The following is a 57671-nucleotide window of genomic DNA, read 5'->3' as shown; positions in this document are numbered from 1 at the left end:
CTGTTGCGGGCAATGCCAGCGGGCAGCGCGGATCACGCTATCTTGTCCGGCGGGACTTCTGTCACGAGCGAGCTGGTTGGTCAGACAAACTTTTGGCTGCACACCATGCAAGCATCCACTTTGCCAGCGACAGCAAAGGCTCCGCTCACGGAGAGCGATGTTCACCTTGTCATTGGGATCGGGATGAAGCAGCCATCCTGGGCGGAATGCAGCCTTCCTGTCATTCATCTGTTGCCTGCGCATGGAGAGGTGGAGTCGGCGGAGTGGCGTTTTGCCAACAGCTTGGGCGAGCTTTGGCAGCAGGGGGCTGCGATTGATTGGCGGGAACGGTACTCCGGCGAGAACAGAAGCCGCCTGTCCCTTCCGACGTATGGGTTCGATCGCGACAAGTATTGGTTTGAGAAAAAAGCGCGTACCGCCGCCCCTCAGCCACAGCCTAATCTTTCTCGCAAAAACGAACCGGAGAAGTGGCTGTATCGGCCCGTTTGGAAACAATACAACGGATCTGGCCGTACCCGTACAGACGACGAGCAGTCTGACACCTACCTGCTGTTTATCGATACGGACGGAATCGGCGAAGCGGTCAAGCAAGCGCTGCAAGCAAAAGGAAAACGCGTGTGCACGGTAAAGGCAGGGCAGCACTTTTCCAAGCTGGACCCGAATGCGTACGAGATTCATCCCGAAGAAACGGAGCAGTATCTCGCGCTGTTGCGGGAAGTGTTTACGCCGGGCCAGACCTGGAAAATCGTGCACTTGTGGAGCCTTGCAAACGAGTGCGCAGATGCTTCCCCGGCTGCCGGGCCGTCTGTGTTTTACCGTCTGCTGCACTTGGGCCAATCGTTTGGCATGCTCGATCCGCAGCAGCAAATCCAGCTTTTCGTGATTGCGTCCGCGTCTCAATCGATCACCGGGAACGAAGCTTTGCTGCCACAGCAGGCTATGGCGCTCGGGGCGGCTCAGGTACTCACGCAAGAATTTGGCAATGTCCGCTCGGCTTTCCTGGAAATCGAGCCGGAACCATTCGTGAAACAAGGGCAGTCTGGCATGAAGCTGCTTGTGGAGGAGCTGTTGAAGCAAGAGCCGGAAAACTTGCTCGCGATCCGCAACCGTCATAAATGGGTGCGCACGTTTGAACCGCTTCGCTTGGACCCGCCGACAACTGCACAGCCCGAAGCAGGCGGCGTGCATCTGATTCTCGGCGGCTTGGGCGGAATTGGCTTGACCGCAGCGGGGGCGTTAGCCCAGCACGGTCCAGCTACGATCATTTTGACAGGGCGTTCGCCATTTTTGCCGGAAATGCAGTGGGAGGAATACGTATCCACCACTTCCGCAAGCGACCCGCTGCACCAGAAAATTCGCGAACTGATGCAGTTGCAAGCATTGGGTGCCCAAATTCATCTGTATCAGGTCGATGTAAGCGATGAAGCACAAATGAAGGCTCTTTTGGAAGAGATAGAGGCGACGATCGGACGAATTGACGGAATCATCTTTTCTGCTGGCAGAGTCGTGAGCGATTTCTTTCAGCACGCGATCCCCCATATCCGTCGCGACATGTGTGAAGCGGAGTTTGCGGTCAAACAAACAGGGCTGCTCGTTCTGGAAAAGCTGATCCGGGAAAAAGAGATCGGGTACTGCCTGGTCAATTCCTCGCTGTCCTCGATACTCGGCGGAATCGGACTCGTTGCCTATACGGCGGCTAACCAATTCATGGACAGCTTTGTGCAAAAGATGAATCAAGGGCAGCAGCGAACGCGATGGATGTCTGTCGGTTGGGACGCCTGGAACTTTTCGCTTGCCGATCCAGGCAGCCGCACAGCGACAAGCGAACGGCTGGAGCAATTGATTTCGCCCGCAGAAGGCCGACAACTGTTTGCGCATTTGTTTTCCCTTCTGCACCAGGAAGAGCATGTCATCGTGTCCACGACAGACCTGGAGCCGCGGCTTGAGCAGTGGGTAAACCGCCCTCGCTACATAAAAGCAGGCAAGCAAGAGAGTCAGAAAGAGATTCCTCTGGAGCAACTGCTGCAGGAGACGATTCAGGACGCGATTGGGAATGCGAACATGGGACTGGACGACAATTTCTTTGATGCAGGCGTCACGTCGCTTGATATTGTCGGGATCAACGATATTCTCCAGAAAACGATTCAGAAGCCTGTTCTGATCTCTTCCTGGTTCGAATACCCGACCATTCGCAAGCTGGCCGGGTACCTGAAAGCGGAAGACAACGATACGGCGGCAAACGATCATGGCTTCGATCGCTCTGAAATTGTCCATAAAGGGATGGATAAATTAAAGCTGCTGCGCCAAAAAGGAAAGGAGGTGCGAAATGGCTGACACGCGAAACTTCAACGGCCTGGAAATCGCCGTGATCGGCTTATCCTGCCGCTTTCCGGGAGCGAACAATCGCCAGCAATTTTGGAACAACCTCAAGGACGGGCTGGAGTCGATCACGTTTTTTAGCGACGACGAGCTTAGAGCAGAAGGAGTACCACAAGAGCTGATCGAGCATGAAAACTACGTCAAGGCTGGTGCGATCATCGATCAGTTTGAATATTTTGACGAACGCTTTTTCGGGTACAGCCCCAAAGACGCTCTGGTCATGGACCCGCAAGTTCGCCTGTTTCACGAGGTAGCCTGGGAAGCTATGGAAGACGCCGGATACGTCCCTGACCATTATCCCGGATTAGTAGGTGTCTTTGCCGGAGCATCGAGCAATTACAGCTGGAATGCCAGAGTGTATTCATATGAAGGGGAGCACCGGGATCTCTTTTCCGAAATCCAGTTGAGCAACAAAGACTTCCTCGCCTCGCGCATTTCCTACAAGTTCAATTTAAAAGGGCCGAGCTTGACGCTCACCACCGCATGCTCGACTTCGTTGACCGCCATTCATGCCGCTTGCCGCAGCTTGCTCAGCGGCGAATGCGACATGGCGATTGCAGGTGGCTGCTCGATTTTGATTCCGCACAAGAGCGGATATATGTACGAAGAAGGGCACTTTTTGTCAAAAAACGGCCAAATTCGCGCCTTTGACGAAGCGGCATCCGGCATTCTGTTTGGGAACGGCGTCGGAGTGGTCGTGTTAAAGCCGCTGGAAAATGCGCTGGCGGACAAAGACCATATATGGGCGATTATCAAAGGCAGCGCCGTCAACAACGACGGCAACCGCAAAGCAGGATACATGGCGCCGAGCGTCGAGGGGCAAAAAGAGGTCATTCAAAGCGCCTTGCAGCTCTCCGATGTAGAGGCGGAAAGCATCTCGTACATTGAAACGCACGGGACTGGAACACAGCTCGGAGATTCCATCGAGTTTACGGCGCTCAAGCAAGTGTTTCGCGAGCGGCAAAGCGAGTGCGTCCTAGGCTCGGTCAAAAACAACATCGGCCATCTCGATGCAGCGTCAGGAGTAGCGGGTTTCGTGAAGACCGTCCTCGCCCTAAAGCACCGCCAGATCCCGCCGATGATCAATTTTGCCAGGAGCAACCCGGCTTTGGACATGGAAAACAGCCGCTTTGCGATCAACACCACACTGCGCGAATGGCAGCGTGGAGCGTATCCGTTGCGGGCGGGAATCAGCTCGTTTGGCGTCGGGGGGCAAAATGCGCATCTGATCGTCGAGGAAGCGCCAGAGGTCAGCGAATCGCTGGATACAGAGCAGCAGCCACAGCTCGTTTTGCTGTCCGCGCAAAACAGCGAATCGCTGGAACAAATGGCAGACAATCTGGCAAAGCATCTCGAAGAGCACCCCGAGATCAAGCTGCAAGATGTCGCCTACACCCTGCAAAAGGGCCGGAAGTCATTTGAATACCGCAAGCAAATCGTTTGCAAGAGCCGTACCGAGCTGATCCGCGCCTTGACGGATAAAGGCTCCCGGCAGGCACAAGCTTACCGTGCGGATGGAGAGCCTGGACAGATCGTATTCATGTTCTCCGGCCAAGGCTCGCAATACGTCAATATGGGACGCGAACTGTATGAACAGGAGCAAATTTTTCGAGAGAGTCTCGATCATTGCTTCTCTCTGCTTCAACGATATTCCCCGGTCGATTACCGTTCCATTTTGTTCCCGCGTGACGAGCAGCAGGAACAGGCCAAGCAGGCAATCGCCAGCCTCGATCACGGGCAAGTGATTTTGTTTGTGTTCGAGTACGCACTGGCCCGGCTTGTGATGGAGTGGGGAGTTCAACCGGATGCCGTGATCGGCTACAGTCTGGGTGAATATATCGCGGCTACCATCGCCGGACTGTTCACGCTCGAACAGGCGCTGCAGCTCGTACTCAAGCGCGGGGAACTGTTTCGCAGGCTGCCTGATGGCAAAATGCTGAGCATTCCGCTCTCTGTGGCGGAAGTGGCTCCGTTTTTGTCTGACTCGCTGGAAATTGCCATCGACAATCAAGCTTCCTGCGTAGTCGGCGGCCCGACACCGCTCATTGTGGAGCTGGAAGAGAAGCTGAAACAGGACAAACGGATGTGCACGCCGCTGCCGTTCCCCAAAGTGATTCATACGTCACGGGTCGAATCGATACTGGACGATTATCAGGCCGCTTTTCAGCCGGTAGCCTTTCAGGATATGCAAATTCCTTTTCTCTCCAGCGTGACAGGAGAATGGGCAGAGCAGGCAGACTTGGCAGCTCCTGACTATTGGCTGCGCCAGTTAAAAGACACCGTGCAGTTTACGAAGGCGCTCCAGTTGTTTGCAAACCAGCGCGCCGTATTTATCGAAATCGGGCCAGGACACGATTTGAGTGCGCTGGCAAAACGGACGTTCGACGCTGGAACCGTATCTTCTTCCGGGCAAAACATACTGAACCTGATCCCGTATGCCAACAGCACTGTCTCGGAGCAGCTTCATCTGTACAAGCGGCTCGGCAAGCTGTGGCAGTACGGAGTGAACCTGGACTGGGACAAAGTCAACCCGGATGGAACGCGGGTTCCGTTGCCGACTTATCCTTTTATGCGCAAAAAGTTCTGGCTGGAAGCGGCTTCGTTTCAGCCGCAGGCAGCGAGTTCGCAACAGTTGGCGAGGAAGCCGATCGAGGACTGGTACTACGTTCCATCATGGAAGCGGCATACCCCCGTCTTTTCAGCCAAAGACAGTACGTACAAACAGAAGCGGCGGCTGATTTTTGCCGAGCAGTCGAAAGTCAGTGAGCTTTTGACGCAAAAAGTACAGCAGTTGAGCGAGCAGTGTATTGTCGTTTGCAAAAGTGCGCAGCGGCAGCAGATTCGCGGCAACGAATTTGCGATCAATCCGGGCCAGGACGAAGATTACGACTGGCTGTTTCAACAATTAAAAGACAGTTCGTTCACGCCGGATGAGGTCATCCACATGTGGAGCTTAGAAGAGGCCGGGGCGTTGCCGAGCCTGGAGATGACACTGGACAACGGCTACTACAGCTTGCTTGCGATTGCCAAGGAATTTGGCAAGCATTTTGACGGACATTCGCTGGAGCTAAAAGTTTTGGCAAACGGAGTCTGCTCGGTGGCCGATGTTGGCAAGCTGAACCCGCAAAAGTCGATCATGCTAGGGCCGATCAAAGTTATCCCGCTGGAATACCCGACGATTCGCTGCCATTTGTTTGACAGTGATTTCACATCGGAAGCGAACGCTCTGGAAAAGGCGCTCGATTCGTTCGTCCGCCCGCTTTTGTCACAAACCTGGAACGGTATCGTCGCCTATCAAAACAAACATTTTTGGCTGCCGACGCACGAGGCCGTTTCCTTCGATCCCAGTGACAGCATGGAACTGAAGCCGGGGGGAACGTATTTGATCACGGGCGGTTTGGGCGGAATTGGCCTCGCCATCGCCGACTTTTTGGCGCAAAAGGCGCAAGCCACCCTGATTTTGGTGGGCAGGACATTGTTCCCGACTAAGGAAAAATGGCAGGAGCTGCTTGCAGACAACAACGCAGACGACAAGCTCAAGCAGACGATTCGCCGACTGTGCGCAATCGAGCAGGCAGGCGGGAGCATTCACCTCATCCATGCGGACATCAGCGACATGCGCCAAGTGGAAGAGCTGCTGCAAAAAGCAGACCGCCTAGGCGGGGAACTGAATGGAGTGATCCATGCTGCTGGCGTCGCCGATGGGGAAATGATCCAGCGCTCCACAAGAGAAAGCGGCAAAAAGATGCTGGCAGCCAAGGTCGAGGGCACATCGCTGCTTTATGAAGCTGTGCGCGACAGGCCGCTCGACTTTTTTATCCTGTTTTCTTCCTTGAGTGCGTACATCCCCTCCATCGGGCAAGCAGGCTATTGCGCTGCAAACGCGTTCCTCGACTCGTTCGCAAACTATTGCCATGGAAATAATAGTCAGTTTCCCGTTTTGTCGATCAACTGGGAGAGATGGAAAGCGACGGGAATGGCAAAGGAAATCGAGGAGAAGCATCGGCAGTTGACGGGTGAGGAGCTGGCGCATGCGATCACGGAAGCGGAAGGCGTTCACATCTTTTCCCGGGTCGGGGCGATCTCGCTTCCGCAGGTTGCCATCTCTGCCTATGACTTAAACGAGCTGATTACCCGGTACCAGGACACGCAATTCCCGCTTGTGTCAGAGGGAATCGCCTTTGATTATCCGCAGCCTGACAGCGCTGTTAAATACGAGCGGCCCGATTTGACAACGGAATATGTCGCGCCGCGAGATGAACGGGAACAGCAAATTACAGCGGTATGGGAAGCGCAGTTTGGCATGCAGCCAATCGGTGTTGACGACAGCTTGTTTGAGTTGGGCGGAGACTCGATTATGGCCCTGTCGATTGTGGGAAAAATCCAGAAGCTGTACAACGAGCGCATCCCTATGGCTTATTTTCTTCACCATCCCACTGTCGCCGGACTTTCTGCCTATTTGCAGCAGACGAGTCCGAGCCAGGTGGGAGGGGTTCGCGTCGCACCGCGCAAAGACCACTATCCGCTGACGTCCGTTCAGAAGCGAGTGTACTTCCTGCAAAAAATGCACCCGTTGACAACGGTCTACAACAATCCGGGCGTGTACCAATTGGACGGGGAAGTCGAGCCGGGCAAAATCCAGCACATTTTTGAACAGCTCATCGGGCGTCATGAGATTTTCCGCACCTCCTTTGGCTTTGTCGGGCAAGAGGTCGTGCAGACTGTTCATGAGACGGTTCCGTTCGCCATCGAGGAGCTGGTGCTGCCGGAAGAAGGAATGGCGGCGTCGATCTCCGCTTTTATCCGGCCGTTTGACCTGGAAAAAGCGCCGCTCATTCGCGTTGGTTACGAGCCAAGCAAAAAGCTGCTGCTCATTGACATGCATCACCTCATATCAGATGAGACGTCGTATCAGCTGCTGATCAAAGATTTTCTGGCCTTTTACAAGGGCGAGGAATTGCCCGCATTGCCTGTGCAGTACAAAGATTACGCGGAATGGCATGCAGCCATGCGAGGCACCCCTGCCTTTGAAAAACAGAAACAATACTGGCTGGCGCAATTCGCGAATGGCGAGCACGAAACGAAGCTGCAGCTGCCGACCGATTTCAAGCCTCCGCTTGTCCAGAGCTTTGAGGGAGATTTCGTTTCCTTTCATATTGATCGCGAGACAACCGAGCGGTTCAAAAGCATGCTGAAACAGGAAGCGGCTACAGTCAACATGGGACTGCTGGCTGTGTACGCTGTTCTCTTGTCGAAAATATGCCAGCAAGAGACGGTCATCGTCGGAACCCCCGTATCCGGGCGGAAGCAGACGGAGCTGGAAAATCTCATCGGAGCCTTCGTCGATACCGTTGCCTTGAAACTGAGCGTCGATGCTGCCGACTCCTTCTCGCAGTTGCTGCAAGCCGTCAAGCAAACGATTTCTGCTGCGCTCGACCATCAGGACTATCCGTTCGAAGAGTTAATCAACAATCTGGATATTCAGCGCGATTTGAGCAGGAATCCATTGTTTGAAACGATGTTCAGTTTCCGCGATGTGTACGACAAGACCGACCAAATCGGCGGGGTCCAGGAGATTACTTCGTTTTACAAGCATAAAACAGCCATGTTCAGCATCCGCTTTACCGCTTGGGAGGAAGGGCCGCAAATCGGGTGCGAGATTGAATACTCCACGAAGCTGTTTGCCAAAGAAACGATGGAGCGCATGGCGCGCTACTTCGTGCAGATTATGCAGCAGGCGGTAGCCGAGCCGGAAGCTGCCTTGGCAAAAGTCGAGATCATGTCCGGGCAGGAACAACAGCAGGTGCTGGTCGGCTTTAACCAAACGCGGCAGCAGGTGGACCCAGGCGCTAACGTCTTGTCCCTGTTTGAGCGCCAGGTGGAACAACATCCGGACAAAGCAGCCGTATCGCTGGGAGCAGCGTCCCTGAGCTACCGGGAGTTGGAGCAGGCGGCAAACAAGCTGGCCCGGTACTTGCAAAAACGAGGGGTGACGCGGGAACAGCCCGTAGGCATATACATCGAGCGTTCGCTTGACATGGTGATCGCCATGCTGGCTGTCCTGAAAGCAGAGGGCGCTTATGTTCCGCTCGATGCCAGCATTCCGTTGCAGCGCTTGCAGCAGATTCAGGAAGATGCTGGTGTCAACGTGATGATTTCCACCAGCGATTTGCTCGCAGACGGCAAGCTCCGCTGCCAAAGCCTCGTGCTTTTGGATCAGGAGTGGAGCGAGATTAAGCAAGAGTCTTCCTCGCCGCTGTCCGCTGCAATCGAACCGTCACAGACGGCTTACATCATCTTTACATCCGGTTCTACAGGAAAGCCGAAAGGGGTCATGGTTCCGCATCGCGCTTTGGGCAACTTTTTGCTGTCCATGTCGAGCCAACCGGGCATGACAGCCGCAGATAAGCTGCTGTCCGTGACGACCTTCTCCTTTGACATTTTCGGGCTGGAGCTGTATTTGCCGCTCATCACTGGAGCGACAGTCGTTCTTGCCAGCAAAACGGAGATGGCGGATGGCAGGCAGTTGAGCCGCTTGCTCGAAACGCACGGGATCACCGTGATGCAGGCGACGCCAGCCACGTGGAAAATGTTGCTCATGTCCGGCTGGACAGGCAATCCGCAACTGAAAGCGCTATGCGGTGGAGAAAGCCTGCCGCAGGACTTGGCGCGAGAAATGCTCGGCAAGGTCGGCTCCTTCTGGAACATGTACGGGCCGACTGAAACGACGATCTGGTCGACGATTGCCGAGATTACCGATGCAGAGCAACTGACAATCGGCAAGCCCATCGCCAATACGCAAATTTATATTTTGGACCGGGACAAAAAGCCCGTTCCCGTGGGCGTCTACGGAGAAATGTACATCGGCGGCATGGGTGTGGCATCCGGGTATATCAACAATCCGGCGCTAACGGCCGAGCGGTTTGTTGCCAATCCGTTCGACGGCGAGATGCAGCCTACGATGTACAGGACAGGCGACATCGCGCGTTTTATGGCGGATGGCACGATTCAGTGCGCGGGCAGGATTGACGATCAAGTAAAAATTCGCGGCTTCCGCATCGAACTGGCTGAGATCAAGGCGGTCATTTCCGCGTATCCCGGGATTCGCGACAATGTCGTCGTGCTGGAGTCGCTGGCGGAACGTTCCGGGAAATCCGCTGCGGATGACGAGAAAGGCTTGACGAGCTACCTGGTACTCGCGGCAGAGGCGACGATCGAGATCGATGAGCTGAAAGGGTTCCTGCTGGAGCAGCTGCCCGCTTATATGATCCCGCAGCAATTTTTCGTGATCGAGCAAATTCCGTTGAACCATAACCAAAAAGTCGACCGCAAGAAGCTGAAGTCGCTGCAGCAAACACAGCTGGTCAGCTCCAAACCGTTCAGACAGCCGACTACCGAGGTGGAAGAAAAGCTGGCTTCCATCTGGAAAAAGCTGTTGCATCTGGAGCAAATCAGCGCCGCGGATTCGTACTTCGATCTGGGCGGAACATCGCTTACGGTGGTGCTGATGCAGGAGCAGATCAAAGAACAATTTGGGCTGCAAATCCACGTAGCGGATATTTTTACCCATCCGACCATTGAGCGGCTGGCTGCGTCCATCGAAGCGGCGATCTTTGCCTCGCAAGGAGCGGGCAAGCGCGGGGTTTCCCTGCCGACTCACTACTTCCTGTCGGCAAGCGATTCCGGCGAAAGCTTGCCTTTGGCGTTGGAGCTGCCCCCTGCCACGGCAAAGGGCTTATTCCAAATCGCCCAGCTTCATGAAATGCGCATCGAGGAAGTCATGCTTGCACTGCTGTTTTACTTGCTCAAGCAGGTGTCGAACGAAGCGAGCATCTCGATCCACCTGTTGAACAAACGCGAGCAGCTCCAGTTGGTTACGCTTGACTTTTCCGGCATGTCTGACTTCGACTCGCTGTTCATGACAGTCAAGGAAAAGATCGCCCAAGCGGAGCAGCACCAATCGTTCCCATCTGTTCCGCCGTATCGGATCGGACGGGAGCAGGACAAAACGATGTTTTTGCTGTACCCGTTGGTTCCTGCTGTTTCACAAGCCGTATCGTCTTCTTTCAATGCCGTCTGGGGCTGGGAAGTCGACAGCGAGGAGCGGATCAGGATTCATCTGGAGTACGACAGCCTGCTGTTCAAAGCGGCCGAATTGAAAAAAATGGTGCAGGGCTTTGCCCATTTGGCGAAGCAGCTAGTTTCGCGCGTCGTTCATACGTAAACAGTGCCAGTCGTCGCGCATCCGGGCGACTGGTTTGTCAATTCAATAAACTGGGCGTGCTCCCGCGAAAAGCGCGTCCAGTCCCAAGCTAACCAAAAAAGGGAGGATACAGTTTATGATTAAGATCGCCTTGCTATTTCCAGGTCAAGGAAGCCAGTACAATATGATGGGAAAAGCTCTTATTGAAAGCTCTCCCGAGGTTAGGGACATTTTTCAGCGCACCAACGAGATTCTCGGCTACGATTTGCTCGCGATCATCAACGAGGGCAACCTGGAGCAACTGACGCGCACCGAACATGCGCAGCCTGCGATTTTTGCCTACAGCTATGCCATTTTCCAATCGATCTGGAAGGAGAAGAAATTTTTCCCTTCCTTTATGGCTGGACATAGCCTGGGCGAATTTACGGCTTTGACATGCGCCGAAGTGTTCCGCTATGAGGATGCGCTGCGGCTCGTAATGGAGAGGGCGACAATCATGCAGCAAGCTACCGCAGACGGATTTGGCGGCATGGCTGCCATCAACGGCTTGCACCCGCTGCTCGTCGAAGAGGAATGTGAGCGCGTATCGAACGGCGAGGACAAAATTGTCGTAGCCAATTACAATTCCTCCAACCAGGTAGTGATTTCCGGCGCAAAATCGTTGGTGAAGGTCGCCATGGAAAACTTGGCGAAAATCGGTGCGATTACGATTCCCCTGCAAGTCTCGGCGCCTTTCCACACCCCGTATCTGGAACTGAGCAATCAAATGTTCCAGCGGGCCATCGCGCAGACACCAATGTCCATGCTCAAATGGCCGGTGATCTCCAATGTGGACGCGAAGCCGTACTACCAACCGACAGAAATTCAGGAGCGGCTCAACGTGCAAATGATCAGCGCAGTCAGATGGAAAGAAACGATCGAATACATGCTGCGCCAAGGCGTAAACACTTTTATCGAGCTTGGGCCAAAATCCGCTTTGACCAATTTGCTCAAACGCGACTATTCGCACGTGCGCGCCTATTCCTATGAAGACAACTATCAGGAAATCATGGCGGTCATTGACGAGCAGACAGCGGAAAAGCGTCCATCTGTCGTTTCCCGTTCCTTGGCCATCGCCGTGTGCACAAGAAACCAGAACTGGAATGAAGAGGAGTACCAAAAAGGGGTCATTGAGCCGTACAGAAAGATACAAGCTTTGGGCAACAAGCTGGAGGAAGAGGGACGCGAAGAGTCGATCGAAGAAATCAAGCAGGCGATCGAGATGCTCCGTTCCGTGTTTGTGACGAAAAAAGTGTCGCTGGAAGAGCAGCGCGAGCGGTTCACGCAAATTTTTGACGAGACGAAGAAACGACACCTGTTTGCTGACCTTGCCCCGGTCATGTTTGCCGAAAAGGAAGCTGTCAATGAAAAGTAAGCCGCTGTTCGAGGATATCCAGATCGACCTGGAGGAGGAGAGCGCAGGTACCTGGGAGGACTTGGGGAGGGCGGCAGAGGCTCCGAAGAAAGACGTAGCGATCATCGGAATCGCGGGGAAGCTGGCGGATGCGCACAATGTCGGAGAGTTTTGGCGCAATCTCGCGCTCGGCAAAGATTCGATCCGCCGCATTCCTTTGTCGCGCAAGCACGACTACGAGGAGCTGCTGTCTGCTTTTTTGCAGAAAGAGGTGCGCAAAGAGCAGAGCGAATACGCGGAAAGCGGGTATTTGGAGCAGGTTGATCGGTTTGATTGCGAATACTTTTCTATCTCGCGCAAAGAAGCCAAGCTGATGGACCCGAATCAGCGGCTTGTTTTGCAAAGCTGTGTGGCTGCGATGGAAGATGCAGGGTATGGAAAAGCGCGGTTGCGCGGAACGCAGACGGGCGTTTTTTTAGGGTACAGCAGTGACTTTGGCGGGGAGTACAAACATTTTCTCGCGGGGGAAAACGCTGAGCTGGCGGACTTGGCGATGACGGGGAACATCAAGTCGATCATGGCGGCAAGACTGGCCTATTTGCTCGATTTGCACGGACCGAGCATGCTGGTCGATACCGCCTGCTCATCCTCGCTGGTTGCCGTGCATCTCGCTTGCCAGTCGATTCGCCGCGGTGAATGCGAGCAGGCTTTTGCCGGAGGGGTGAAAATCCAGTTTCAACCGTTTGAAAAGACCCAGACCGGAATCGGCATCGTATCTCCAACCTTTCGGGCGCGGACTTTTGACAGCGAGGCGGACGGCACCAGTCTGGGCGAAGGCGTCGGAATCATCCTGCTGAAAGATGCGGCAAAGGCGATTCGGGACGGCGACCACATTTACGCCTTGATCAAGGGCAGCGCCATCAATCAGGACGGGCAATCACTCGGGATCACCGCGCCGAACTCCAGGGCGCAGGAAGACCTGATCGTCCGGGCTTGGCAAGATGCCGGCATTCATCCGGAAACGATCTCGCTGATCGAAGCTCACGGCACGGCAACCCGCCTGGGCGATCCGGTAGAGATCGAAGGAATCAAGCGAGCTTTTGACCGATACACCACGAAAAAACAGTTTTGCGCAATCGGCTCGGTCAAAACCAACATCGGACATCTGGATCACGCTGCGGGAATATCCGGCCTGCTCAAATGCATTCTCGCGCTGAAGCACGAAATCATGCCGCCGACGCTGCATTTTCATAGCCCCAACAAGGAAATCGATTTTGTCGACGCGCCAGTCTTTGTGAACGACACAGCCCGTCCGTGGGAACAAGCAGAGCACCCGAAAAGATGCGGCATTAACTCTTTCGGGTTGAGCGGAACGAACTGCCACCTCATCCTGGAGCAATATCAGCAGGCTGAGATGGCTTCGCTCGAAAATCGTGGCGAAGGAGAGTGGCACCTGCTTGCGCTGTCAGCCAAAACTCCCGCTGTGCTCGACCAGCTGGTCAGCGCCTACTATCAGGCAGTCAACCAGAGCGGACAGCTCGATCTGGCGAGCTTGTGCTACACAGCGAATGTCGGACGCGATCATTTTGCGCACAGACTCGCAATCGTGTTTAACGACAGGACGGATTTGCTGCAAAAGCTCCAGGCTGTTCGCAAAGCGGGAGTCGAGAAGCTTGCCGTGAAGCATGTGTTTTACAGCGGAACCCCCCGCGAGGACGCAAGCCATGCCAGCCAGGGCGGGAAGGATAACGCACGCTTGCATGAGCTGCTTCGTTTGGCGTTGCAGTATGCGGCTGGCGAGACAGTTGCCTGGAAGGAGCTGTACGCGGATCAACGCCATTTAGCGATTAGCTTGCCGACGTACCCTTTTCAGGACATTCGCTGCTGGATCGAGCCGAAAGACCTGGAGAAAAAGTTCGCCCCGCTCGTCGATAAACGGCTTGTTGGCAGCAACGGCATCGATATTTATGAGACGAGGTTTGCGGTCGAGACGCATTGGGTGCTGGCGGAGCACAAAATCGCGGGGCATTGCGTGCTCCCGGGCACGGCCTATCTGGAAATGATGAGCGAGATTGTGCGCAAAAACATGCCTCAGCAAGCCGCGCTCGTGCTGGAAAACGTCATGTTTTTGCAGCCGCTTGAGGTCAAGGAACAAGAACCGAAGAGCGTCCACATAATCTTGCAAAAGCAAAAGTCGTCGCTTGATGTCATGGTGACATCGCCTTCTGAACATTCGGACGATTGGATCGTTCACTGCCGCGCAAAAGTGTTGCTTCAACCTGAGCTGCCCAAGCAAAAGCAACTGTCTCTTTCGGAGCTGCTCAGTGAAGCAAACAGGCAATCGGTAAGTGGCTACAAGCCAGACGCTGATGCCCCTGTGCAAACAGGCCCGCATTGGGAGTGCATGAAGGAAATTTATTTGGAGCAGGACAAAATCGTCGCCTTTTTTGAACTGCCTGCGCCTTTTACATCTGAACTGCACGCGCATGTTCTGCATCCTTCTTTGCTGGATTGCGCAGTGAACATTCCGATCAGCCAAATTCGCGACGGGCTGTTTTTGCCTTTTGCCTATAAAAAAATCGTTTTTGCCGGACCTATGCCTGGCCGATTTTACAGCGTGCTGCAAAGGACAGACAAAGAGACGGCAGACAGGCAGGAAGCGATCTCCTTTGATATCTTGCTCGTTACGGAAAAAGGGGAAGTTTTTGCCGAGATTCACGACTACACGCTAAAAAGGGTGCCGATGGAAGCCGCACCGTCCGCCGTCTTTTCTCCCAAAGGGCTGTTCCATCAAATCGTCTGGGAAGCCATGCCTTTGCTGGCAGAAAACAGACAGCCGGACACGGCGCAGCCGCTTACGCTTGTTTTCGGCGGCCATGAGCCTGTCACGCAGCAACTGATTGCGGAGCTGAAAAAGAACGGGACTCCTGCGATTGTCGCCACGCCAGGCAAGCAGTTTGCCAAGCTCGCCCATGATCAATACGAGCTAAGTGTCGATCAGCAAGCTTTTGATGCGCTATGGGAGGACATCGGGAACAAGGGCGTGCAGCGCATCGTGCATGGCTTTTCCCTGTCTGATGCTGCCGAAGAAAGGGCAAGCGACGAAGGCTTGTTCAGTCTGTTCCATCTGGCAAAAAGCTTGGTTGCGCAAAACGTGCGACAGCCGATTGATCTGGTCCTGCTAGGCGAACTGGCGCTTCCGGTTACACAGACGGAGCCTGCCGTCCAGCTCCAGCCGATGCACAACGCTTTGTATCACCTTGGCAAAGTGGTCAGCAGCGAATGGTCGCATCTGCGCTGCCGTTGCATCGATCTGGATGCCGCTACCGCGATCCCGGACATCCTCGCTGAACTGGAACATCAGCCAGACAGCTACATCGCAGCCTACCGGAACGGACAAAGATACGGGCAAAAAATGGTGGAACTTGATCGCCAGCTGCCCACAGGCCAAACACTTAACTTGACTGAATCGGGTTGCTATGTGATTACTGGCGGAACAGGCGGCCTGGGCTTGACCATGGCTAGACATTTGGCAGAAAAGCAGCCGGTTCATCTGGTGCTGATCAGCAGGTCAGGCTTTCCCGCAGAGGACGAATGGACAGACATTTTGCAAAAAGGCGAGCAGCAAGAGATCATACGCAGGATCGAGATGCTGCAACAGATCACAGCGTCAGGCAGTACATACACCATCTACAAGGCAGATGTCGCCAGCAAGGAGCAGCTTGCGCGCGCGCTTGAGGAAGTGCGGGCAGCACATGGCAGCATCAATGGCGTCATTCACGCGGCTGGAGTCGCCGGGGATCAATTTTTGTTCAACAGGGAAGAGGAACGTTTTCGCGAGGTGCTGCAAGCCAAGACGGCGGGGAGCCTGAATGTGGCGCAGCTGATTACCGAGCCGCTGGAATTTTTCGTCTGCTTTTCATCTGTCGCCACATTGGAAGGGACGCCGGGACAAGGTGATTATGTGGCGGCGAACGCGTTTTTGGACAGCTTCGTCTACAGCCTGCCCGCCCAGCAAAACGGCATGACGCTCAACTGGGCACCGTGGGCTGAGATCGGCATGGCCTACGATTATGGAACGTTTCAAAAAGAACTGATCTTTCACCTGCTGACGCCACAGGTCGCTGTCGCTGCTTTTGATGCTGCGCTTGCCCTTGGCGAAAAACAGGTCGTCATCGGCAAAATCAACAAGGAAGTCGCGAGAAAGCACTTCCGCAGCAACTTCTTTTACGCAGGAAACAGGCTGTTGATCGATTATGTGGACGGGGCGGCGGCAGCACCTGGAGAAAGCCAGCCAGTCCAGCCAGCTACTGGCGTGTTTCACGGCGATCCGCAGCACGCATCCTTGCAAGAAATCAAAGCGTTGATCCGCCAGCTATGGAGCACACTGCTCGAATCCGATTCGATTCAGCTGGACGACAATTTTACGTCTCTTGGCGGCAATTCGATCTTTGCGGTTTATTTGCTCCAGGAACTGGAAAAGTATTTTCCGGACCAACTGGGCATCTCGGATATTTTTACGTATCCCACGATTAACAAGATGGCCGAATATGTGCATTCCCGGATGAAAAAAGAGCAACCGTCTTCCTCTGGCAGCGTGAGTCAGGAGGAGGAAGACCAAAATCTCGATCAAATCTTGCAGCGCTTGGCCAATGGTGAACTCGATGTGGAAGAGATTGATCGATTGCTGGGAGAAGAAGAATGAAAGAAACGCGAAAGTACATTTATCAGCAGATCAAGGATCAACAGTTAAGCATTGAAAAGTCCAAGGTCATTTTAAAAGAGATCAAGCAGGCGGGAGCGAAGAAACATAAGGACATCGCGATCATCGGGATGTCCGGCCGCTTTCCTGGCGCTCGCAACCTCGATGAATACTGGAAAAATTTGCTGGCAGAGGTCGATTGCATCACGGATTTTCCGGAGAGCCGACAGGCGGGCGTTGCAGGGTTTGTGAGCAGGCTGCAACAGGAAGCTCCTATAGAGGTCGCCTATGAAAAAGGCGGCTACCTGGATCAAATTGATGATTTTGACGCGGAGTATTTCAAAATATCGAACAAGGAAGCCGTCATGATGGACCCGATGCAGCGCCTGCTTTTGACCACTGTGATGGAAACGGTGGAGGATGCCGGGTACGGCGGAAACCGGATCGTCTCGTCCAAAACGGGCGTTTTTATCGGCAGGGACCACACTGTCGGGAACATGTACACACACCTGCTGGATCAAACAGACGAGCTGGCATTGACTGGCTCGTATACGGGCATTTTGGCGAGCAGAGTTTCCTATTTTCTCGACTTGAAGGGACCTAGCGTCGTCGTGGATTCTGCCTGCTCGTCGGGATTGCTCGCGATTCATAACGCTTGCCAGGCGATCAGGAACAACGAGTGCGACATGGCGATCGCTGGCGGGGTGTGCCTGATTTTTTTCCCGGTGAAAAATCCGGCGTTTGGACTGGTCGAATCGAAGCTGCATCTGGTCAAACCTTTTGACAAGCACGCGGATGGAACGCTGTGGGGCGAAGGGATCGGAGCTTTGCTGCTGAAGCCTTTGGATAAAGCGATTCAGGATCGGGATCACATTCATGCCGTCATCAAAGGGAGCGCGGCCAATAACGACGGGAAATCGAACGGGATCACGGCACCGAATGCAATCGCCCAGGAAGAGGTGTTCACCAGAGCCTGGACGAACGCCGAAATTCCACCCGAGACGATCGGTTTTATTGAAGCGCACGGGACAGGAACGGTACTCGGCGACCCGATTGAAGTCCAGTCGCTCGGCAATGCCTTTAAAAAATATACGTCGCGAAAACAGTTTTGCGGGATCGGCTCCGTCAAGTCCAATATCGGCCATTTAGCCGCAGCGTCTGGAACCGCCTCCGTCTTCAAGGTCATTTTGTCGCTCAAGCATAAAAAGCTGGTCAGCACGCTCCATTTTGACGATCCCAACCCGTTCATCGACTTTACGGGTTCGCCGCTCTACATGGTGGACAGGGTGGAAGAATGGCCACGCGATCAGGACGATACCCCGCGGCGGGCAGGCGTCAGTTCGTTTGGCTTTAGCGGCACCAATTGCCACCTCGTACTGGAGGAAGCGCCAGAAGAACAACCGGGCGCAGCCAGCGCTCGTCCTTGCCATGTTTTCACGGCTTCGGCCAGGGACAAAGAGACGCTGCTTGAACTGCTTTCGCGTTACCGCCATTTTTTGAGCGAGCAGAAAAGTTTGTCTTTGGAAGACCTTTGCTTGACTGCGACAACGGGACGCGGGCATTATTCGTGCCGCCTTGCCCTCCTCGTGCGCAGCTTGCCCGAGCTGCAAGAAAAGCTGAACCAGGTCATGACAGAGCAGCTGCCATCCGGCCAGGAGCATGCCGGAATCTTTTGCAACGAATTTAAGGTCGTACCCGAGAGCAAGCTGGATAAAGCTGTCGGAGAGATTACCGAATCCGCCTTGCAGCTGCTGCTGGAAAAAGCGCAACAACAGCTCGCCCGCACCTCCACTGATGATGAGCACGGGATGGCGGAGGTTTGCAAGCTGTATGTTCAGGGAGCCGAAATCGATTGGCGGCACTTCTACGGAACAGGGGAACATCGCCGTCTGGCCTTGCCTGTCTATCCTTTTAAAAAGACTGCGTTCTGGCCGCAACCGGATGGCGGGCTGGCGCCGCAGCATCAGGAAGTCATCCCGGGACGGAAAGTGCTTGAATCGTATCGGCAGAGCGTCTATGAAATCCCTTTGCGAGTGGAGAAGCAGTGGATGTTGCAGGAGCATCTCATGATGGGCTTTCCGATCGTCCCTGCGACTGCTCTGATCGAATGGGCGAGAAAAGCTGGAGGCAATCATTATGGAGACGCCTCATTCGAGTTGCGGGATTTTCGCTTTATCAGTCCGTTGGTCGTCCCTGAGGGGGAAGAACGGATCGTCCATACGATCATGGAAAGTCAGGAAGACTTGCTGCAGCTGCGGATCGTCAATCGCAAGACAGCGGATGACGGTGGAGCGGGGCAGGACTGGCAGTTGAATGTCGAAGGCAAAATCGTTCCTGGCGCGACTGCTGAGCCAGCATGGATGGATATTCAGCGCATCAAGCAGGACAGCGCCTGGGAGCAGGTGGATGCGGATTTTGCCACGGTGCGAGGGCGTACGAGATTCGGGCCGCGCTGGAACAACATTCGGGCTTTGGGCAAATGCGAAGACCGTGTGCTGGTCCACGTGCAGTTGGCGGAAGCCTACGCGGACGACTTCGCCTTGTACGGCTTTCATCCGGCCTTGCTCGACACAGGGCTGAATGCCGTGACTATGTTTGTTTTGTCTGACCTCTATCTGCCCTTTTCCTTTAAACGGATGAGCATCTACAACCAGATGCCTGCTTCCTTTTACAGCTACCTGCGAAAAAGAGAGACGCGCGGCGACAGCCGGGAGACGGTGTCCTACGACATCAGCCTGATCGACGAGCAAGGAAACGTGTTTGCCGAAGTCGAGAACTACACACTGAAACGCATCTCTGCCGCTATGGTGGCGCACGATTTGTTTTACCAGATTCGCTGGGTGAAAGCGCCGCTGGAACAGCGCGGAGAGGTTGCTGCGGGCAGCGTGCTGTTGTTTGGCGACAGCGAAGGCGGGAGCGGACGTGGAAGTGGAACAACGCGGGAACTGATTCGCCAATGGGAAGCGCGCGGCGTCGAGCTGATTCAGGTCGCTTACGGGGATGGCTACCGCAAAGAGCGAGAAACGAAGTACGTGGTAGGAGATGCGGAAGCGGATTACCAGCAGCTTTTTGCCGACTTGCAGGAGCGGGGCATCAACCGGATCGTCCACGCTTATGCGCTGGATGAGCAAAAGGGCGTGGACAGCCTCTCCCGCCTGCAAACGACGCAAGCTCGCACAATCCATAGCCTGTTTTCTATCGTGAAATCGCTCGTGCAAGCCAAGTACAGGCAGGAGATAGAATTGGTTATACTGGGCCGGAATGGCTGGGAAGTGACAGGCACCGAAACAGAGCTGGAGCCGTGCCATACAGCGTTGTTCCAGTTGGGGAAAGTAGTCAATGCGGAGTATCCCCATCTGAAATGCCGCAGCATGGATCTCGACGACGAGACGGACTGCGGCAGTCTTTTGGCGGAAATGTACGGGAAAACTGGCACGTATCAAGTTGCCTATCGCGGCAATCAGCGGTACGTACAGGAATTTGCTCGCTGCCCGGTCGAAGAGTCTGTGCAGCCGTTGGAGCTGCAAGAGGACGGACTGTATCTGATCACTGGCGGCACGGGCGGGATCGGGCTGGAAATCGCCAAGCATTTGGCTTCCCGCAAAAACATTCGCCTTGGTCTGCTCGGCCGCAGCGGTCTGCCACCGCGTGCAGACTGGGAGACAATCAAACAGAAGTCGAGCGAAGCGGACAGCAAAACGCTCCGCATCATTGCAGCCGTGGAAGAAATCGAGCGGTCGGGCAGCAGCGTCACGGTTTGCGCGTGCGATATCGCTGACGAACAGCAGGTAGCAGACACTTTGAAGCAGCTTTGCGAGGCATACGGAGCGGTCAAAGGAGTCATCCACGCGGCAGGCGTGGCGGGCAGCGGATTCCTGTTTACGAAAACATGGGCCGAGTTTGCGAGGGTGACCCAGCCGAAAATCGAAGGCAGCTACTTGCTGTACCGCTTGCTGGAAGAACGCCCCGACTTTTTCGTGCTGTTTTCCTCAACCGCGACGATAGAGGGCAGTCCGGGGCAGAGCGATTACGTAGCGGCGAACGGCTACCTCGACGGCTTTGCTTCCTACCTGCGCCAGCAAGGCATTCGCGCCACGACGATCAACTGGACCGCGTGGGCAGAAACCGGGATGGCGGCGGACTTTGGCGTGACCACCAGCAACGCCCTGTTCAAACCGCTGCAAACGAATGAAGCAACCGCTGCTTTGGACCAGGCGCTGGCTATGGATCGCAAGCAAGTGGTGATTGCCTCTCTCAATCAAGAATGGCTGCAAACCAGCGGGGAAGACCTGTTTTTGAAAGTAGAGAGCGGGCTGATCGACAAGAACACGAGCAAGGGCCGCTCCAAAGCCCCGTCTGCTCCTGCCAGCGCGCAGCGTGCTTTTACGCTCACGGGCCGCAAAGATGAAACTTATGACGACATCGAGCAGACGATTTCCCGCATCTGGGCGGAAACGATGCACTTGTCGACTGTCAACATCTACGACAGCTTTCTCGCACTGGGGGGCGATTCACTGATCGCGACCCAACTGCTGAAAAAGCTGGAAACCGAGTTCCCGGGCGCACTCGACTTGCCTGATCTGTTTACGTATTCGTCTGTGGCGGAACTGGCTGACTACATCAGGCAGGGCCAAAGCAGCGAGCCAAAAAGGCAAGAAGAAGCGAAACAGCAGGACTCCTTCGATTCGTTTGACCAACAGCTACAATCCATTTTGGACAACCTTTCTTCCGGGGAGCAATCTGTAGAAGAGATGGTGGACCTTTTGTCGCAGCGGAGGAATCGAACAGATGAATAACATCGACCAAATCAATGCGCTGATCTTGGAAAGTGTAAAAGAAAATCGCCTGGACAAAGAGCTTGCCCGCAAGCTGCTGCACCAAGTCAATGCAGCTTCGCCCAAGCCCGAAAAGGACGCCGTTGCGGATATCGCCATCATCGGCATTTCTTGCCGGCTTCCTTTTGCAGACAACCTGGAGCAATATTGGACGAATCTGCTTAACGGAACGAATGGCATCACCGATTTTCCGCTCAAGCGGCGCATGGATACCGATCCTTTGCTGCGCAAGCTTTGGGGAGAACCGCACTATGCCAAAGGCAGCTACCTGGAAGAGATAGACCGCTTCGACGCCGAATATTTCCGCATCTCGCCCAGGGAAGCCGAGTTTATGGACCCGCACCAGCGCTTGCTTTTGGAAGTCACGGCAGAAGCGATTGAAGATGCGGGATACATGGGCGAAAAAATCGACGGCACCGATACGGGCGTCTTCATCGGAAGAGATCACCATTCTTCCGGCCTGTACCAGCAATTTATCGATTCGTCGAACGAATTGGCGATGACTGGCAATCTGCCCAGCTTCCTCTCGGGCAGGATTGCCTTTTTCTTTAACCTTTTCGGGCCGAATATGGTGATCGACACGGCGTGCTCCTCCGGGTTGGTAGCGGTGCATCACGCTTGCGAGTCGCTCAGGAAACGAGAATGCCGATTGGCTATCGCCGGAGGCATCAGCTTGAATCTCGTGCCGATGGCTAATTCGTCGTTTAAAATCGTGGAAAACAGCGACGGCATCGTCAGGCCATTCGACAGCCACGCCAAAGGCACCACCTGGGGCGAAGGGCTGTCGGTCATCCTGCTGAAGCCGTTGCACGATGCCTTGCAAGACAAGGACCGGATTTACGCCGTGATCAAAGCCAGTGGCGTAAACAGCGACGGAGCTTCCAATTACATCACCGCTCCCAATCCGCAAGCCCAGGAGCAGCTCTTGACGGACGTGTGGACAAAAGCGGGTATTCACCCGGAAACGATTTCCTACATCGAAACGCACGGCACCGGAACCGTCATTGGTGACCCAATCGAAGTAAAGGCCATGAAGCAAGCTTTTCAACCCTACACGCGCAAAAAACAGTTTTGCGGGATCGGTTCCGTCAAATCGAACATCGGTCATCTCGTAGGAGCTTCGGGGATGGCTTCCCTGTTAAAAGTCGTGTTGTCCTTGAAGCATAAACAACTCGTTCCGACGATCAATTTTGCGGAGCCAAATCCGTATATTCCTTTCTCCGATTCGCCCTTTTACTTGGTTGATCGGCCTCTAGCCTGGGAAACTGGAGGTGTGCCGCGCCGGGCTGGCATCAGTTCTTTCGGCTTTAGCGGCATGAACTGCCATGTGCTGCTGGAGGAATGGAATCAACAGCAGACGGAGAAGAACGAGCAGGAAACGCCTCGGCTGTTTACGCTATCGGCCAAAAGCCGTGCGAATTTGTCGGACTTGCTGCGACGCTACTGCCATTTTTTGCAGGCCAATCAGCAGGTGGATTTCTCTGCTCTCGTCTATACGGCGCAGGTTGGAAGGGAGCATTTTTCCCATCGCTTGGCGATTATCGCCCGGAACACAAGCGAGCTGTTGCAAAAAATCGCGGCGATCATGCCGCTGGATTTGGACAATTTGCCTGAGACGCTTGGGTATTACGGGCAATCCGCCAGCGCCTGGAAAGCGAAAAACCATCTGCTGCATCCAGATACAGTGGACAAAGCAAATCGGCCGCTTCATGAAAAGGCCAATCAACTGCTTTACGCCTGGGCAGAACAAGGCTCGCTGGCCAGTGTCGACTCTCTTCGCGAATTGGCGACATCGTATGTGCAGGGAGCACGCATCCACTGGACAAAGTTGTACGAGGGACAGGCTGTGCAAACGATAGAGCTGCCTGTCTATCCATTCAGCAGAGTGAGGCATTGGCCGACGCCGACGGATGAGAGAACGGCAGACGCGGCAGCAAAAGGGCAACTGCCGGGAGAGTGTGTCCTGTCTACATCCGGGTTGCGCGTATACGCAGCAAAGGCAGCGATGAGCGAGCTGTGGATGCTGCAGGAACACCGCATCCTCGGCAACGGGGTTTTGCCGGGAGCAGCCTATCTGGAGATGGCCGGGGCAGCCAGCAAAGCCTTTTTCGCGCAACAAGGCGTGGTCATCAAAAATGTATCTTTGTCCCACATGCTTTCTTGCTCGCCGGATGAAACGAGAATCGTCCATACGATCGTCCAGGCGGAGCACGGACACGTCCGCTTTACGATTGCCAGCCGAGACGAAAGCGATCCGGAAGCAAGCTGGATCACCCATGCAACAGGAGAAGTACATCCGCTTGCGCCGCGCACAGGCAAGACGCTGCCGATTGCGTCCATCATCCGCGAAATGGAGCAACAGGACGCTGGCAAGTTTGCGCCGCTCTACTCGGGATTGATTCAATACGGTCCGAGATGGAGAGGCATCGAGCAGTTTTATGAAAACGACCGCGCTGCCTTGCTGCATATCCGACTGGCCGATGAGCGGGAACAGGGCACTTACTCGCTGCATCCGGCGTCGCTCGATACGGCATTGAGCTTTTGGCATCTGTTGAGACAGAACGAGGCGGAGCATGAATCGTATTACTTCCCGTTTTATTACCAAGCGCTCCATCTGTACACGGACATGCCTGCTTCCTTTTACAGCTACCTGCGGAAAAGAGAAGCACGCAGTGACAGCCGGGAGACGGTGTCCTACGACATTAGCCTGATCGACGAGCAAGGAAACGTGTTTGCCGAAGTCGAGAACTACACATTGAAGCGCGTTTCTGCGGCGATGGTCGCGCACGATTTGTTCTACCAGATTCGCTGGGTAAAAGCTCCGCTGGAACAGCCAGGAGAGGTCGCTGCGGGCAGCGTGCTGTTGTTTGGCAACAGCGACAGCGGAAGCGAGAGTGGAAGTGGAAGCGGAACAACGCGGGAACTGATTCAACAATGGGAAGCGCGCGGCGTCGAGCTGATTCAAGTCGCTTACGGTGACAGCTACCGCAAAGAACAGGAAACGAAGTACGTGGTCGGAGATGCGGAAGCGGATTACCAGCAGCTTTTTGCCGACTTGCAGGAGCGGGGCATCAACCGGATCGTCCACGCTTATGCGCTGGATGAGCACAAGGATGCACCCAGCCTCTCCCGCCTGCAAACGACACAGGCACGCACGATCCAAAGCTTGTTTTTTACGGTGAAATCGCTGGTGCAGGCCAAGTACAAGCAGGACTTGGAGCTGGTCGTACTGGGGCGGAACGGCTGGGAGGTCACTGGTGCCGAAAAAGCGCTGGAGCCGTGTCATACGGCGTTGTTCCAGTTGGGAAAAGTAGTGAATGCGGAGTACCCGCATGTGAAGTGCCACAGCATTGACCTCGACGACGAGACGGAGTGCGGCAGCCTTTTGGCGGAAATCTATGGCGAAAGCGCTGCGTACCAAGTTGCCTATCGCGGCAATCAGCGGTATGTCGAGGAATTTGCTCGCTGTCCGGTCGAAGAGTCTGTGCAGCCTTTCGAACTGCAAGAGGACGGACTGTATCTGATCACTGGCGGCACGGGCGGGATCGGTCTGGAAATCGCCAAGCATCTCGCTTCCCGCAAAAAAATCCGCCTTGGTCTGCTCAGCCGCAGCGGACTTCCACCGCGTGCAGACTGGGAGGCAATCAAACAGAAGTCGAGCGAAGCGGACAGCAAAACGCGCCGCATCATCGAAGCCGTGGAAGCAATCGAGCGGTCGGGCAGCAGCGTCACGGTTTGCGCGTGCGATATTGCCGACGAGCAACAAGTAGCGACTACTTTCCAGCAGTTGCGCGAGGCGTACGGAGCGGTCAAAGGAGTCATTCACGCGGCAGGCGTGGCGGGCAGCGGATTCCTGTTTACGAAAACATGGGCCGAGTTTGCCAAAGTGACCCAGCCGAAGATCGAAGGCAGCTACTTGCTGCACCGCTTGCTGGAAGAACGCCCCGACTTTTTCGTGCTGTTTTCCTCGATCGCAACGGTGGAGGGCAGTCCGGGGCAGAGCGATTACGCAGCGGCGAACGGCTACCTCGACGGCTTTGCCTCCTGCCTGCGCCAGCAAGGCATTCGCGCCACGACGATCAACTGGACCGCATGGGCAGAAACCGGGATGGCGGCGGACTACGGCGTGACAAACGGCAACGCTTTGTTCAAGCCGCTGAAAACAGCTCAGGCAGTCCAGGCATTTGCCAGCCTGCCAGACGTTCCGCGCGTAGTCGTGGCGGATATCCGCTTCGAGCAGATCGCTGCGTCGCTGGGCAATCGCTTTCCGTTGCAGCTCGCTTCTGAATTGCGTGGAAAAGTCGCGGAGCGAGCAGCAACGACCGCACCAGGAGAAGCTTTTTCCAGCGCTGTGCCGATTGTCGGCAAACAGCAGGACGAGCTTACCGAGACCGAAAAACAATTAGCGCAGGTATGGGCAAAAACGTTTGGGCTGGCAGAGATCGACCTGCAAAAAAGCTTCTACGAAGTCGGCGGAGACTCGATTATGGCGACGCAAATGGCCAATCTGCTGAACACGCACCTGAACAAGCCGATCACGATTGCGGAAGTTTTTGAATTTCCCACGATTCCGGAGCTGGCGGCTTACTTGGACGAAAACCTGCTGCCCGCACAAGAGACGCCCGCAAGCCAGGAAGCGACAACCGAACAACAAGCCGGGCACGATCTTTCCAAGGCGCAATACCGGATTTGGTTTTTGCAAAACTACGATCCGCACACGACAGCCTATCACTTGCCTGTCATCAAACAGTTGAAGCTGGACATTGATCTGGATGTGCTGCAACAAAGCCTGGACATGCTGACCCGGCGCCACGCCTCGCTGCGCACCGTCATCAAAATGGTCGATGGCGTCCCGAAGCAATTCGTTTTGCCGGAGTGGCAAAACGTCATTCAGTTCAGCGATTATCAGCAGGAATCGTCAGGCGCAGCCATGTCGGCCCGGCGATTGGAGGAGCACAATGCGACTCCGTTTGATTTTGAGCAGCCGCTGTTCAGGATGGAACTGCATCGTTTGGCTGATGATGAGCACCGTCTTTGCGTCAGCATGCACCACATTATTTCCGATGGCTGGAGCGTTGGGCTGTTTTTCCGGGAATTGATGGAACTGTATGAGAGCATTCGCTCGAACCATCCTGTTCAGCTGCCAGCTGTATCGTTGCAATATGGCGATTGGGTCGAGCAGGAGAAAAAGTGGTTAGCCTCTGCTGAGTTCCGGAACATGGAGCGGTACTGGATGAGCGAGCTGGCGAAACCGCTGCCAGTGCTGAATTTGCCGACCGATTTTGAACGGCCGCACTCTCTCGTCTACGACGGCAGCTACATCAAATTCACGGTTTCCAAAGAGAAAACCGAACAGTTGCGTTTGCTTGCGAGAAATCGCTCGACGACTCTCTACATGACGGTTCTCGCCGTCTATTTTTTGTTCCTGCACAAAATTAGCCAGGAAGAGGACATCATCGTCGGGTTCCCGGTGTCTGGCAGGGAGCGACAAGAATGGGAAAACGTCATTGGGCTGTTCATGAACATGGTGTGCATTCGCGTCGATTTTCGCGGACTTTCCCGCTTTGACGAGGTTTTGGAGACAATCAAGCACAAATGCGTCAAAGCGTATGCCAACGGCCGCTATCCGTTCAACACGCTCGTAGAAAAGCTGAACCCGGAGCGAGATCAGAGCCGCACGCCTGTTTTTTCCACGATTTTTCAGCTGTACGATAACGTCCCGCAAGACAACGACCGGATCAGTCTGTACGATCTGAGCTGCATTTGCAAAATGGAGCAGGAGCAAATGGAAGTCAGGATGGAGTACAAAACGACTCTGTTCGCCGAGGAGACGATCCGCAAATATGTTGACTATTTTTCATTTTTAATTGACCAAGTGATCGACAATCCGACGGCAATGCTCGGCCGCTATGAGCTGTTGGATGCCAAACACAAGGCAGCCTTGCTCGAAAAAAATCCGCAGCCTGTTGCTCTGGATGCTCCCGGACAAGTACACCGCCTGTTTGCAGCGCAAGCGCAAAAAAATCCTGCGCAGACAGCAGTCGTTTTTGAGGGGCGGAGCTTGACCTACCAGCAGTTGGATGAGCGCTCCAACCAATTGGCTGCCTTGCTCACGAGCACAAGCGGTCAGGAATCACAGGAGCCAATCGGCGTTTACATGCCCCGCGGTATCGAAATGATTGTCGCGTTGCTGGGCATTCTCAAGGCTGGACGCCCATATGTCCCATTGGATGTTGATTTTCCGCATGAGCGCATCGCTTACATGATTCAGCACAGCGAGATCAAAACCGTTTTGACGGAGCAAAGCGTCATGGCGAATCTGGAAACAATCGCAGGGACGCATCTGGAGACGGTAGTGGATTTGTCAGAGGATGCTCCCCTACCAAAAACAGTGGGGCAAATTCGCTACTACGGCAGCGAGCATATCCGCGCACAGCCCGTCACTCCTGTGACAGCGCCGCCAGCTGAATTGATGTACATCATGTATACATCTGGTTCGACCGGAACGCCAAAAGGCGTCATGGTTACCCAGCAAAATGTAATCCATTATCTTTTGTGGAGTCAGCAGCAATTTCAGCTGGGGCCTGCGCGTAACATGATGCTGGTCACTTCGATCAGCTTTGACATTTCTGTCTTTGAAATTTTTGGCTGCCTGACAAGCGGAGCCACCTTGCATGTGCTGTCGCCTGAGCGGCTGCGTGACCCGGCTTTGCTGTTTTCCTATCTGGAGGAGCAGCGGATCGATGTATGGCATTCTGTGCCGACTTTAATCAGCCAATTCATTCTCGGCCTGTCGCAGCAAGATGAACAACGCTTGGCGTGCTTGCGCCAGTTCGCAACCGTCCTCGTTGGCGGCGAAGCCTGGAGCCCGGCATTGGCAAAAGACATTAGCAGCCATTTCCCAAACGCGAAACTGTACAACCTGTACGGACCGACAGAAGCGACCATCTGGGCTACGTGTTGCGAAGTAAACCAGGAGCTGAAAGGCAAATCGGTCGTTCCGCTTGGCCGACCGCTCGGACAAAACCAGGTCTATATTTTGGACAAGGACGGAAACTTGTGCGGTCCCGGCGTGCCCGGCGAGATTTGCATTAGCGGACCTGGAGTCACTCCCGGGTACTTCCGCGACAGCGAGAAGACCGCGCAAGTATATCGCTTCCATCCGTTTGCCGATCAGCTCGTCTACCATACCGGAGATTTGGGCAAATACGGGACAGATGGACAGCTTGAATATATTTCCCGCAATGACGGCCTGGTCAAGGTCAGAGGATACCGGATTGAAACCGGAGAAATCGAGCAGCGGATCGCAAGCGTACCGGGTGTCACGGCTGTTTGCGTCGTGGCAGTCAAAGAAAGCGAATCGAACAAATTGATTGGCTACTATACGTCGACCCGTGACATTGCCGTGCAGGAGTTTCAGGATGCGTTGCGCAAAGCGCTGCCTGCTTACATGATTCCGGCCCGATTTGTGCGTCTGGAAGCGATGCCTGTCACTTCCAACCAAAAACTGGATCGAAAAACGCTGCAAGCCATGTCTCTTCCTGCTGACTCGATGGCACCAGACACAGAGCAAGGCGAGCTGCATGCTCCGAGCAGCGATGTGGAAAAGTTCCTGCTTCAGCTATGGCGCGATCTGCTCCGTCTCGAACAGATCGGGACCCGGCAAAACTTTTTCGATCTCGGTGGAAACTCGCACCTGATCGTCCAGATGCAAGCCAGAATCGAAGAGAAATACCCGCAAAAAATCAAAGTGATCGATCTGTTCGAATGCAAAACGATCAGTGCCATGGCGCAGCACATCGAAAGAAGCTCGTCAGCTCAAGCACAACCGGGTGTGAAAAAAGCAGGGCAGCCAAGCGACATCGACAATATTTTGCAGCTATTGGACGATTTTAGCGAGGGAGAAGCATCGGTAGAAGATATCCTGAAAAAATTAGGAGAGTAACGCTTATGGCAAAAAAAGAAGAGATGTACTCCTATATATTGCAGCAGGTCGGCTCCGGGCAATTGGATAAAAACATTGCCGCACACCTGATTCATTATTTGCGACAGGATCAGCAAAAGGAGACGGATAACGACATTGCCATTGTGGGGATCGCCGCCCGGCTAGGCCAGGGTGACACGAACGCCCGGCTGGAGCAGCTTCTGCACCTGGGCATCGACTCCATCCAGGATATCCCGGCAAACAGGCAGGAAAATGCTGCCCTTTTCCTGCCCATGCTTCCCATCGACCAAGCCAAAGCGCAGTTTGACCGAGTTGGATATTTGCCCGAGATCGATCAGTTTGATCCGGGCTTTTTCCAAATATCCCCACGCGAAGCAAGTCTGATGGACCCGAATCAGCGGCTGTTTTTGCAATTGGCCTGGGAAGCGATCGAAGAGGCTGGCTATGGGGGCGCGAAGCTGGCAGGCAGCAAGACAGGGGTGTTTATTGGCTACAGCACGGATTTTGGCGAAGTGTACAAAAAAGGTATCCAGTTGCTGGCACCGGAAGCGATGGGGATCGCGATCCCCGGCAACATCCAATCGATTATCGCCAGCCGCATTTCGTATCTGCTCGATTTGAAGGGGCCAGCCGTCGCCATCGATACGGCTTGCTCCTCCACTCTGGTCGCGATTCATTTTGCCTGCCGCCAGCTCATCGAAGGTTCTTGCGATCTGGCATTGGCAGGCGGAATCAAGCTGCACCTTTTCCCGCTGAAAAGTCATGAGCACGTCAAAATCGGGATTGAGTCCTCAGACGAAAGAACGAAAACGTTCGATGCCAGCTCCGATGGCACTGGAAAAGGCGAGGGCATGGGAGCCGTTCTGTTGAAGCCGCTGAAAAAGGCGCTGGAGGATCGCGACCATATTCATGCGGTGATTAAAGGCAGCGCGATCAACCAGGACGGCAATTCGATCGGCATCACCGCGCCAAACTCGAAAGCGCAGGAAGAAGTCATTTGCGAGGCATGGGAGATAGCTGGCATCGATCCCGAGACGATCAGCTATATCGAAGCGCACGGAACGGGGACAAAGCTAGGCGATCCGATTGAAATAGAAGGAATCTCCCGCGCATTTTCGCGCTATACGAAGAAAAAGCAATTTTGCGCCATCGGTTCGCTCAAAACCAACATCGGCCATCTCGATCATGCCGCCGGAATTGCTGGCTTGGTAAAAGTAATCCACGCCATGAAAAGCAAAAAGCTGTTTCCTTCGCTGCATTTTCAAAAGCCGAATCCAAATATTGATTTCAGCTCGTCCGCGGTTTATGTGAACGACCAGCTGCGCGAATGGAGCACAGCCGGAGCGCTGCGCACGGCAGGGATCAGCTCGTTCGGGTTGAGCGGCACGAATTGCCATATGGTTTTGCAAGAGGCTCCGCCCGCTTTTGCCGAGCGACAGCAAGCAGCTTCGCTTCATTTGCTTCCGCTGTCCGCCAAGGAAGAACAGGTGCTGTTGACACTTGTCGCGGAATATGCCGCTTATGTATCCCGCAATCGGCAAGTTGATCTGGACGATTTGTGCTACACGGCGAGCACAGGGCGCGGTCACTACAGTCATCGGCTGGCGATCGTTTTTACCGACTGCGACGATCTGCTCTACAAACTGGAACAGCTCAAGAAACACGGTCTTGCCTCGGGAGAAAACGTGCGCTACCAGGTTCACGAAGGGGAAGCGGGCGGCGACACAACCATGGGGCGGGCTGGGGCTGGCGTCTGGCGAAGAGTGACAGAGGAAGAAAAGCAAGTACGGACGCTGCAGGCTGAGCAAAAACTGCAAGACATGAAAAGCGCTTTGCCAAACAGAGAGTTGCCTGCCTATGTGTCCTTGGGAGAGCTGTACGTCGCAGGCGCCGAAATCGACTGGGAGCAACTGTACGCAGGGATCGCGTGCAACCGCATCAGCCTGCCTGTCTATCCTTTTCAAAAAGTTCGCTGCTGGCTCAACCAGGAGGACTTCGCGGCCTACAAACAGTCGCCCGCACGTCCACAAGAGCTGCGGCATCCGTTGCTCACGAGCTTGCCTGCAAGGGAAAGTGCTTCCGGCGAGGTGACGTATACCGTCGGCTTGTCGGTCAAAGACGATTGGGTTTTGAACGAGCATCGCGTGGGCAGCGAGTATGTTTTGCCTGGCACGGCCTACATCGAGCTGTTGCTGGAAGTGGGCAGGCAGCAAGGCGGGTTTGCCGTCATCAAGGACCTCGCCTTTTTGCAACCTTTTTCGCTTCAGGACGGGGAGAGCTGCGAACTGCACATCACGGTGAAAAAAGCGGGCGAAGAAAAGCATTTTTCCATCGCCAGCAAAGATCAGCTGGACGGCTCGTGGCGCAAGCATGCAGAAGGAAAGCTGTGCCGCCCGACGCAAGAGCAAAAACGTGTAGACCTGCCCGCTCTCATGCAGAAGCTCCCGGTGGCGGCCCGCGCAGCCGATCTGCAAGCAAGCGGAGCCTACATCGCGACAGGCGCTCGCTGGGACAACTTGCAGGAATTGCGATTGGCAGGTGAAGAATGTCTGGTTGCCATCCAGCTTGCCGAGCCGTATCGCGCAGAAACCGCTCGCTACCACTATCACCCGGCGATGCTGGACAACGCGGCAAATATCGCGATTCGCAGCATCGATGAGCAACTGTATTTGCCGTTTTACTATCAGGAAATTCGCGTCCACGCCCCGATCCCTTCCGCCATTTACAGCTATGTGCGCCAGCGGGAGCAAGGGGAAGACAACCAGACGGCGACCTTTGACATCGACATCGTCAATCCCGCTGGCGAGGTGCTTGTGGAAATCGAAGGATACACGATCAAGCAGGTGCGCACACAGTTGACGGCGGCGAGCTATTACGAAAAAGACTGGATCGCGCAAGAAGCGCAAACGGTATCTCCTTTGCCAGCAAAAGCGGACGAAACGGTCGTCGTGTTCACAGGGGAAGGCGAGCTGGCGGAGCGGCTTCGGCAGCAGCTTGGCGCTGTCTACGGAGAAGTAATTGAAGTCGGCTTCGGAAAAGAAACGGGGCAGGTCAAGGATCGCGAGGACTACCATCACTTGTGGCCGCAATGGCAACAGCAGGCGAAAAAGGTCAGGAAGATCATTCATCTGCTGAGCATGACGGACGCCAGCGCCCCAGCGGCAAAAGGACTCGATGACGCCGAGCAAAGAGGCTTTTACAGTCTGTATTACTTGCTCGACAGTCTGTTTGCCCAGCCGAGTAGCGGCGAGGAATGGGAAATCATCCTCGTCGCCGAACACGCCAACCGCGTCACAGGCGACGAGATCACCCTGCGGCCGGAGCACGGCTGCTTGCTTGGCCTTGGCAAAGTGGCACGGGAAGAGTTCCCGCACGTTCGCATCCGGTTTATCGATGTCGACGCGCATACCGATCCGCGTAAGGTCGTGGAGGAATTTGCAGTCGCAGCTGCCCCGTACCAGGTAGCGTATCGCCACAACAAGCGATATGTGGAACGTTTGCAAGAAACGACACTCGCACCAGCAGAAGACAGGGACGCAATCAAAGCAGACGGCGTCTACGTAATTACAGGCGGAATCGGAGGACTGGGTCTGGAAATCGGCAAAGAGATCAGCCGCTTGCATCCGGTAAACCTCCACCTCATCAGTCGCCAAGGCTTGCCTGCGCGCGAGACGTGGACGGAGATCGAAGCGGCAGGAACGGATCAGCCACGAATCCAGCAGATCGCCTCTATCCGCGAGATGGAAAAGCAGGGCGCGCACGTGCAGATTCACGCGGCAGACATTAGCGAAGAAAGCCAGCTTCGGCAAGTGCTTGAGAACATTCGCAAAGAAGCTGGAGCGATCCATGGCGTGATTCATTGCGCGGGCGTCGCCGGAGAAGGGTTGCTTGTGCGCAAGCCGGAAAGCCGCATCCGGGAAGTGCTGGCTGCCAAGGTAAAAGGCACCCGGCTGCTCGATCAGCTCACCGCAGCGGACAATCTCGATTTCTTTGTGATGTTTTCCAGCATGAACACGGTGACTGGCGGTGCAGGCCAGAGCGATTACGTCGCGGCCAACAGCTACCTCGACCTGTACGCCTCGTACATGCGCCAAGCAGGCAAAAAGGCGCTGACGATCAACTGGCCGCTCTGGCGAGACGTAGGCATGGGGCAGGCGTATGATGTGGACAATCGCCACAGTCCTTTCGAGAGCCTTGCGCCCAGACAAGGGGCGGCGATCTTTGCAGAGCTTTTGCACGCCGACCAAAGCCAGATCATCGTCGGTCAATGGAAGCGCCGACTCACGAAAGAGACGATCGGACACAGTCTGGCGCACGATTACGTCCTGAGCGATTCGCTGGCAAGCTTTTTCCGCGGACAGCTCGAAGCTCCACGCGAGGAAAAAGCGGATCGTCCTGGCGAGCAGCAGCCGCTGCGCATTTTGGATCAGGACGAAACGAGCTTGTCTGCGACAGAAAAAGAAGTCGCGAAAATTTGGGCGCAAGTTCTCGGGGTCAAAGAAATCAGCGTTTCCGCCAAGTTCAACAGCATGGGAGGCAATTCTATCCTGGCTGTCTATTTGTTCCGGCTTCTCGAAGAAACGTACGGGCCAATTCTCAATATTTCCGATGTGTTCACTTATTCCACGATCTCGGAGATGGCTGATTACATAGATAGCAAGCAGCAGCCTAGTGCAGGTGCCGCAGATGCCGCCAGCGAAACGACGACGCTGGATTTGCTGCAGCGGCTGGCCAGCCGGGAAATCTCCGTACACGAAGCGCTTGGCGCCTACAAAAACAAAGGGGGAGGTGTGTAATGACGGCAGTAGAACAACTCATTTTCGAACTGGTCGCTTCGCAAAAAATACATCCGACCGATGCTGCCGCGTTGCTTGCGCAGTGTCAAAAGCTGACCGAGCCGATAGCGGACAAAGAAATCGCGATTATCGGCATGGCAGGCAAATTTCCAAAAGGAGAAAACCTCGCCCGCTTTTGGGAGCAACTGAAACATCAGCAAAATTGCATCGACGAGTTTCCCGATTCACGCGTTCGCGATTGCATCGACGAGCGTTTATGGGGCAAAAACGACAAAAATCAATGGTTTTTTAAAGGCGGGTATTTGGAGCGAATCGATCAGTTTGACCCCGGCTTTTTCCAAATCTCGCCTGTCGAAGCGAAATTCATGGACCCGATGCAACGATTGATGCTGGAAACGTCCTATCAAGCGATCGAAGACGCCGGATACTACTACAAAGAGCTGAGCGGAACGAATACAGGCGTCTACATCGGCACGGATCATACGTGGGGGCAATGGTACCGGGACAATGCGGCGGAAAAAGACCCGCTGCTGTTGTCCGGCACCTGGTCAGCGATCTTGTCGAGCCGGATTTCGTATTGGCTGAATGCAAAAGGGCCAAGCCTGGTCATCGACACCTCGTGCTCATCGGGACTGGTCGCCGTTCATGAAGCGTGCCGGGCGATTCAGTCCGGCGTTTGCGACATGGCGATTGCCGGAGGGATTCACCTCAATTACAGCCCGATCAAAAATCCGATGCTCGGTCTTGTCGAGTCGGAAGATTATCTCATCCGCACCTTCGACAAGCGGGCAAACGGAACGGTTTGGGGAGAAGGAGTCGGCGTCGTCATCCTCAAGCCGTTGCAGCACGCGCTTCGCGATCGGGACCACATTTACGGTGTGATAAAAGGAAGCGCCGTAAATAACGACGGAACATCGGACGGAATCACGGCACCAAACTCGCGCGCGCAGGAAGAAGTCATTTGCCAAGCGTGGCAGGAAGCCGGAGTTGCCGCCGAAGCGATCTCGTACATCGAAGCACATGGCACCGGAACCAAATTGGGAGACTCGATCGAGATTGACGGACTGGTCAAAGCGTTTTCCCGCCATACGAAGAAAAAACAGTTTTGCGCGATCGGGACCGTCAAGACGAATATCGGACATACGGTTGGGGCATCGGGGCTGGCATCGTTGCTCAAAGTGATGCTGGCGATCCGCCAGGGTCAGCTTCCGGCGAGCATCAACTTTTTGGAAGCGAATCCGTTCATTGATTTCTTTGCTTCCCCTGTCTATGTCAATGATCGTCTCCAGGAGTGGACGACTGCGGGCGAACCGAGAATCGCCGGGATCAGCTCGTTTGGCTTTAGCGGCACCAATTGCCATATGGTCGTAGGAGAAGTACCCGCCAGGCAGCAAAAGCCGGAGAGTGTCGAACCTTCGCTCTATTTGCTTCCGCTGTCTGCCAAAGACGAAGCGGTGCTGTTCAAGCTCGTCGAGGAATATGTCGCGCATTTATCGCAAAACCGGGAGCTTGATCTGGAAGATTTGTGCTATACGGCGAGCACGGGACGCGGCCATTACAGCCATCGCTTGGCGATCATTTTCACCAGCTACGACGATTTGCTCGCCAAGCTGGGGCACCTGAAACGACACGGTCTTGCTCCCGCTGAGCAGGTGTTGTACCAGGTACACGAGATCGTCGTCAGCGGAGGAGCACCAGAGCAACAGCACGGCGCGAAGAAAAAATGGACCGAGCGGGAGAAGCAGGAGCTGTCCCGGCAAGGAGAGGACTTGCTGACAGCCAAGACTGCGCAAGGAAAAGACGCTTCCTTTTACTTAGCTTTGGGCGAACTGTACGTCTTGGGAGCAGCGATCGACTGGAAACGGATGTACGACCCAGCCAGCTGCAGCCGTCTCAGTCTGCCCGTCTATCCGTTTCAGAAAACGCGTTGCTGGGTGGAAAGCAGCAGCCAAGGCTATCGGCAAGCCGTGCCGCAAACGACAGGGCACCCGCTGCTTCGCGGGACAACGTGCGACAGTCTTGAGCAGACGGTGTACACGACCTCTTTTTCCGTGGCGACAGACTGGGTCGTGAGCGAGCATCGAGTGGGCAGCGAGTACGTATTGCCTGGCACGGCCTACATCGAGCTGCTGCTGGAGGTCGGCAGGCAGCAGGGCGGGCTTACCGTCATCAAGGAGCTTGCCTTTTTGCAGCCCTTTTCGCTTCAGGAAGGGCAGAGCCACGAGCTGCAAATCACGCTGAAAAAAGCGGACGGTGAACATCACTTCTACATCGCGAGCAAAGATCAGACAGATGGCTCGTGGCGCAAGCACGCGGAAGGGAAGCTGTGCCGCCCTATGCAGGAGCAAAAGCGCGTAGATTTGGCGGCTCTCCAAAAGGCGTTCCCTGCGGCTCGCGACACGCCGGACTTGCAGACAGATGGGGGCTTTATCACGACAGGAGCGCACTGGAACAACATCAAGGAGCTGCGGGTTGGCGAGAAGGAGTGCCTCGTTGCCATCGAGCTTTCCGAGTCGCAACGCGCAGAAGCAGCGCACTACCACTATCATCCGGCGATGCTGGACAACGCCGCGAATATTGCGATACGCAGCATTGATGAGCAGCTGTATTTGCCGTTTTACTATCAGGAAATTCGCGTCTATGGCCCGATCCCTTCCGCCATTTACAGCTATGTGCGTCAGCGGGAGCTGGGGGAAGGAAATCAGACGGCGACTTTTGACATCGACATCGTCAATCCCGCTGGCGAGGTGCTTGTGGAAATCGAAGGATACACGATCAAGCAAGTGCGCACGCAGTTGACGGCGGCGAGCTATTACGAAAAAGACTGGATCGTCCAAGAGGTGCAAACAGCATCCCCTGCGCGAGAAAAAGCGGACGAAACCGTCGTCGTCTTCACAGGGGAAGGCGAGCTGGCGGAGCGGCTTCGGCAGCAGCTTGACGCTGTCTACGGAGAAGTAATTGAAATCGGCTCCGGAAAAGAAGCGGGGCAGGTCAAGGATCGCGAGGACTACCATCACTTGTGGCCGCAATGGCAACAGCAGGCGAAAAAGGTCAGGAAGATCATTCATCTGCTGAGCATGACGGACGCCAGAGCCACAGAGGCAAAAGGACTCGATGACGCCGAGCAAAGAGGCTTTTACAGTCTGTATTACTTGCTCGACAGCCTTTCTGCTCAGCCGAGTAACGGCGAGGAATGGGAAATCATTCTCGTCGGCGACAACGCCAACCGCGTGACAGGCGACGAGATCACCCTGCGGCCGGAGCATGGCTGCTTGCTCGGTCTTGGCAAAGTGGCACGAGAAGAGTTTCCGCACGTTCGCATCCGGTTCATCGATGTCGACGCCCATACCGATCCGCATAAGGTCGTGGAGGAATTTGCGGTCACAGCTGCCCCGTACCAGGTAGCGTATCGCCACAACAAGCGATATGTGGAGCGTTTGCAGGAAACGACACTGGCAGCAGCAGGAGAGGACGACGCAATCAAAGCAAACGGCGTCTACTTAATTACAGGCGGAACCGGAGGACTGGGCCTGGAAATCGGCAAGCAGCTCAGCCGCTTGCATCCGGTAAACCTCCACCTCATCAGCCGCCAAGGATTGCCTGCGCGCGAAACGTGGACGGAGATCGAAGCGGCAGGAGCAGATCAGCAGCGAATCCAGCAGATCGCCTCTATCCGCGAGATGGAAAAACAGGGTGCGAGCGTGCAGATTCACGCGGCAGACATTAGCGAAGAGAGTCAGCTCAGGCAACTGCTGGAAACGATCCGCACCGAGTCTGGCACAATCCATGGCGTGATTCATTGTGCGGGCGTAGCCGGAGAAGGGCTGCTAGTGCGCAAACCGGAAAGCCGCATCCGGGAAGTGCTGGCTGCCAAGGTAAAAGGCACCCGGCTGCTCGATCAGCTCACCGAAGCGGACAATCTCGATTTCTTTGTGATGTTTTCCAGCATGCACACCGTAACAGGCGGCATCGGGCAGAGCGATTACGTTGCGGCCAACAGTTACCTCGACCTGTACGCCGCGTACATGCGCCAAGCAGGCAGAAAGGCGCTGACGATCAACTGGCCGCTCTGGCGAGAAGTGGGGATGGGGCAAGCCTACCAAGCCGACAACCGCCAGAGCCTGTTCGAGAGCCTTACGCCCAGACAAGGGGCGGCGATCTTCACAGAGCTTTTGCACGCAGAGCAATGCCAGATCATCGTCGGCCAGTTGAAGCGCCGACTTGCGAAGGAGACGATCGGGCACAGTCTGGTGCACGATTACGTGCTGGGAGAAACCATCGAGAGGGCCGTCACGCAGGCGATTGGTAGCGGCAGCTATCCGGCAGACTCGTCAGCCACAGAAACTGCGATCATTAAAGAAGCAGACCATCAGGAGATTACGGCGTGGGACCAGGAGATCGCTCACATCTTGGCGAGAGTGCTGGGACTTGAAGAGATCAGCATTTTTGCCAACTTCGAGGACTTGGGCGGCAATTCGCTGCTCGCGGTCAGACTGCAAAAGGAGCTGGACGCAGCCTATCCCGGCGTCTTCATGATCTCGGATATTTTTTCGTATCCGACCGTTCACGACATGGCGGCTTATTTGGAGCGAAAGCGCGCCACCCCGGCAAAACGCAGCATGACGATCGAGCAAATCATGAATGATTTGGAGCAAGGCAAAATAACGGCGGACGAAGCCGATCTGCTGATCAGAGAGATCAGCGAGCAAGTCTAGCATGATCGCGGAGGTGAGAAGCATTGGAAGCGTTTTCGCTACCCGTTGAGCCTTTTAACGGCACATGGGTGAATTGTGTTAACAACAATTTGATTTCGATATTGATGAACCACGACAAAAGCTTCGCGTACGCCCCGTGCCTGGCGCAAGCACAGTATCAGCTTCATTCCGTCGCAGACGATGGCAGTCAGGAAGCGGCAGAGCACAGCAGCCAAGCGCATGAAGAAGGAAGCCTGCTGCTGGACGTTGTCCGCGCGCTGGATTTTTCTTCTGTGCTGGATCTCCAAACCCACTCCTTAGAACCAGCAGACAGTGTGCACTTGGCCATCAAGCAGTTTTTGCACAGCGGATATTACGTGTTTGTCGATTTGGACCGCTTTCATTACCCTTCTGGCGTGGACGCGGAAAAGCACCGGCAAATTCACCCTGCTTTTCTGTACGGCTACGACGAACAGACGAAATCTTATCTGTTGATCGAGGATTGCATGCAGCCGAGCAAAATGGAACCATACGCGCTTCCCTACGATTGCTTCGACCGGGCCTTTGCAGCCGCGCAGACGTCTTCCCTGATTGTCACGCGCGTAAAGGAGCAAGAAGAGGTGGCGTTTTTTTCCAGGTGCACAAAAGAGCTGATTAGCGCGAATCTCCAGACGCTTCTGCGGGAAGAGTGCAAACCATACAAAACCGATCATGCAGGAAATTCGCTCATTTCCACAACGTACGGACTGTCTGCGATCAAGCAATTCGCAGACAGTCTGGAGACGAGATTGTTCGGGATTTCCCTTTCGCAGTTTCAGCGCAAGGCGGTGGCGCTCAAAAACCCGTATTTCTTTCGCAAGTCTACCGTTCATTTGCCTTTGATCTTGCATAAGCAAAACTGGGTGAGCGAGCAAGAATTTCAGCAGCTGAGCAGCGAGTATCAAACGCTGTGCCAGGAGTGGGAGTTATTCGGAAACTCGCTGATCAAATGTTATTACAAGAGCTGCTACAGCAAGGCTTCCACCCCGGCGCACCAGCGCGAAATCGAGTCGTTGCGAGAGCTGCTCGGCGGCATGTACGAAAAAGAAAAGCGCGTAGCGTCGCTCACGCTTGAGCTTTTGACATGCTCGACAGCATCGGGACAAACAGGAAATTTTTGATAAAAAGCGGATAAAAAGGAAGGAAAAACCTTTCGCATAAACGAATGAGTCAGAACCAACAGATGACAGATGAAGAGGATGAATGCTTTGGCCGAACAACGTCACATGTCCATAGGGATTGTCGGAGCCGGGTGGATCGCTGAACACGCGCATCTCCCGTGCTTTTTGTCGCTTGATAACGTGTCCGTGCGAGCGATATACGATACGGACGAGGCACGGGCTGCGCGCCTGGCCGAACAGGCGGGAGCGGCGGCGTGCTCACGTCTAAGCGAGATCGGACAGGTCCCTTTGGATGCCGTCATTTTATGTACGCCCAATCACACTCACTACGAAATCGCCAAGCACTTCCTGGAAAAAGGCATCCACGTGCTGTGTGAAAAGCCGATGACGACCACAGCGAAAGAAGCGGAGTCATTGCGCCGTCTGGCAGAAGAAACCGGAACTGTTTTGATGATGGGCTTTGTCAACCGTTACCGTGACGATATCCGGGAACTTCGTTCACGAATCGCAGCCGGACAAATTGGCGAGGTGCAAATCTGCGAAGTCAGCTGGCGCCGCAAAAGAGGGATTCCCCGACCGGGAAGCTGGTTTACGCAAAAGCAGCTTTCGGGAGGGGGCGTCCTCATCGATTTGGGTAGCCATATGCTCGACCAGATGCTTTTTTTGACGGGTGCCGAGGAGCCTGTTGCTTGCCTGGGCAGCTTCCATTCCCGTCCGGTTTTCACTCAGGAAGGGTACAGCAATTGGCTGGGCAGCTCTGAATCGGAAAAGGTTGAAGTGGAGGATACGGCAGTAGGCATGATTCAGTTTGCCAACGGTATGCTCGGCAAGGTGCAAGTAAGCTGGCAGGACGATGTAGCAGGAGATTTTGTGCAAATCCATCTGAAGGGCGAACGGGGAAGCTTGACGCTGAATACCTTGTTCGGCTTCAGCGATCAAGGATTGTACAAACAGCCGCATTTGCTGCTGACGTTTGCTGGTCAAGAGGTCCAGTATTTTCCTTTGCCTGCAAAGCCAGATCCGCTTGTTGCTTTTCAACGCCAAGCGGAGCAGTTTGTGGCGTGTATCCGCGAAAAAAGCCAGCCCGTTCCCTCTGCACAAGATGGCGAAAAAGTGGTTCGACTGATCGAGCTTCTCTATCAATCAGTGCGCAAAGGACTCGTTGTCACATGAGCGCTGGACTCGTCGCTGTTGATCTTGGCGGTTCCACGGCGAGAATGGCGCTCTTCGCTCTCGATGGCGCCACGATGCTGGAAACTGCCCGGCTGGAATTGGGGCAGGAAATCGAACCGCTGCAAGCCATTTCGCAAGTCATCAGCGTCATCGAAGGCTGGGAACAGAGGGCGCAGATGGAAATACGCAGCATTGTAATCGGGCTGGCTGCTGTGCATGATGCCGGAGGAACCATTGTCACTTGGCCAAATCGTCCGGAATGGAACGGCTTTGCCTTCCGCGATACTTTCGCCGCCTTGGCAGGCAAGCCTGTCGTGCTGTTTGACGATGCCAATCTCGCGGCGCTCGGCGAGTATGCTTTTGGCCTTGAGCACTCGGTCCAACATTTGCTGTATACAGTAGTCGGGACGGGAATTGGCAGCTCGCTTGTATGGCAGGGCAATGTGTATACAGGGGCAAGGGGAGCAAGCGGAGAGCTGGGCCATATCACGGTCGATCCTTGGGGAGAAAAATGTCCCTGCGGAGGGTTCGGCTGCTTGCAAATGTACGCGTCTGGCCGGGCGGTGGAACGCATCGCGCAAGCCAAAGGGCTGTCGGTTGCAAAAGCGAGTGACGTGTTTCATTTGGCCGCTGCGGGAAACGCAACAGCACAGGCAATCGTCGACGATTCCTTGCGAATGCTGGCGATCGGGATTGCCAACGCTGTGCGCCTGTTCGACCCGGATATGGTTGTCGTCGGCGGCGGCATGGCAAGCAGATTTCCGGAACATTATCGCTCCCTGGAAAAACGCGTTCAACAGTTCCTCGGCACCCTGCCGCAGCAGAATGTCCGCGTAAAACTTTCCGCCCTGGGAGACGATGCGGCACTTTGGGGCGGGATCGCTTACGGTTTGCAAATGTTTGAAAAAAATAAAGAAATGGAAGGTGTTCGCAAATGAGTAACCTGACAGAAAGATTCCCAAGCTGGCCAATGGCAGATGAAAACCAGGAAAAAGAATTGTTGGAAGCGTTGCGCAGCAATCAATGGTGGCGCATGTCCGGCACAAAAGTAAAAGAATTTGAACGAGTATTTGCCCAGATGCACCACGCCAAGCATACGCTGGCCGTTACAAACGGAACACACGCGATCAAGCTGGCTTTGCATAGCCTGGGAGTCAAGCCGGGTGATGAAGTAATCGTTCCGGCTTTTACCTTTATCTCGACGGCGTTGCCAGTCATTAGCTTGGGCGCGATCCCTGTCCCTGTAGACGTCGATCCTGGCACCTTTTGCCTCGATCCGGTAAAAGTGCGGGAAGCGGTTACGCCGCGCACAGTCGGGATGATTCCTGTGCATATGGCGGGACACCTGTGCGATATGGACCAGCTCCAGCAGATTGCCGATGAGTTTCATCTGTTTATTATTGAAGACGCCTGCCACGCGCACGGCGGTGAATGGAAAGGAAAACGCGCAGGCAGCATGGGTGATGCCGGGGTGTTCAGCTTCCAGCAATTTAAACTGATGACGGCGGGAGAAGGCGGCGCGCTCATCACGAATGCTCAAGATTTGTATGACCAGGCTTTCCTGTACCACAATGTGGGCCGTCCAGTTGGCGACAAAAAGTATCAGCACCTTGTCGAAGGTTCCAACTATCGGATTTCCGAATTTCAGGCTGCTGTCCTGCTGCCGCAAACCGCGCGCCTCGCTGAGCAAAACAAGCGCCGCGAGTACAATGCGCAAGTTCTCGATGCGGAAATGAAAGAAATCGATGGCATCATTCCGCAAATCCGTCAAGAAGAGTGTACGATCCATACGCACTACATGTACATGTTCTACTACAATCCGGTCGAATTTGGCGGGATCACAAGAGAGCGGTTTGTGGAAATGCTGAACGAACAAGGCATTCCCGCTTACATTGCCTACACGCAGATTCACGATACGCCAATCTTCAAGCAGTTCGTCGCCGATCTGGGCGATAACTACGCTTTCCCGAACCAGTTGCACTGCCCTGTCTCGAAGAAAATTGCCGAAGAGGTCATCTGGATTCATCATCGGGCACTGTTGGGTGATGCGGAATCGGTCAAAGGGATCGCCCAAACGGTCAGGGAACTGCAAGCGAGCACAAAAGCAAAGCTCGTATAGCCCAGCCAGGGCCGAAAAATTTTCTCGATAGCTGATGTGGAAAAGGACGGGTACCGGAGCACAAGCGCCGGGACCCGTTCCTTTTTATCCAGAAGGGGGAAAGCAGACGATGAACGGAACCACCCAGACGAGGCTTGACGATGTCGAAGAAAGACTGAAAGCGATTTGGCTGGATGTCCTCCAGCGAAGCGACGTGGGCATTGACGACAATTTTTTCGAAGTCGGCGGCCACTCGCTAAAAGCGCTGGAGCTTGAGGTCAGAATCGGCGTGGAGTTTGATAGCGAAATCTCTTTGGAAAACATCTTCAACCATCTCACCATCAGGGAGCTGGCGGCATACATCCGCAGTTCGCAGGACGACGCGATTTCTTTCATAAAGCCTGTCCCGGACAGACCTTACTACCCTGTTTCCTGGACACAAAAAAAGATGTTCTTTGCCTATTTCGACGGGCTTGAAAATGCCGTTATCGACATTCGCAGAGTGGAGCATGAGATCGAGCCGTCTGAGCTGGAGCAAGCTTTTCAATACATAATGAAAAGACACAAATTGCTGCGCACCACAGTCGGCATTCAAGCTGACGCAGTCGTTCAGTTCGTTCACGACGAGTCGCAAGCGGATTCTTTTCGCCTGCTTTACTGGGAAGCCCCGGCGGAAAAAGCGTTGCAGGAGGAGTTCATTCGAAAATGCGTGGCCGAAATCAATCGGCCGTACACACTTGACCAGCTCCCACTCTTTCGGATTGGCCTGGTTCGCTTGCCGGGAGAAGGCAGTCTGTTGATTTTGCATTTTCACCACATTATTTTCGACGCCTCTTCGCTTCGACTGGTGTATCACGAATTGGAGTGCATCAGCAAGGGAGAGCTGCTGCCCAAGATGCAACTGCAATACGCCGATTATTGCGTATGGCAAAACGAACTGGAAAAGTCGGAAGCGTATCAGGAAAAGAAAGCTTTTTGGCTGGATATGTTTGCCGACGAGCTGCCCGTTTTGAATCTGCCGCTTGATCGTCCTCGTAGCAATGGCCTGATCTCGACGTATGGCAACAAAAACTTCTATTTGAGTGAACAGACGACAGAGGCCATTCAGACCGTCGCCAAACAGCATCAAGTCACACCAAGCATTTTGCTGACGGCCGTTTACGGCCTGCTTCTCTCCAAATATTGCGCGCAAACCGATATCACCCTGGGGATGCTGTCTTCACGCCGCTACAGTGGGCTTGAAAACAGCATCGGCGTGTTTTTGCGAACCGTTCCGATCCGGTTTCAGGCTGTTCCGGAACAAGCGCTTCCGGAATATTTGCAACAGGTCAAAAACAGCCTCATCCGTTCGCTGGAGCATCAGGAGTACGACGTCGATGAGCTGGAGGAAAGCATTTGCCGACACCATGGCGTGTCCAAGACAGACCATCCTTTGTATCGCGTCTCGCTGAATATCCACACGGAGATGGATTCTGTGACGGAATCGATCATCGGAGCGGAAGGCGATACATTACAGAGCGGGAACAGTCAAGATATTGCCTGCGGCATCTACTTTCTCGATTCGGGAGCTATCTGCCTGAACATGGAATACAACATGGAATTGTTCGATCCCGGCACGATTCAGCGAATGGGCGAACACTTCACCATTCTGCTGGAAGCGGTCCTCTCGCAGCCAGCGCGCAAGCTGGAAGAGTTCAGCTTGCTGACAGAGGCCGAGCGACACCATATTTTGCACCTTTTTAACAAGGAAACGGCTGATTTGCCTACAGAACAAACGTTGCAAGCGATCTTCGAGCAGCGAGTTGAGCTGTATGCGGACAAGCTTGCCGTTAGTTGCGCAGATCAATCGCTCACATATCGCGAGCTGAACCAAAAGGCCAATCAGCTGGCGAGAGTGCTCGTGGACAAAGGCGTTGGCCCTGGCGTAACGGCAGGCGTCATGCTGGAGCGGTCTGTCGATATGATGGTATCTCTGTTGGCGATTTTGAAGGCGGGCGGCGCGTATTTGCCGATCAGCCCGGACTATCCGCCGGATCGGGTGACGTTTTTGCTGGAGGACAGCCAGGCCAAGGTCGTCCTCGTTGATCGGGACGTGCAGGACAGCAGCCCGCATGTGAAGTCGCTGTACGTGAACGTAAAAGAGCCCGCCTCCTACACCCATGACGATTCCAATCTGGCGCCGAGAAGCACTCCTGCTGATCTGGCCTATATCATGTACACCTCTGGCTCCACTGGCCAGCCAAAAGGCGTCATGATCGAGCATCGTTCCGTGGTCAACCGGATTGCCTGGATGCACAAACAATTTCCGATCACAGCAGATGACTGCGTTTTGCAAAAAACACCGTTTACCTTCGATGTTTCCGTCTGGGAGCTGTTCGGATGGTATTTCCACGGGGCGCGAGTCTGCTTCCTGGCGCCTGGCATGGAGAAAGATCCCGAAGTCATTCTCGCCACGCTCGCTCGCGAGCGCATCACGCTTATGCACTTCGTTCCCTCCATGCTGAGCAGCTTTCTTTCCTATATAGAACCGCGCATCGAGCAGGAAACAGAACGGCTGTCCAGTCTTCGCTTCCTGTTTGCGAGTGGGGAAGCGCTGCTCCCGAGTACCGTCAACGCCTTCAACCGGATGATCCATGCGCGAACCGGGGCGAGACTCATCAACTTGTACGGCCCGACCGAAACCACTGTCGAGGTGTCGTGGTTCGATTGCTCCGCTGACTACGGAGTGCGTCCTGCGCGGACGATTATTCCTGTGGGCAAGCCCATTGACAATATCCGCCTGTACGTTGTGGATCAAAAAGACGGCCTCCAGCCGATTGGCGTGGCAGGCGAGCTGATGATATCCGGGATCGGGGTAGGAAGAGGGTATTTGAATCAGCCCGAGATCACGGCGCAAAAATTTGTCGACGATCCGTGGAGTCCTGGCAACAGAATGTACCGAAGCGGAGACCTCGTCCGCTGGATGCCGGATGGCAACATCGAGTATCTGGGCCGTATTGATGAGCAGGTCAAAATCAGGGGCGTGCGCATTGAATTGGGCGAAATCGAGAATGCGCTGCTGGAGCTTCCCGAAATTGAGTCAGCCGCAGCCGCGATCAAAACGAGTGCGGCCGAAGAGAAGCTGCTCTGCCTTTATTACGTAGCCCGAGACGAGATCAAGCCGGATGAGGTGAAGAGCTATCTTGCCAAAAGATTGCCGCGCTTCATGGTGCCGGATGCGATTGTGGCGATAGAGGAAATCCCGTTAACGGCCAGCGGAAAAGTAAACAGAAAGCTGCTGCCGACGCCTGTTGTAGAGGTGGAGTTCACTGCGGATGAACTGCCTGAAAGCGAGCTGGAAAAGAAGCTGGCGGACATTTGCCAAAAAGTGCTGCATGTCGAGCAGCTTGGCGTTCGCACCAACTTGTTCTCCGTCGGGGCCAATTCGTTGAAAATCATTTTGATTGCTTCGCAAATTCGCCGGGAGTTAAACATGGATGTTCCCGTTAGCGCCGTTTACACCAAGCCGATGATCGCAGAAATCGCCGCATACCTGCAATCGGAGGCGTCGCCAGCATCAGCAGACGGCAATCACGACCTGGTGTTAATCAACAAAGGCTCTGCCGAAGCCCCGTCCTTGTTTTTGATTCACGATATAAGCGGCAGTATCGACGCTTATTTGGAACTGGTCAACTATCTTGGCGACAGATTTACGTGTTATGGCATTCCGGCAGAGGTAAACCATGACGCGCAAAGTCAGGAAATCAGCATCGAAGCGCTGGCGCAGAACTATCTGGAAAAAGTCAAAAAAGTCCAAGGCGAAGGTCCATACCATCTGGCAGGCTGGAGTCTGGGGGGATTGCTCGCTTTTGAAATCACGAGACAGCTGGAGGCCGACGGAGATGAGGTAGACATGCTCGTCCTGATCGATTCTTCTCCGCCGCTATTGCATCAGCACCTCCAGCAGCCTGACCCGGCGGTCGTGGCCTCAGTCAGACAGCAAATGGCACAAGTAGTGACAGCAGCAGAGTGGAGCGCCCAGCTGGAGCAGGAAACGACGTTGTACGGCTTGTACAAAAAGGTGGCGCAGTACATGGAGCAGCACAACTTGACGCATGAAACACTGGAAGCCGTGATGCCGAAAGAGATCATGCAGGCGATTCCGGGTTATGCCCACGGCCAGCAAGTTGATTTTTACCGTTATGTGCATCTGTTTATCGATTTGCAGCATGCCTATGTCCACTATCAACCGCCGCGAAAAGTGTTTGCCCAGGCTCATTTGGTCAAAGCGCAGAAATCGGCAATCGAGGAAAACAAGTGGAACGCCTTTTTCTATCGTCCCATCGCCTTGCATGAAATCGAGGGAGATCATTTCTCCATTTTCAAAGAGCCTGCTGTTGCGGAAATGGCTTCTTTTTTTGCAGCGATTGCCCCCGAGCGCGGGTGATGTGAATCCTCTTATTTTGACACAAAAGGAGCGCAACTCATGATGCAGAAGCTTGCTGGTGCTGCCAACAGGAACGACCAACGACCAAGTAACGGCGAACAGTCGATGTCTGATTGGCAAGGTACACATGCACTAAATTTGCCGTTGGATTTTGTACGGCCAGCCGTTAAAGGCACGCAGAAAGAAGTCGTCGCGCACAAGACTGGACTGGAGTTGAAAAGCAAGCTGGAGCTTGCGGCAGAAAAGGAAACGGTATCTGCGGAAGTCTTTCTGCTTGCTGCTTTCATGCTCCTGCTCGCGAAATATACAGGCCAAGAGCATGTCGTCGTGGGCTGGTCGTCTGATTCGCTTCAGCAGGCTGGAGGTAGCGAGACAGCCCGCACCGCCGTTGCGACTGGTCATGTGCATCAGGACAGGACATGGCGCGAATTTTTGCTGACAGTCGAGCAGACATGCATGCAGGTTCATGCCGCCAAGCGATTTTTTTACGAAGAACTGCTGGCAACCATGGAGTTGCCCCAAGATCCGAGCAGAAATCCGCTCTTTGATGTACGCATCAAAAAGCGGCATACAGATACAGCCGGGGAAAAGGACGACTTCGCGCTCGCATTCGACTTGGAACAGGACGGCATCTTTTTGCAAGTCGAGTATGATGTCCAGCTCTTTTTGCCCAGTACGATGGAGCGGATGCTGAGCCACTACGTCAATCTGCTGGCACAGCTTGCGCAGGATGCCGACCAGCGCCTGATCGACATGGACATGCTTTCTGCCGACGAGCGCGAGCGGCTTGTCTACGGCTGGAACGAGACAACTACAGCCTATCCGGCAGAGCAGAGCATTGCGCACATGTTGAAGCACCAGGTCGAGCAGCGCCCGGATGACATCGCTGTCGTGTTTGGCGAGCAAAGCCTGACGTACGCGCAGTTGCACGCCCAATCCAACCAGATTGCTCACGCCCTGCACCATAAAGGAATCGGCAAAGGGGATGTCGTGGTCGTCATGGCGGAACGTTCGCTGGAGCTGGTTACGGGCTTGTTTGGCGTGCTGAAAGCAGGTGCTGCCTACACGCCTGTGGACCCGGGCTATCCGGCGGAGCGGCTGCGCTACTTGCTGCGTCATTCCAAGGCGAAGCTGCTGCTCGTCCAGCGCTCCGTGCAAGATCGCATCATCGATTCAGAAGCCGAGGTCGTCGCGGTGGAAGACCTGCTGGCGGCTGAGTGTGCGTGGCCCAGCGAAGACTTGCCGCTTTCCTACGACCCGGAGCAACTGATGTACGTCCTCTACACGTCCGGCTCCACCGGCAATCCGAAAGGCGCCATGATTCGCTCGCATTCGTTTGTCAACTTGCTGCACTGGTACACGCGCGAATTTGCGCTGGGCGAAAACGACCGGATGCTGCTCATCGCTTCTGCCAGCTTTGATCTGGCGCAAAAAAACCTGTACGCGCCGCTCATCACCGGAGGGCGGCTGGTGCTTTTCGCGCCGGGTCTCTACGACTACGAGCAAATGTCAGCGACAATCGAGCGCGAAGGGATTACCGCGATCAACTGCACGCCCAGCGCTTTTTACCCGCTGGTAGAAGCCAATGCCGACGACGATTATCAAAAGTTGAAAAGCTTGCGCTGGGTATTTTTGGGCGGTGAACCGATCCATATGAATCAGCTCGCGCCGTGGCTGCGCAGCGCCCATTGCCAGGCGGAAATCGTCAACACATACGGCCCGACCGAATGCACGGATATTGCGTCGTATTACCGCCTACACGGAAAAGACTGGCAAGGAGAAACAAACCTGCCGATCGGCAAACCGATTGACAACGTCCGATTGTATGTCGTGGACAAGGACATGCGCCTGGTGCCGGAAGGACTGGAAGGTGAACTGTGCATCGGTGGTGTCGGGGTAGGTTTTGGCTACTATAACGCCCCGGAGTTGACGCAAGAACGGTTCGTGCAGAGCAGGGAGCTGCCTGAGCAGGTCGTGTACAAGACAGGCGACGTCGTGAAAAGGCTGCCGGATGGACAGATCGTCTTCATCGGCAGGGTCGACCATCAGGTGAAAGTTCGCGGCTTCCGCATTGAGATCGAGGAAATCGAGAAAAAGCTGCTCGACCATCCGCGAATCAAGGAAACGGTCGTTACCGCGCTACAGGACGCCGGGGGAGACACGACCTTGCGCGCTTATGTGGTGCCAGCCCAGACCTTGACCACAGAGCAAATTTACGATTATTTGCAGGCTGAACTGCCAAGCTACATGATTCCACAGTTTGTGATCGTGCTGGAGGCTTTGCCGCTGACGCCAAACGGCAAAGTCGACCGCAAAGCGCTGCCTGTACCTTCCGAGGAACTGGCACAAGCGGAAGAACAAGCTGCGGAAGCGGAGCTGCAAGACGAAACCGAGCAACAGCTGCTGAAGCTCTGGCAAGAGGTGCTGGGCATTCGCAAGGCAGGTCGCAAGGACAGCTTCTTTCGCTTGGGTGGTCACTCCTTAAAAGCAGTTGCCCTGCTCTCGCGCATCAAAAAAACATTTGGTGTGGCGATCCCGATCCACACCTTGTTTCGTCAGCCGACGATCCAACAGCTTGCAGAAGTCATCCGCCACTCTCCGAAAACGAGCGTCGCCTCGATTCTGCCAGCAGGAGGGCAGGAGTATTACCGGCTTTCCTCGGAGCAGGAACGGCTTTATGTGCTGGAACAGTTCGAACATGTCGGCACCGCTTACAACGTCCCGTGGGCGGCTCACGTGTCTGGACCGTTCGACGCAGCCCGCTGCCAGCAAGCTTTTGCCGCACTGAGCCTCCGGCACGAGACGCTGCGCACCTGCTTCGAACTGATCGGCGACACCGTGTTGCAAAAAGTGCTGCCAAAAGCAGACGGCTTTTTCACGTATGAGGAAGCGAGCGGAGCAGCGCCCGATCAACTCATCCGCCAATTCGTCCGCCCGTTTGACCTGCGTGTCGGTCCGCTGTTTCGGGTGAAAGTAATCCGACTTGGCGCAGAGGAACACCTGCTTTTGCTCGATATGCACCATATCATTGCCGACGGGATTTCCCTTCAAATTGTCTTGCAAGAGTTTGCCGCGCTATACAACGAAGGCAAGACGCTGGAACCGTTGCCGATGCAGTACAAAGACTATGCAAACTGGCAGTGCAAGCACCGCGAGACATTGCAGAGCCAGGAAAAGTATTGGCTCGATGTGCTGCAAGGGGAGCTTCCGGTGTTGAATCTGCCGCTGGACTATCCACGGCCGCCGCTGCAAAGCTTCGCGGGAGACAAGATAACTGCGCGCCTAGATACTTCTTTGGTCGGCAAACTGAGGCAGGTGGCGGAGGAAACAGACACGACCCTGTACATGGTGTTGCTGGCAGCCTATCATGTGCTGCTGCACAAATATACGGGCCAAACCGATATCATCGTCGGCTCTCCGATCGCAGGCAGACCGCAGGCTGAATTTGAACATCTGGTCGGCATGTTCGTCAACACGCTCGCCTTGCGAAACTTCCCGCATCCAGACAAGCCATTCCGCACCTTTCTGGCCGAAGTCAGGGAGAGTTGCCTGCAAGCGTACGAGCACCAGGAATGGCCGTTTGAAAAGCTGGTCGAGAAGCTCCAGCCTACGCGTGATTTAAGCCGAAATCCGCTGTTTGACACGATGTTCGTCCTGCAAAACATGGAAAACTCTCTTCCGAGTCTGCCAGGAGTAGAGCTGGTTGCCCTGCCGATCAACAGCCAGTCGTCCCAGTTTGATCTCATGCTGGAAGCCGTTGAACAAGCAGGCAGTTTGCAACTGAATCTGGAGTTTTGCACCAAGCTGTTTGCTCCGCGCACGATGGAAAAGCTGCTGAGCCACTACGTCAATCTGCTGGCACAGCTCGTCCAGGATGCCGACCAGCGCCTGATCGACATGGACATGCTTTCTGCCGACGAGCGCGAGCGGCTTGTCTACGGCTGGAACGAGACAACTACAGCCTATCCGGCAGAGCAGAGCATTGCGCACATGTTGAAGCACCAGGTCGAGCAGCGCCCGGATGACATCGCTGTCGTGTTTGGCGAGCAAAGCCTGACGTACGCGCAGTTGCACGCCCAATCCAACCAGATTGCTCACGCCCTGCACCATAAAGGAATCGGCAAAGGGGATGTCGTGGTCGTCATGGCGGAACGTTCGCTGGAGCTGGTTACGGGCTTGTTTGGCGTGCTGAAAGCAGGTGCTGCCTACACGCCTGTGGACCCGGGCTATCCGGCGGAGCGGCTGCGCTACTTGCTGCGTCATTCCAAGGCGAAGCTGCTGCTCGTCCAGCGCTCCGTGCAAGATCGCATCACCGATTCAGAAGCCGAGGTCGTCGCGGTGGAAGACCTGCTGGCGGCTGAGTGTGCGTGGCCCAGTGAAGACTTGCCGCTTTCCTACGACCCGGAACAGCCGATGTACGTCCTCTACACGTCCGGCTCCACTGGCAATCCGAAAGGCGCCATGATTCGCTCGCATTCGTTTGTCAACTTGCTGCATTGGTACACGCGCGAATTTGCGCTGGGCGAAAACGACCGGATGCTGCTCATCGCTTCTGCCAGCTTTGATCTGGCGCAAAAAAACCTGTACGCGCCGCTCATCACCGGGGGGCGGCTGGTGCTTTTCGAACCTGGTCTCTACGACTACGAGCAAATGTCAGCGACAATCGAGCGCGAAGGGATTACCGCGATCAACTGCACGCCCAGCGCTTTTTACCCGTTGGTAGAAGCCAATGCCGACGACGATTATCAAAAGTTGAGAAGCTTGCGCTGGGTATTTTTGGGCGGCGAACCGATCCATATGAACCAGCTCGCGCCGTGGCTGCGCAGCGCCCATTGCCAGGCGGAAATCGTCAACACATACGGCCCGACCGAATGCACGGATATTGCGTCGTATTACCGCCTGCGCGGAAAAGACTGGCAAGGAGAAACAAACCTGCCGATCGGCAAACCGATCGACAACGTCCGATTGTATGTCGTAGACAAAGACATGCGCCTGGTGCCGGAAGGGCTGGAGGGTGAACTGTGCATCGGCGGTGTCGGGGTAGGGCTTGGCTACTACAACGCCCCGGAGTTGACGGCAGAACGGTTCGTGCAGGGCAAGGAGCTGCCGGAGAAAGTCGTGTACAAGACAGGCGACGTCGTAAAAAGGTTGCCGGATGGACAGATTGTCTTCATCGGCAGGGTCGACCATCAGGTGAAAGTTCGCGGCTTCCGCATTGAGATCGAGGAAATCGAGAAAAAGCTGCTCGACCATCCGCAAATTAAAGAAGCGGTCGTCACCGCGCTACAGGACGCCGGGGGAGACACGACCTTGCGCGCTTATGTCGTGCCAGCCCAGACCTTGACCACAGAGCAAATCTACGATTATCTGCAAACCGAACTGCCAGGCTACATGATTCCGCAGTTTGTGATCGTGCTGGAAGCTTTGCCGCTGACGCCAAACGGCAAAGTCGACCGCAAAGCCTTGCCAGTGCCGTCCGCAGAACTGGAGCCAACAGAAACCGTCCAGCTGCAAGGGGAAATCGAGCAGCAACTGGTGAAGCTGTGGCAGGAGACGCTGGGCATCCGCAAGGTAGGTCACCAGGACAGCTTTTTCCGCTTGGGCGGGCATTCGTTAAAAGCGGTTGCGCTGCTCTCGCGGATGAAAAAGGCATTTGGCGTATCGATCCCGATTTCCACCCTGTTTCGAAAGCCGACAATCCAGCAGCTTGCGGAAGTCATTCGCCACTCGCCGAAAACGAGCGTGGACGCGATACCGACAGCAGGAGGGCAGCAGTACCATCGGCTTTCCTCGGAGCAGGAGCGGCTTTATGTGTTGGAACAGTTCGAGCACGTCGGCACCGCTTACAACGTCCCATGGGCGGCTCACGTGTCTGGACCGTTCGACGCAGCCCGTTGCCAGCAAGCTTTTGCCGCACTGAGCCTCCGGCACGAGTCGCTGCGCACCTGCTTCGAGCTGATCGGCGACACGGTGGTGCAAAAAGTGCTGCCAAAAGCAGACGGCTTTTTCACGTATGAAGAAGCGAGCGGAGAACAGCCCGACCAGCTTATCCGCCAATTCGTCCGTCCGTTTGACCTGAGTGTCGGTCCGCTATTTCGGGTGAAAGCAATCCGACTTGGCGCAGAGGAACACCTGCTTTTGCTCGACATGCATCATATCATTGCCGACGGGATTTCTCTCCAGATTGTCTTGCAAGAGTTTGCCGCGCTGTACGAAGGCAAGACGCTGGAACCGTTGCCGATGCAGTACAAAGACTATGCAAACTGGCAGTGCAAGCGCCGCGAGACATTGCAGAGCCAGGAAAAGTATTGGCTCGATCTGCTGCAAGGGGAGCTTCCGGTGTTGAACTTGCCGCTGGACCATCCGCGGCCGCCGCTGCAAAGCTTCGCGGGAGACAAGATAACTGCGCGCCTAGATCCTTCTTTAACCCGCAAGCTGAGGCAAGTGGCGGAGGAAACAGACACGACCTTGTATACGGTGCTGTTGTCGGTCTATTATGTTCTGCTGCACAAATATACGGGCCAAACCGATATCATCGTCGGCTCTCCGATCGCAGGCAGACCGCAGGCTGAATTTGAACATCTGGTCGGCATGTTCGTCAACACGCTCGCCTTGCGAAGCTTCCCGCATCCAGACAAGCCGTTCCGTGCCTTTCTGGCCGAAGTCAGGGAGAGTTGCCTGCAAGCGTACGAGCACCAGGAATGGCCGTTTGAAAAGCTGGTCGAAAAGCTCCAGCCTACGCGCGATTTAAGCCGAAATCCGCTGTTTGACACGATGTTCGTCCTGCAAAACATGGAAAACTCTCTTCCGAGTCTGCCAGGAGTAGAGCTGGTTGCCCTGCCGATCCACAACCAGGCGTCCCAGTTTGACCTCATGCTGGAAGCCGTGGAACAAGAAAAATGTCTTCAGTTGAATCTGGAGTTCTGCACCAGTCTGTTTGCCACAAGCACGATGGAGCGGCTGCTGGGCCACTACATTCATCTGCTGACAAAGCTTGCCCAAGATGCCGACCAGCGCCTTGCGGACATCGAGCTGCTCTCCAGCGCAGAGGGTGACGACCGGACCCAGCCGAACACGGCTTACCCGGTCGAACGAAGCTTGGCACTTACGCTGGAGCATGAGCAACAGCTCAAGCAGCGTGCGGAGAAACTGGCCGTCAAGTTCGACACAAGCTACGCGGGCATGAATACACTGCCTGCTTTGGAAGCAGTGGAAGAACGTCCTGATTACCCGGCCTCATCAGCGCAAAAGCGGTTGTTCATGATCGATAAACTGCTGGGAAGAGGAACCTCTTACAATGTTCCCGTCATACGCAGAGTGAACGGAAAATTGGACAGCAAGCGGCTTGAACAAGCCATGCGGGACTTTGTCCAGCGGCATGAGTCACTGCGGACGGCGTTTCAACTGGAAGTGGAGAGCGGGGCACTCCGGCAAAAAATAGATTCCGCTGTCTCGTTTGCGTTTCCGGTGTATGCGCTGACAGAAGCAGAAGCGGCAGAGATGATCCGCGATTTTGTCAGACCGTTTCGCCTTGACAAGGCACCGCTGTTTCGCGCGGCGCTGATCGAGCTGACGGACAGGGAAGAGAGCATTCTGATCATCGACATGCACCATATCATAACCGACGGCATGTCCGTAGCGATCATGCTTAAAGAATTGGCAGCCCTGTACGAGAAAAGGCAACTAGAGACGCTCCGTCTGCAATACAAAGACTACGCCGTTTGGGAAAACCAGCTGATGAAAACGCAAGAATGGCAAAAGCAGGAGCAATACTGGCTGGACGTATTCAAAGAACCTGTTCATCCGGTGCGTTTGCCATTCAGTCGCTCTGCGGCCTTGACAGCAGAAGTGAAGTCCCGAACGCTTCATGTTTCCCTGGAAGAAAAACTGGCCACAGAGCTGCAAAATCTCGCTTACTCGACAGATACAACCTTGTTTATGGTCATGCTGGGTGCTTTTACCCTCCTGCTGTCCAAGCTGTCTGGGCAGGACGATATTGTCGTCGGCACCCCCATTTCGGGAAGACATCATGATGGACTGGAAAATATCGTAGGGATGTTTGTCAACACGTTGGCCATTCGCAACAGGCCACGCAGCAGCCAGTCTTTCCTCGCGTACGTGAGCGAGGTGAAAGAGCGTCTGCTGGAAGCATACGAAAATCAGGACTACGCCTTCGACCATCTTGTAGACAAACTGAACGTCCCACGCGAGATCAACAGCAACCCATTGTTCAATGTCATGTTCCAATTTGCGCAGCAAGATGAGGCAGAAAAAATCGACGGTCTCAAGCTGCTGCCTGTCGAGTATGACGGCGCTCCAAGCAAATTCGATCTGCACGTTGTCGTCGTACAGGAAGATCAGCGCACCATGCATCTGGAAATGACGTACCGGGAGACTTATCTTCCTGATGAGACAGTTCATGAGTTTCTCTCACATTTTCACGACCTGGTTCAGCAAATCGTCGAGAATGCGAATCGCGATCGAGAAGAAATCGCGACAACCAATCCATGACAACCGAAGCATACGGACAAAATCCCGCCTTTCACTTAGGCGGGATTTTTTTTTGCATCCACGCTAATCTGAAACAGATACGAGGGCGTGCTTTAGCCAACCACGTCTGATAAACAAGTCGCTTTTCCCGCCTGTTTTTGGCATAATATACCATGACAACCAAAAGCAGCGACAGCTCATCCAGATAGGCTAGGCTGAGCGGAAAAAGCAAACTCGGACAGGAAAGGAACTGGAGAATGAATAGTAGCGCTCTATTTCAGGAGTTTCCGGTGTTGAAATCGGACCATTTGATACTGCGAGAGATTGAAGATTGTCACCTGGAAGAAGTGTTTGAAATTTACAGCAATGATAGCGTCTTTGAGTATTGCGGCATCATTCCCAAGCACAAAAAGGATACCGTTCTGACCATGATCGGCCATTTTAAAAGAGATTACCTGAAAAAATCGAGAGTGAAATGGGGGATTTTCCCCGTTCAGCAGAGCGATACATTAGTCGGCATTATCGAAGCCTTCGAGTTGAATCAACGCGTAAACATGGCAACGATCGGTTACTTTTTGGCGGAAGCGCACTGGGGAAAAGGGATTGCCTCGGAAGCGGTCAAAATGGTTGTGCGCTTCCTGATGGAAGAAGTCAACGTGAACAGAATCCAGGCAGAAGTCATGCCGCCAAATGAAGCGTCCAAAAAGGTGTTGCGCAATAATGGCTTCCTCATGGAAGGAACGCTCAGACAGGCAGCGCTCTGGTCAGGCAAAGGAATTGTCGATTTAGAAATATACGGCTTGCTGCGGGAAGACTACCAAAGCCTGCAAACGAGGTAGACAGATCGTGCAACGAGCAGTTATCCGCTGAATTGAGCTGTTTTGTCGGCCGCAAGCGGTCACATCCCATTTCAAAAAAGTCGAGACGTTATTCACAAAAAAAGGTTTCATCCCCGGCAGCGAAGAGGGGATGAAACCTTTTTTGTTGCCACGCTGTCAATCAACGGCTGAGAAAATACGAAACGAGCGTATCCATCGGCACGATTTCCACGGTTTCACAAAACGAATCGTTTTGCGCACAAGCAGTCAAGGTGTATTCGTCATCCAGAAAGTACGTCTTGAAGTGCCACCTCGCTTGTTCAAATACGCGCGCGCCCTCGACAGTTCCCTGGCTGACAGTGGAGAAGCTGTTCAGCGGAAGCGAAAGCCCTTTGCCGATCGCTTTGATGTAGCTTTCTTTCGCCGTCCAGACCGCAAAAAAACGTGCTTGTCTTCGTTCGCTGTCCGGTTCCTCCTCGATATACTCGTATTCCTCTGGCGCAAAAAACTGCCTGGCAATTTGCAAGTCAATCTGATGCTTTTTTTCAATATCGATTCC

16 protein-coding genes (2 of these 16 cut by a window edge) are annotated in these 57671 nt (G+C 54.7%); 15 read left to right on the top strand and 1 reads right to left on the bottom strand.

Features of this window, described 5'->3' with window-relative positions; genetic code table 11:
* The 15 genes from HP435_RS15105 to HP435_RS15035 all read left to right on the top strand — a co-directional run.
* On the top strand, window positions 1-2334 hold the 3' portion of the coding sequence (locus HP435_RS15105) for an SDR family NAD(P)-dependent oxidoreductase (protein WP_229049683.1). Its footprint begins 2010 nt before the window's first position; 2334 of the gene's 4344 nt are visible here — the last part of the coding sequence; its start codon lies off the left edge, out of view; the stop codon is at window positions 2332-2334.
* Window positions 2327-10603, top strand: coding sequence for a non-ribosomal peptide synthetase/type I polyketide synthase (locus HP435_RS15100; protein ID WP_173599530.1), 8277 nt, complete (start codon window positions 2327-2329; stop codon window positions 10601-10603). The genes HP435_RS15105 and HP435_RS15100 overlap by 8 nt, the downstream gene beginning before the upstream one ends.
* Before the next feature lie 115 nt (window positions 10604-10718).
* On the top strand, window positions 10719-11996 hold the full coding sequence (fabD, locus tag HP435_RS15095; protein WP_122966478.1) for an ACP S-malonyltransferase: 1278 nt from the start codon (window positions 10719-10721) through the stop codon (window positions 11994-11996).
* The gene (locus HP435_RS15090; RefSeq protein ID WP_173599531.1) at window positions 11986-16680 is read left to right on the top strand and encodes a type I polyketide synthase; all 4695 of its coding nucleotides are present in this window, start codon (window positions 11986-11988) and stop codon (window positions 16678-16680) included. Before fabD ends, HP435_RS15090 begins: the two co-directional genes overlap by 11 nt.
* Window positions 16677-21473, top strand: coding sequence for an SDR family NAD(P)-dependent oxidoreductase (locus tag HP435_RS15085; protein WP_173599532.1), 4797 nt, complete (start codon window positions 16677-16679; stop codon window positions 21471-21473). The genes HP435_RS15090 and HP435_RS15085 overlap by 4 nt, the downstream gene beginning before the upstream one ends.
* Complete coding sequence (locus HP435_RS15080) at window positions 21466-29457, top strand: non-ribosomal peptide synthetase (RefSeq protein WP_173597322.1); 7992 nt, start codon at window positions 21466-21468, stop codon at window positions 29455-29457. Before HP435_RS15085 ends, HP435_RS15080 begins: the two co-directional genes overlap by 8 nt.
* A gap of 5 nt (window positions 29458-29462) precedes the next feature.
* On the top strand, window positions 29463-34253 hold the full coding sequence (locus HP435_RS15075) for a type I polyketide synthase (protein WP_229049682.1): 4791 nt from the start codon (window positions 29463-29465) through the stop codon (window positions 34251-34253).
* Complete coding sequence (locus tag HP435_RS15070; protein WP_173599533.1) at window positions 34253-38968, top strand: type I polyketide synthase; 4716 nt, start codon at window positions 34253-34255, stop codon at window positions 38966-38968. Before HP435_RS15075 ends, HP435_RS15070 begins: the two co-directional genes overlap by 1 nt.
* Before the next feature lie 23 nt (window positions 38969-38991).
* Entirely contained in the window at window positions 38992-40107 is a 1116-nt protein-coding gene (locus HP435_RS15065; RefSeq protein ID WP_173599534.1) for a hypothetical protein, read from the top strand.
* An 87-nt stretch (window positions 40108-40194) separates the two neighbouring features.
* Complete coding sequence (locus tag HP435_RS15060) at window positions 40195-41280, top strand: Gfo/Idh/MocA family protein (RefSeq protein WP_173599535.1); 1086 nt, start codon at window positions 40195-40197, stop codon at window positions 41278-41280.
* On the top strand, window positions 41277-42218 hold the full coding sequence (locus HP435_RS15055; RefSeq protein ID WP_173597326.1) for an ROK family protein: 942 nt from the start codon (window positions 41277-41279) through the stop codon (window positions 42216-42218). Before HP435_RS15060 ends, HP435_RS15055 begins: the two co-directional genes overlap by 4 nt.
* A complete protein-coding gene (locus tag HP435_RS15050; protein WP_229049681.1) occupies window positions 42215-43399 on the top strand; it encodes a DegT/DnrJ/EryC1/StrS family aminotransferase in 1185 nt (394 codons plus the stop codon). The genes HP435_RS15055 and HP435_RS15050 overlap by 4 nt, the downstream gene beginning before the upstream one ends.
* A 109-nt stretch (window positions 43400-43508) precedes the next feature.
* A complete protein-coding gene (locus HP435_RS15045; protein WP_173599536.1) occupies window positions 43509-47804 on the top strand; it encodes a non-ribosomal peptide synthetase in 4296 nt (1431 codons plus the stop codon).
* Window positions 47805-47843: 39 nt separating this feature from the next.
* Window positions 47844-56315, top strand: a complete 8472-nt coding sequence (locus tag HP435_RS15040; protein ID WP_229049680.1) for a non-ribosomal peptide synthetase — start codon at window positions 47844-47846, stop codon at window positions 56313-56315.
* Between the two features lie 236 nt (window positions 56316-56551).
* Window positions 56552-57133, top strand: coding sequence for a GNAT family N-acetyltransferase (locus tag HP435_RS15035; protein WP_122966488.1), 582 nt, complete (start codon window positions 56552-56554; stop codon window positions 57131-57133).
* A 160-nt stretch (window positions 57134-57293) separates the two neighbouring features.
* Here the strand turns inward: HP435_RS15035 and HP435_RS15030 are convergent, their stop codons facing one another.
* Window positions 57294-57671: the 3' portion of a 4'-phosphopantetheinyl transferase family protein gene (locus HP435_RS15030; protein WP_173597329.1), read on the bottom strand. The gene runs 315 nt beyond the window's last position; only the last 378 of its 693 coding nucleotides appear in the window; the start codon falls outside the window, past its right edge; the stop codon is at window positions 57294-57296.

This window comes from Brevibacillus sp. HD3.3A (assembly GCF_013284375.2).
GTDB lineage: Bacteria > Bacillota > Bacilli > Brevibacillales > Brevibacillaceae > Brevibacillus > Brevibacillus parabrevis.
The sequence above is the reverse complement of the archived record's forward strand: the minus strand, read 5'-3'. Positions and strand labels throughout refer to the sequence as shown.

Bases quoted from the DNA above. Each gene is read 5' to 3' on its own strand.
- HP435_RS15080 (WP_173597322.1), top strand. From the start codon at position 21,466: ATGAATAACATCGACCAAATCAATGCGCTGATCTTGGAAAGTGTAAAA.
- HP435_RS15075 (WP_229049682.1), top strand. From the start codon at position 29,463: ATGGCAAAAAAAGAAGAGATGTACTCCTATATATTGCAGCAGGTCGGC.
- HP435_RS15050 (WP_229049681.1), top strand. From the start codon at position 42,215: ATGAGTAACCTGACAGAAAGATTCCCAAGCTGGCCAATGGCAGATGAA.
- HP435_RS15035 (WP_122966488.1), top strand. From the start codon at position 56,552: ATGAATAGTAGCGCTCTATTTCAGGAGTTTCCGGTGTTGAAATCGGAC.
- HP435_RS15045 (WP_173599536.1), top strand. From the start codon at position 43,509: ATGAACGGAACCACCCAGACGAGGCTTGACGATGTCGAAGAAAGACTG.
- HP435_RS15085 (WP_173599532.1), top strand. From the start codon at position 16,677: ATGAAAGAAACGCGAAAGTACATTTATCAGCAGATCAAGGATCAACAG.
- HP435_RS15055 (WP_173597326.1), top strand. From the start codon at position 41,277: ATGAGCGCTGGACTCGTCGCTGTTGATCTTGGCGGTTCCACGGCGAGA.
- HP435_RS15070 (WP_173599533.1), top strand. From the start codon at position 34,253: ATGACGGCAGTAGAACAACTCATTTTCGAACTGGTCGCTTCGCAAAAA.
- HP435_RS15100 (WP_173599530.1), top strand. From the start codon at position 2,327: ATGGCTGACACGCGAAACTTCAACGGCCTGGAAATCGCCGTGATCGGC.
- fabD (WP_122966478.1), top strand. From the start codon at position 10,719: ATGATTAAGATCGCCTTGCTATTTCCAGGTCAAGGAAGCCAGTACAAT.
- HP435_RS15040 (WP_229049680.1), top strand. From the start codon at position 47,844: ATGATGCAGAAGCTTGCTGGTGCTGCCAACAGGAACGACCAACGACCA.
- HP435_RS15090 (WP_173599531.1), top strand. From the start codon at position 11,986: ATGAAAAGTAAGCCGCTGTTCGAGGATATCCAGATCGACCTGGAGGAG.